This is a genomic window from Nostoc sp. (assembly GCF_036917655.1).
Taxonomy (GTDB): domain Bacteria; phylum Cyanobacteriota; class Cyanobacteriia; order Cyanobacteriales; family Nostocaceae; genus Nostoc.
Genome location: NZ_JBALCY010000009.1, coordinates 230686 through 287997 on the forward strand (window position 1 = coordinate 230686; position 57312 = coordinate 287997).

Genomic DNA, 57312 nt, shown 5'->3' on the forward strand with positions numbered 1-57312 from the left:
GGAGGATGTTCCCAATAATGAAATTCCTGCTGATAACCAGGCGAATCTGGAAGCGACTATTAAAAGAGCAGTCGAGGTTGGGATTAATCATATTGAAACTGCCCGTGGTTATGGCACTTCCGAAATGCAATTGGGGAGAATATTGCCCAAGTTTGCCCGCGAAAAGTTGATTGTTCAGACCAAAATAAACCCACAGACAGATGCGAAAGAATTCCGTGAGACGTTTGAACAATCATTAAAAAATCTCCAACTAGATTATGTTGACCTTTTAGGATTGCACGGCATCAATCATGCTGAGTCATTAGACTACAGCATCCGTCCTGGTGGCTGTTTGGAAGTAGCGCAGCAGTTGCGAGCTGAGGGAAAAGTCAGATTTATTGGCTTTTCTACACATGGCTCAACAGATATGATTGTGCAGACAATTAATACTAACCAATTTGATTACGTGAATCTGCACTGGTACTACATTAATCAATGGAATTGGGCGGCAATTGAAGCAGCTAAACGTCACGATATGGGGGTGTTTATTATTAGCCCATCTGATAAAGGAGGTTTGTTATATAAACCACCACAAAAATTAGTAAATGTTTGTGCCCCTTTGAGTCCAATGGTGTTTAATGATTTGTTTTGTTTGAGTCATCAAGAGGTGCATACCCTAAGCTTGGGAGCAGCAAAACCACAAGATTTTGATGAACACCTGAAAACTTTAGAATTAGTAGATCGAGCATCAGAAATTTTGCCACCGATTTTAGCAAGGTTGGAGTCAGAAGCGATCGCTACTTTGGGAGAAGATTGGGTAAAATCCTGGCAGACAAATCTACCAACCTTTGAAGAAACCCCTGGTGAGGTAAATATTCGGGTGATTTTGTGGCTGCGGAATCTAGCGATCGCCTACGATCTGCTAGACTACGCTAAAATGCGCTACAACCTACTTGGCAATGCCAGTCACTGGTTCCCTGGCAACAAAGCTGATCGGCTAGATGAATTAGACTTGCGGCAATGTCTCACCCGCAATCCCCACGCCGATAAAATTCCCCAAGTTTTGGAACAAGCGCATCAGATGTTGGCAGGTGAAGCCGTCAAACGTCTATCTAAGACTTGATGAATTGGGGATTGGGGATTGGGGATGAAGAGAAATTACTCCAAACTCCTAAGTCCTAACTTCCCAATATCCCCAACGATCGCTAGTCAGATTTTTTCGTATCTGCTGATTTATTTGGCTTCGGTATGACTAGCACCTTATCAACGCGGTTCCCATCCATATCCATTACTTCAATTCGCATACTTTGCCATTCAAAATAATCTGCGGCGGCCGGAATACGACCTAAATTGGTGATCACAAAACCACCTAAAGTTTGATAACTACCACGTTCGTCAGATTGCCACTCTTCCATACCAAAAAGTTCCAAAAACTCCTCTACAGGCAACATCCCATCCAAAAGCCAGGAACCATCTTCGCGTTGCACTGCTTGCGGTTGATCCTGTCCATCTGTTGAAGGAACATCACCTACGATTTCACTCATGATGTCGTTGAGAGTGACTAATCCTTGAATCACGCCGTATTCATCCACTACTAGCGCCATGTGAGTGATGGTTTGCTTGAACAATTCCAAAACTTTCAAGCCACGGGTGCTTTCTGGCACGAATACGGGCTGTCGCAATCCCACTGTCAAGTCTAGCGGTTCTCCTCGGAAACTCCTGGCTAATAAATCGGTGACAGGGATCACACCTAGCACGTTGTCAAGTCCCGCCTGACAAATTGGATACCGAGAATAGGCACTATCAACCATTTTTTGGCGATTTTCTTCGGCAGAGTCGTCTAAGTCTAGCCAGACGATATCGGGACGGGGTGTCATTAAGTAGCTGACAGGGCGATCGCCTAAACGAAAGACTCGCTCCACCATATCCTGTTCGGCTTCCTCAAAGGTTCCCGCCTCGGTGCCTTGCTCAATTAAGATTTTAATTTCTTCTTCGGTGACTTGCGGCTCGGTAGAAGCTGTAATTCCCAGCACTCGCAGGATCAAATCTGTAGAAGCGCTTAAGAGAAAGACTACTGGAGAAGCGATCGCCGCCAAGGCTTGCATCGGAATAGCTACAATTGATGCAATCCTTTCTGGGTTGTTTAATGCCAGACGCTTCGGTACCAATTCGCCAACAATGAGTGAGAAATAGGTAATCAGCAAAACCACTATTCCGAAGGAGAGCGGTTCACTATAAGGTGCTAACAAGGGGACGCGTTTTACATAGATTGCCAACCGACTGGCAATTGTTGCTCCGCCAAAAGCACCAGTCAGGATACCGATCAGGGAAATACCCACTTGAACGGTTGACAGGAAATGATTTGGAGACTCAGCTAGTTTCAGTGCTACTTTTGCCTTAGGATCTCCTTGATTAGCAAGCTGTTGTAGCCTAACTTTCCGGGCTGAGACAATCGCCATCTCAGACATAGAAAACACGCCGTTGGCAATAATTAGCACCAAAATGATTAAAATTTCAAAAGTGATGGAGGACATGTTTAAAATTGCCGCTTATCAGAGCGAACGTAGCTCAATCCCTAGTATCTAGTATTAAAGGTGCTTCTATAAATGCTTTGACTGTACACAAAGTAATAGTTATAGTTCTTAAGTTTATTAGTCGCTGTGCATTATTCTTCCATCGAAGGAATAAGAAGGCTGTTAACACTTTTAGAATGGTTGACATAAACTGCCTCAAGATTTCCTGACCCACAAAGACTCCCAACGCTAGTAGTACTTATGTCATTTTCTTCTATTGTGCGTGCCTTAGCGCGATCGCCGCTCACCACTGAATTTATTTCTAAGCTAAACCGACAACAAGAATTGCGGTTAAATGGCATTTCTCGATTGCCCAAGGGTTTGGTCGCTTCGGCATTGGCGCGGGCTACGGGTAAGGATTTGTTCGTGGTTTGCGCCACTCTGGAGGAAGCTGGACGCGTTTACGCACAACTGGAGGCAATGGGATGGGAAACAGTACATTTTTACCCCACCTCCGAGGCTTCTCCCTACGAACCTTTTGACCCGGAAACTGAAATGAGTTGGGGACAAATGCAGGTATTGGCAGATTTGAGTATGGGGCATAGGGCATTGGGCATGGGGCATGGGGAAGAAAAGCAAAACCCAAATCCCTCGCAATTACCCAAGATGGCGATTGTGGCTACTCAAGGGGCGCTGCAACCACATTTACCACCACCAGAAGCTTTTGGGCAATTCTGTCTTACTTTGAAGCGGGGGATGGAATTAGACTTGAATGCCTTCAGTGAGAAAATAACTATTCTGGGGTATGAAAGAGTACCTCTGGTGGAAACAGAAGGGCAATGGAGCCGGCGAGGCGATATTGTTGATGTGTACCCAGTTTCATCTGAGTTTCCAGTCCGCCTGGAATGGTTTGGCGATGAAATTGAGCAAATGCGGGAATTTGATCCAGTAACCCAACGTTCCGCCCTCGACAAAGTTGACCAGTTAATTCTTACCCCCACTAGCTTTGCTCCCGTGGTGATGGCAGCACTGAAAAATAGTTCTGAGTTCCGAGTGCCGAGTGCTGAGTCAGAATTTAACTCAGCACTCAGCACTCATAACTCATCACTGATTGAGGGTAGTCGTCGCTTTTTGGGGTTAGCTTTCGAGCAACCAGCATCTCTGCTAAACTACTTATCAGAAAATACCCTGATTGCCATTGATGAGCCAGAACAGTGTCATGCTCATAGCGATCGCTGGGTAGAAAATGCCCAGGAACAGTGGGGAATGGGGAGTAGGGAGTGGGGAGTGGGGAATGGCGAAGAATCTACCCGCACTCGCCTAACATTACCTAAGATTCACCGTTCGTTTGATGAGTGTTTGGCTGATGTTGCCAAGTTTAAAACATTATATTTATCGGAACTGTCCGAGGAAAATAGTGGGATCAATCTGGCCAGCCGATCGCTTCCAGTCACGCCGCACCAGTTTGCTAAACTAGCTGAAACCATCCGCCAAGAACGCGATCGCAATTTCTCGATCTGGCTACTTTCTGCTCAACCTTCGCGTTCCGTCTCGCTGTTGCAAGAACATGATTGTCCGGCTCAATTTATCCCCAATCCCCGCGACTACCAAGCGATCGATAAGCTCCAAATCAACCATACTCCCATAGCCCTAAAATATTCTGGTCTTGCGGAACTAGAAGGTTTTATTCTGCCGACATACCGAATAGTAATCGTTACAGATCGGGAATTTTTTGGGCAGCATTCCTTGGCGACTCCCGGCTATATCCGCAAGCGCCACAAAGCTACTTCTAAACAAGTTGATCCCAATAAGCTGCGTCCAGGCGATTATGTGGTTCACAGAAATCATGGTGTTGGCAAATTTGTCAAGCTGGAAAGTTTGACGATTAATAACGAAACCCGTGATTATTTAGCGGTGCAGTATGCTGATGGGTTACTCAGAGTCGCAGCCGATCAAGTAGGTGCTTTATCCCGGTTCCGCGCCGCAGGTGATAAAGCACCGGAACTCAACAGAATGACCGGGAAAGCTTGGGAAAATACGAAGAATAAAGTCCGCAAAGCCATCAGAAAATTGGCGGTGGACCTGTTGAAACTGTATGCAGCGCGATCGCAACAACAAGGTTTTAGCTTTCCCAATGATATGCCTTGGCAGGAAGAATTAGAAGATTCTTTCCCCTATCAACCCACAACGGATCAGCTCAAAGCTGTCCAAGATGTGAAACGCGACATGGAAAGCGATCGCCCAATGGATCGCTTAGTTTGTGGCGATGTCGGTTTCGGGAAAACGGAAGTGGCGATTCGTGCTATTTTCAAAGCAGTCATCGCCGGGAAACAAGTGGCACTCCTTGCGCCAACGACTATTTTAACACAGCAGCATTACCATACACTCAAAGAACGTTTTGCACCTTACCCCGTGAATGTCGGTTTACTCAACCGTTTTCGTTCGGCTGAAGAACGCCGCGATATTCAAAAACGATTGGCAACGGGTGAATTAGATGTAGTAATTGGTACGCATCAACTTTTAGGTAAAGGCGTAACATTCCGGGATTTAGGACTGTTGGTGGTGGATGAAGAACAGAGGTTTGGGGTAAACCAGAAAGAGAAAATTAAAAGCCTGAAAACTCAGGTGGACGTGCTTACCCTCTCCGCGACTCCCATTCCCCGGACTTTGTATATGTCCTTGTCGGGAATTCGGGAAATGAGTTTGATTACCACGCCACCCCCAACCAGACGCCCGATTAAAACCCATCTATCACCGATAAATTCTGAAAGTATCCGCAGTGCGATTCGTCAAGAATTAGACAGAGGTGGACAGGTGTTTTATGTAGTCCCACGAGTGGACGGAATTGAAGAGACAACAGCTAATTTACGAGAAGTGATACCGGGAGCTAGGTTTGCGATCGCTCACGGTCAAATGGATGAAAGCGAGTTAGAATCAACGATGCTCACCTTCAGTAATGGCGACGCAGATATCCTCGTTTGTACGACAATTATTGAATCTGGCTTAGATATTCCGCGAGTCAACACCATCTTAATTGAAGATGCTCACCGCTTTGGATTGGCACAACTGTATCAATTACGCGGTCGTGTGGGACGTGCAGGTATTCAAGCTCATGCTTGGTTATTTTATCCGAAGCAACGGACGTTATCTGATGCGGCACGGCAACGATTACGAGCAATTCAGGAATTTACTCAGCTCGGTTCTGGGTATCAACTAGCGATGCGTGATATGGAAATCAGAGGCGTGGGTAACTTGCTAGGTGCAGAACAATCCGGTCAAATGGATGCCATCGGTTTTGATTTATATATGGAAATGCTGGAAGAAGCAATTCGGGAAATTCGAGGACAAGAAATTCCGCAAGTGGAGGATACCCAGATTGATCTCAACCTCACGGCATTTATCCCAGCAGATTACATTACCGATTTGGATCAAAAGATGAGTGCTTATCGGGCGGTGGCCACAGCTAAATCTAAATCAGAATTAAAGCAGATTGCAGCCGAGTGGAGCGATCGCTATGGTAGTTTACCGGTGCCTGCAAATCAACTTTTGCGAGTCATGGAACTCAAACAGCTAGCCAAAAAAATCGGATTTAGCCGGATTAAACCAGAACAAAAGCAGCACGTCGTTTTAGAAACGCCGATGGAGGAACCAGCTTGGAATTTATTGGCGGCGAATTTACCAGAAAATCTCAAGACACGCTTTGTCTATTCTCCAGGTAAAGTGACGGTGCGCGGGTTAGGAGTTTTTAAGGCAGATCAACAATTGCAGAGTTTGATTGATGCTTTCGGGAGAATGCAAGGTGCGATTCCAGAGGCAGCTATTGTTTGATCGGTAGCTTAACCTGACTCTTATGTTTCTATCAATCTAGAATCAAACCTACACAGGAGAAGCAGAGTGAGTATTAATCTTGATTTGCCGCCAGAGCTAGAAAATGAGCTTTTTACTGAAGCTTCTCGGCTAAACCTGCCTCTTTCTGAATACATTCTTCGGATTCTTTCTGTGAGGCAGGTTTTAGCAAATCCTCCGAAGACAGGAGCCGAACTTGTTGCTTATTGGCAGAACGAAGGCGTGATCAACTCACGACCTGATATTACAGATAGTCAAGCATACTCTCGCAAGTTACGCCATGAGGCCCAAACCCGTGAGCGAGAATAGGTAAAGTTGATGTATTTGCTAGATACTAACGTTTTGATTGATATTCAACGAGGTCATGCTCCTGCAATAACTTGGTTTGCCAGTTTATCAGAGTTGCCCAGTGTGCCCGGCTTTGTAGTCATGGAACTGATTCAGGATGCTCAAAACAAGCAACAGTTGAGTAATGCTTTAAAACTAGTTGCGCCGCTACATGTAGTCTGGGCTACTGAGGCTGACTTGACTCGCGCCTTGTCTGACTTTACAACCTACCATTTATCACACAGTTTAGGGTTGCTAGATGCGCTGATAGCTGCTTGTGCTGTTGGGCAAGGTGCAACACTTTCTACATTCAATGATTAAACATTACCGTGTTTTCCCGGTCTTGTTATGGTACAGCCCTACGCACGTTAACAATTATGTGAGTATTATCTATAGGCGATCGCTAAAGGAATACGGCAATGAAAATTAAAGTCAAAAATCTTGGTGCTTTAAAGCAAGCCGAATTCACACTTGGCGACCTGACAATCATTTGTGGCTACAATAATACGGGCAAGACCTACGCTACTTATGCATTGTTTGGCTTTTTGTCTACTTGGCGACGAATGTTTGCGATCAAAATTAAGGCTGATAAGATCAAGCAGCTCCTTGCGGACGGCGTAATTCGTCTTGATATACAAGAATATATTAAACAGTCCGAGCAGATTGTGAAGACAGGTTGTCAGGCATATACCCAGGAATTACCAAAGATTTTTGCTTCCCGTGCAGAACGATTTAAAACAACAGACTTTCAGGTAAGTCTGGACATCCAAAATATTAGTTTAGTAAAAAGCTTTAATCGGGAAATTGCCTCCGGCGAGGCATCAATTTTCTCTATTACCAAAAGTGAAGAAAGCACAGAATTAGTTGTAACTCTGCTAGTTGAGAAAGAGAAGGTAAAAATCCCACGCGATATCCTTGAACGCATCATTGCCGACGCACTAAAAGATATCATTTTTGATCAGTTTCTTCCTAACCCTTTCATCGCTAGTGCAGAACGAACTGGTGCTGCTATTTTTCGCAAAGAGTTGAATTTTGCCCGCAATCGCTTGCTCGAAGAAATGGGTCAGGCTGATAAAACCATCAATCCAAGAGAGCTTCTATTTAAGGTATACCAGGATTATCCGCTCCCAGTAGAAAAAAATGTGGATTTTACGCGGGAACTGGAGACAATTTTCCAAAAAAGCAGTTTCATTGCTGAGAACCATCGCGATGTGCTGGCTGATTTCGCCGACATCATTGGTGGTAAATACACAGTCACCCGTAATGATGAACTTTATTATGAGCCGCATAGTAAACGGATCAAGCTTTCTATGGATGAAAGTTCTAGCGCCGTGCGTTCTCTACTAGATATCGGCTTTTATCTGAGACACAAAGCCCAGCTTGGTGATTTACTGATGGTGGATGAACCCGAACTGAACCTACACCCCGAAAACCAGCGCCGCGTCGCACGGCTATTTGCTCAACTGGTGAACCTAGGCATTAAAGTTTTCATCACCACCCACAGTGATTACATTATTAAAGAACTGAATACGCTGATCATGCTAAATCATGATAAACCCCATCTCAAGCGAATTGCCCAAGTTGAAGGTTATCGGCAAGAGGAACTGATCTCTTCTGAAAAAATCAAAGTCTATATCGCGGAAAAAGTATCGATAATACTAGAGGGCAAAACAAAAAAAACTAAATGCCAGACCCTGACACCAGCCAATATCGACCCAGAACTGGGTATTGAAGCTCGCAGCTTTGATACAACCATCGAAACGATGAACCGGATTCAGGAAGCGATCGTCTGGAGTGAGGAGTAATGTCTGATGGATTAACTGATATTGCTATTCTCAAAGAGATGATCAAGGAAACCGCTACAGTAGCATTGGAAAATGATCGCTACGGCAAAAATAAGGTCATACTCAGAGAGCCTCCACCCGCAAATTACGATGTAACTATTTATGGAATGCCCGATGATGATGAGGTCATCATCATCAAAGCAGATACTTTCATCTCACCGAATGCGGTTTTTAAAGGGAATCGTGGTGAATGCAAACGTGCGGATTTTGTCATCGTTGCTGATACTGGCAAGAAAAAGGTTATCCTGTGCGTTGAGATGAAAGCAGGGAAAGGAGGATCGTACATAATTGAACAACTTAAAGGAGCGCAGTGTTTTATTGCCTATTGTCGGGAAATTGGTCAGTCATTTTGGGAGCAGCAAAATTTTCTTAAGGATTATGAATGTCGTTTCGTCAGCATCAAGAACATCAAAATTCCCAAGAAAACAACACGTATTGACCCTAATTATGACTTTCCCTCAAAGATAAAGATACTAAAGAAAAGCGGCTCGTCTTTTCAATTTAATGATTTAGTTAAAGGTCAAAGATAAGAACCTTGGATAAGGACTTTTCTGATTTGACCACATTAATTTGAGTAGCCACAGTTAAGAGTAAACAGTTATGGTTATTAGTATATTCTCACAAACTAGCTCAACAAGTTTATGAAAATCAGAGCAATCATTCATCCAGCAGAAGAAGGCGGTTATTGGGCAGAGGTTCCGGCGCTTCCCGGTTGTATTACCGAAGGAGACACCACAGAAGAAGTAATAGCTAATTTAAAGGACGCTATTGAAGGTTGGCTTGAAGTTGCCAACAGTCGTAATGCAATTGAGTCAACAGATCAAGTTGTCGAAATTGCTATATAAAATCGATTTCTGGCAAGCAACTTTGTAAGATTGTGGAGCAAAAAGGTTGGGTTTTGCAAAGAATTACTGGCAGTCATCATATTTATGAAAACCCGGAAGTAGAAAAAATCTTGTCAATTCCTGTTCACCGCAATCAAGATTTAAAAGTTGGAACCTTGAAAGCCTTGATAAAAATAGCCCAGCTATCTGAAGAAGATTTACTTTAATTTCAAATTACTGCTCTGATTCATCCACTAACTTGCTTGGTTCACCGGGGTAAAAATCATAGTCCACAATCTCTGCCAAACTGTAGGGACACTCTACCGGAAAAGTCCGCTTGGGCAAATCTGTTTCGCCAACAGCTAATTCGACACTTTTAAGGTAGGCTTTGCGAAGTGCTTCTTCAAGGTAAGGCTTTAGGCTAGGATTGTCTTCAAGCAGTTCAGCAATATCTAAGCGTTGAACCCGAAGTGTTGCTAACCCTTCGGGTTCGCCAGTCGCTACAACGAGGGGAACCCCCGCAACGCGCTGGCTCACCAGCTTACGGCTACGACGTTGAGACTGGTACTCCCATTTTAGTAAATGTCCAATCAACACACTCAGACGGTTTCGCAGTTCTTGACGTTGCTGTTTACCCAAAGATTGAATCTCCTCAATCAGATTTTGCAGATCGATCTGACTCCACTGTTCATTGCGAAGTAAAGTTGCTTGTTCCTGTGTCCAAGCGTAAAAATCAGTTTCGTAGAGGCTTGGTGAAGGCATTGGTATCTTTGGGTTTGTTTCAGGTATACGCATTAGGTTAGTTCAACCTCAACGTCTTTGCTTTTATTTTAGAACTGTCTCAAACTCCAGTAATTCTGCTATTAAGAGCGATCGCGAAGCCTACGACAGTATATCGTGCTAGAAGTCTTCAGGAGCAGACCACTCAAAATCTTCTTCCTGAAGAAGGTTAATGTTTTTCCCGGAGGATTTGATAGAGTTTACAAGTTCTTTGATTGAATTTTCTAGCGCTTCATCAATTGAATCTCCTGTTCCTCCAACCCATTCAGGTGAACCATCTCTAGAGTTTCTAACAGCAACATTTACACGTGCTGAATACTTACCATAAATATCCTCAGTGATTTTTACCCTAAACTGGCAGTTTGGTATGTATGTGATACTTCTTACGTAAAATTCAGCAACTACTTTTTCAATACCTTGAATCTCCGCGATCTTAATTTTTTTCCAACTCATAACCAAAATTATTAATTGGCACTAAAATATACAATACGGGCATCTAGTGCTATATCAAGATAGCGACCATTCTTAACATATCGCTTAGTCCCTAGAGTTTCGCCATCTACTAAATAACTCTTATAGCATTTAAGGTTTTTTGAAAATTGATCTGGCTTGTTTAAATATTGTTGTGGGGTTGTTGCATTTATTTCATATTCATGTTTTTTGAGGACTTCCAAAAAATAAAATTATCAGCAAACTCAACATTTGTTTCTATTAAAACCTACTTCTTCAGCTATTGAGTGCGATCGCACCTTACTCTCACCCTAAGCGATCGCACCCTAACAACCCCAACAGAGTGTAAGCAGAGATAATTTATAGTATGACTTTCGTAACGATTGACAGCTATGACTGAGCTACTTGAACAAGCGATCGCCAAACTAAAAACCTTGTCTGCCAATGAACAAGATGTGATCGCAGCGATGATTTTGGCAGAACTAGAAGATGAACGCCGTTGGGATGAAGCTTTTGCCCGTTCTCCAGATATGCTTGCCAAACTTGCAACCGAGGCAATGGCTGAATACCGTGCAGGAAAAACCCAAGACTTAGATCCAGATACATTGTGAAGTCACGTATAACCGCTCAGTTTCGTCAAGGGTTTGCTGATCTACCTGAGCAAGTTCAAGAGCAAACACGTCAGGCATACCGCCTGTTCAAACAAGATCCGAGCCATCCAAGCTTGCGCTTCAAAAAAGTACATCCAGAACTACCAATTTATTCAGTACGGATTAGCAAAAATTATCGAGCGGTTGGACAGTTAGATGGAGATACCGTTATTTGGTTTTGGCTTGGTTCACACACAGAATATAACAAGTTGCTCTCTGGGTTGTAGCGACACAGTGCGATCGCATACCCAATTTGGATCAAAAGATGAGCGCTTACCGTGCAGTAACGGCAGCGAAATCTAAAGCAGATCGGACTTGATTAGAGCGATTGCCCTTTTTAAATACTTTTTTATCTCTCAAAATTTTGATACTATATATAGTATCATCTCTCAATGAGCAAATTAAGAAAATTAGTAGATCAGTTCCTGAAACGACCTCCAGAAGTGCGGTTTCAGGAAGTTTACTATCTATTGGAAGCTTTTGGCTTTGAAGAGAAAAGGTTTAAGGTAGCCATCATAGCTTCCGAGACTCCCAAGGTAAAACCATCACTGTACCCAAAACAGGAGGACAAAAAGTTAAAGGAATCTATGTACAGCAAATAGTTGAACTATTAAATTTAGAAGAGTGGATTGATGAAGACACTGAACCAGAAGAACCAGCAGATTGAGAAGCCGTCCTTAGAATATTATTTAAATCTTCAGTACCCTGTAACACTTTACCCCGACCCAGAGGGTGGATATGTAGCTCAAATTAAAGATTTACCTGGATGTCTTACTCAAGGCGAAACCCTTGAAGAGACAATGGCAAATCTCAATGAGGCGCGGGAATTGTGGATTGAGACAGCTTATGAAGCCGGCGATGATATCCCTTTACCAAGTAGTAATGATAGCTATAGCGGTAAACTACTACTACGGATGCCGAAATCTTTACATCGGCGTTTAGCTGAGACTTCTGAACGAGAAGGCGTTAGTCTCAACCAGTATATTGTCTCTTTGCTGAGTGCGATTGCATAATTAACAGCGAAGCAATCTTAGTTAATTCCAGATGATTTATAAATAGTCAAAAAATACTTCAGGTACTAATCTTAATTCCCCAGATTTCAAGCGAGAGATATCTATCCATAACGCTCTATGTTTATGAGTTTGTGATTCTGAAAAAACTAAACTTTCTAGTTGATAAAATTTTGAATCAGCAAAGTCACATTGATAAAGTTGAATAATTTCATGACCTTGCCTACCATTAAATGTAAACAGGTTCTCTATACAACCTAGATATTTAATATTCGTTAATTCTGCCTGAATTTCCTCTTGAAACTCCCGTTGTAGCGCGTCGCGGCTGGTTTCGCCAAATTCAACCCCACCGCCCAGAGCACGATAAAATGTTTCTTGCTTTACGGGATCGTAGCCTTCAGAAACAAATATGCGTTCGCCCTTGGCGTTGGCGGAGCCATCGCCATCCCGAATTAGCCCCAAGGCTATTACCCGAATTTCGCCTGCTTTATTCATTTTGGTAACTAGTTATCATAAATAGATTGAGGACGACTTTCACTATCCTCAATAGGCCAATCTGAATTTTCGCCACCGATGTATAATTCTTCAATGGTGACATATTCCTCACTTAGCTGACTGAGGGCGTTGATTAAAATATCCAGAGCGATCGCATCACTGGTTCCTAAGTCAAACCAACAACGTCCCCATTGACCTTCATATTCAAACTCACCGATGTTGTGCATCAGTGCTAATAAGCTTTTGTCATACCCTTGCTCATCATAATTCATGTAGCTGATATCGAGTCCAGTGTCCTGCACCTGAAGATTCTCTGCATTAAATGCACCCAATTTACCCAGATAAAACCAGGAATTGAAAACTTCTTCTACATATTGCTTTTCACGCGCAGAAGGATTTGTGCTGAATTTCAGCCAAATCCACATATCAAAAGGATTAATTTCGCGGAACTGAATCTCCATTTTGGTCTAATATCTCAATTACTCTTCTGCAAATAAGCATATCAAAGTAGGGAGTGGGGAGTGGGGAATGGGGAGTGGGGAATGGGGAATTAGGAGTTAGGTATTGGGAAAAATTCATGCCCAATGCCCCATGACCAATTATTCAGGATTCTTCAGGGTAATAGCATTTTTGCGTTCACGCTCAATTTGTTTGACTAAATCACCTGGGAGTTGGGATTTTTTAGTCAATGCTTTGTCAAAATTAGCGATCGCTTCCTGGATCATCTGCTGGCTTTTTTCTTTTTGCCCCAGTTCTTTCAGGATTTGGGCTTTGAGATAATAAATTTCTGGATTATCGGATGTGGTTTTGAGCGCCCGGTTCACATATTCTAGTGCCTGTGAATACCGTTTTAAATCCCGGTAAGCAAGAGCAATACCCCGATCCACTAGATACTTAGGAGCAGCATTTTGTTCTAACCCTCCAATTGCCTGATCTGGGCTAGCAAAAGGCAAATTAACCGCCAATAATAAATCCATATAACCCTTGATTAAATTCAGTTCTGGATCGTTGGCAGAAATTGCTTCGGCTTTGTCTAAATATTCATAAACTTGCCGCAACCGGCTAAAGGCTTGCGGCACACCGTTGACTGTACCCTGACGAGTGATAACGACTGCACCCTCTAAAAAATGACCAACAGCAGTGTATAAATTACCACGCAATGGATCGCTAGGAATCAGTTTTTTTCCAGTTTCTAGAGTTTTCTGACTATAAGTGTCTAGTTTAGCCCAATCCTTACTTCCGTATGCTAAAGATGCCATCATGGCATAAGCTAGAGGTTCATTTGGCTCTTTGGATAGTGCTTGTTGCAGATAACGCTCTGCTGCTGGATAGTCGCCCTGTTGGAAAATCGCTTTAAAAGCTGCTTCTGTTTGGTCGCCAATTTGATGAGGTTCGCGATTGCGAAACGGATCGCCAGCCAAGGAGGGATTTACCCACAGATTAAGTGCGATTGCCCAAGGGGCAACGCCAAAGGCGAACGCAACTGTAAAAGCAGTCTGAGCAAGGGTAGTGAGTTTGGTAGACACTACTAATTGAGGTGAAGAAAACATTTTAGTCATTTTAACCCTCAGAATAATTGCGGTTGAAATAGTTGTATGTGTTACTTAGAATGCAAAAAATGGTTACTTTTAACTTGCCTCTGCTTCAACCAAAATTTTCTTATATAAAGGTTAGCTTTGGTAATTTTTTTATGTTTTCAGGCTTGCTCTAGCCATTGTTTAAGGGTGAGTCTGCCACAATGGAGAAAAAGTAAATGATTCTTGCTGCTAGATTAAGGTGTTAATCCAGGTAATGCGCTATGAATTTTTCCAGAATTTTCCAGATAATCTCAGTGTAGCTAATCAGTAATTTGCTGACTTTTTGGTAATCTTAACAAATGCTCTATCTCCGAAATGTAATTTATCACCCTACAGCCTGCCCAACAGCGATTCTCAAATCGATCAACTTGGAATTAGCACCCCAGCAGCTAGGTCTGATTATTGGCCCCAGTGGTTCAGGAAAAAGTACCTTACTAGAAATTTTGTCGGGACTAGCCGAACCCACTACCGGCGCACTTTTCTGGCGGGAACAAGAACTGATAGCCGAACAGCTACAACAATTGGCTGGCTTGGTATTTCAGTTTCCAGAGCGGCATTTTTGCGGTGGTTCGATTTTAGAAGAATTGCGTTTAGGACATCCTGAGTTAGGGTCAGAGCGAGTCAGACAGGCGCTGAGTGAGGTGGGATTAGAGCATTTATCGCTTTCTGCTGCTCCTCATGCCTTGAGTGGTGGTCAGCAACGGCGTTTAGCTTTGGCAGTGCAATTGATTCGCCAGCCAAATTTATTGTTATTGGATGAACCCACAGCTGGGTTAGATTGGTCAATGCGTCGGCAACTGGTAAATTTATTAGCGAAACTGAAACAAGATTGGACGCTGTTAATAGTGACACACGATGCTGGGGATTTGCTAGCGATCGCAGACCGTTGCTGGACACTCAACCACGGTGAATTAGAATCAGTAGACCCAAGGACACTGGAAGCTAGAGTCCAAGAACCCCTACCGACGGCATAAAAGGGAAGTGGGGAGTGGGGAGTGGGGAGTGGGGGAAGAAAGAATAACTAATGACTAATGACTAATGACAAACTTATTGCCTGAAATGGCAGAAATTTGGCAACAAACTCTCAACTGGCAACCAACTGTTCAACACCAGGCGCAATTCCAGAGACTTTACGAATTAATCCTAGAAGGTAACAGCCAACTGAATTTAACTCGCATCACCGACCCCCAGGAGTTTTGGGAAAAACATCTGTGGGATTCTCTGCGAGGAATTGCGCCACACGGGCAATTTATCCCGTCTCTTCAAGAAGGTGCGTTTGTCATTGATATTGGCACTGGTGCGGGTTTTCCAGGTATTCCAGTGATAATTACTGCGCCTAATTGCAAAATTACTCTAATGGATTCAACCCGGAAAAAAATTACTTTTATCGAAAAAGTCTTAACTGAACTTGCCCTGACCAATGCCAAAACTCTCGTTGGTAGGACTGAAGAAATCGGTCAGCAACCCCAGCACCGACAAGCTTACGATATTGCCCTAATCCGGGCTGTTGGGACAGCTTCTGTTTGTGCAGAATATGCCCTACCATTACTCAAACAAAGTGGTTTAGCCATAATTTATCGTGGTAATTGGACAGAGGAAGAAACCACAGTTTTGCAAAATGCTGTTAACCAGCTAGGTGGCGTGATTGAATTAATTGAAAAATTTACCACTCCTCTAAGTGATAGCATTCGTCATTGCCTTTATGTGCGTAAGGTAGCAAACACACCAGCTAATTTTCCCCGTGCTGTAGGTGTACCTTCTCAAAAACCTCTTTGAGGGGGAGTGCAAGAAAAAGGGTTTTGCTGAGTGAAAGGATAAATTAGCCTCACGCACAGAGAATGTTTACATTTCGGCGTTTTGAAAAATAGAAGTTTGCACAATTTAATAACAATTGTGCAACATAAAATTACTCCTCCCCGCTTGCGGGCGGGAAGGAGGTGAGCAAAAATCAAACTTTGTCACAGGGGGCTTGATAAATATATTGTTTGGAGGAAATTAACTAGATAAAATATTAGCCCTAATTCCCAAGAATATACCAAGTGCCATATTTATTGAGATATATTCATATTTTTAACCTAAAATTAAGCTATATTAAATCTCCAAAAAATAAAAAAAATAACTGCAAGAGCTATTTAGTATCACATCAAAAAATTGGCAGCAGAATGTTATTTCTGTTGCCAGTTTTTAAGCGCCTATAACTCTAAATTTTTATCTGGTTTTAAGCCAATTTACTAGCTGCTGCAAACCGCTTGTTAATCTCATCCCAATTAACCAGGTTCCACCAAGCATCTAAATAATCAGCGCGGCGATTCTGGTAATTGAGATAATATGCATGTTCCCATACGTCATTACCCAGGATGGGATATTTACCTGCACTTAAGGGACTATCTTGGTTAGCTGTAGTTGTCACTTCCAGCTTGCCACCTTTGTTACGCACTAGCCAAACCCAACCACTACCAAAACGACCAGTACCAGCTTCGTTAAACTGTTTTTTGAAAGCTGCAAAAGAGCCAAAATTTTGATTAATAGCGGAGGCTATACCTCCTGTTGGTTCTCCCCCACCTTTCGGCTTCATAATTTTCCAGAACATTGAGTGGTTCACATGACCACCGCCATTATTGCGTACTGTTCTGCGAATATCTTGGGGTACCTTGTCAAGTTTTTGCAATAGTTCTTCAACAGTTTTGCCTTTGAGTTCTGGGTGTTTGTCTAAGGCTGCATTCAGGTTTTTCACATAAGTTGCGTGGTGTTTATCATGGTGAAACTGCATCGTTTTGGCATCAATGTGTGGTTCCAGTGCTTCGTAGGCGTAAGCTAAAGGTGGTAGTTGGATAGCACCTGTTTTATTTGGTGCTGTATTTGGTGCTATATTTGGTGTCGTATTTGGTGTCGTTTCAGGAGTTGCAGTGTTTCCCTGAGGAGATTTCTTTGCCAATGCACAAGCATCTAATGCAAAACCACCCGCACCTGCTGTGAATAAGAACAAGAAATGGCGTCGATTAATAGTCATGTAAGTTTTTGCAGCCAATCCATTAAGTATGTATTGCAGTTTTTATTTTCTTAGATTCTGGCTACAAAAAATTGGGAATTGGCGATTATTTCTGGCAGTTTAACTGAGCTACCTTAAAGCCACAGTCACTCATGAGGTAAGATTCTGTCCCCAGTTTTGGGATCAAACACAAACAAGTGATTTAAATCGAGTTGTAGAGAAAGGCGATCGCCTGGACGCAAACGCACATCTCCGCCCACCTGAATATTCAACACCATCGCCGAACCAGGTAAACCAGCACGAATCAAAGTTTCCCTTCCCAAAGGTTCCACCACTTTAACTTCTACAATCAACTGACTTTCATTTCCTTCTTGGCGACTTGGCGATTCGTTAATAAAAATATGCTCTGGACGAATCCCCAAATCAAAACTGTATCCCTGACGCAACTGTAATTTTTCTTTCACAACTGCTGGAATTGCTAATAATTGCCCACTCACATCAAAACCGTTATTTTGATAAATTGCAGGCAAGATATTCATTGGCGGACTACCTAAAAAGCTTGCCACCATCTGATTAGCAGGATTTGCATAAATAGTTTGGGGATCGCCGATTTGTTGAATCCGCCCTCGATTTAGCACGACAATTTTATCAGCCAAAGTCATCGCTTCAACTTGATCGTGGGTGACGTAAATAGTTGTAATACCTAACTCTTGATGTAGCTGTTTCAATTCTGCCCTTGTATCATCGCGCAATTGGGCATCTAAATTAGATAAAGGTTCATCAAGTAAAAACACTTGTGGTTCACGAGCGATCGCTCTCCCTAATGCTACCCGTTGTTGCTGTCCCCCAGAAAGTTGTTTGGGTTTACGATCTAGCAGGTGATCGAGAGAAAGCGATCGCGCCACATTCATCACCCGTTCTTGAATGATTTTCCGGTCAACCTGACGCATTTGCAAACCAAAGCCGATGTTTTGCGCCACGCTCATGTGAGGATAGAGAGCGTAGTTTTGGAACACCATTGCCACATCCCGTTGTCTGGCTGGGATATTATTCACCAAGCGATCGCCAATAAATAGTTTACCTGATGTGGCAGTTTCTAAACCCGCGATCGTTCGCAAAATTGTAGACTTACCACAACCCGATGGCCCAACTAAAACCCAAAACTCGCCATCAGGAATTTCAAAGGTAATGTCCTCAATAGCAGTGACATTATTAAATCTACGTTTAATATCTTCTAGACGAACGTTTGCCATTATCTGATTTGATATTTTCAGTTGGGGATCTGCGGCACTTCCAACTCAGCACTAGGGGCTTTTATCCGCCCCCTCCAAGGAACTGTGAGGCTGCTTTGTAAGTGCAGAAACTTGGTTGTCCTGTACAATTCTAATCAGAAATCTTAGAGCTTCATTGACAGCATCGGCATTGGGAAAAACCTCTGCAACATCAGGTTCTAAACGAATTGTTATTTTACCAAAGCTCTTTCGTTCAGAGCCGAACTTTCTGACCCTTAGACTCTTTAAGTCATACTCTGATCGTAGTTCGTCTTCCATTTCTGGCTTACCCTTCTTCATAGACTTCTCGCTCGGTTGGCGTTACTTCTCTTGCACTAATGAGACGAATCGAATTTCATCTTTCCGTATACGACATGATTAGTAGGCGTCCCCGATTTGACTCTCCAATAATAAGGTAACGCTCCTCATCAGCAGAGTGGTCTGGATCATAAAAGTGAACATAGAGCGGATCATCAAAAACAGTTTTGGCTTCTTCAAAGGAAACCTGATGTTTTAAAAGATTTATTGCCGCTTTGTTTTCGTCCCACTCAAACTTCATGGAATTATTAAATTACTAGCTTTTGAATCCCGATAAATTCTGGGATTTTTTCATAAGTTTTTGTTTCTAAACAAAGTTCAATTACTTCTTTCATGTTAACCATCAACTCATCAATTGTTTCTCCCTGACTGTAACAGGCTTGTAACTTAGGGACTTCTCCGACATAGTAGCCATCTTCATCCCGTTCAATGATCACGTAAAATTCTCGGTTGGTGGGATTGATCATAATCTATTTGTAGGTAGGCTCAAAATCATTTTTCTGGATTCTTCGACCAAGCTGGATGAGAGAGTAAAGAAGCAAAGACTCGTACCCCGCGAAGTTGATTAGAGAGGGGTAAGTGACCTCTAGGCGCACTCAAATCCCAAGTAAACTCGTTAGGGTATCGCGTCCAGATGTTACCTGCTTTCCAGCCAATTTTCGGCCAGAAATTCTCCCAATTTTTACCCAAACTTAACCAGATTTCTCGCTGCACTGAAAAGCCAAACTTACCTTCGGAATGGACTAACCAGAGGTTGTTAATGGTTTGCAAGTCAACAGCCGAGACATTTTCTACCTCACTAAAATACAACCATTTTCGTTGTACAGCCGTTGTGCCTGATAGTTCACACATTTTTTCTATGGTGACGCGATCGGCTGCTTGGAAGTCTTGAACAGCCAGTAGCTGTTGCAAAGAATTATAGTTAATCCCGCACTCTGATTTTAGAGGTACAATTCCCTCAGGAAAACAAGAGCGTAAAAATTCTTGAGCTTGAGGTGCATCAGAGTTATAGAGAACTTGGTAAGCTTTGCCATCAACCCAAGTCGCTGGGTTCTCACGTCGTTTCAGTAAAAATTCCATCAACACGTCTAATCCTTCATTACCCAACTCAGCCAACTGTGGGATTATCTGTTGTTGGACTTTTTCAGACCCAGTGAGTAACGGTCGTCGGAGGGAGTCGATGTCATTAGCAGGGCTTGATAAAATCATTGGGTCTGTCATGCAATTCTGGTGTTAGCGGTCAGTGAAAGAGTGGTAAGCTATTGGGCTTCTCCAAGGTGAAGCACTGATAGCGAAAAGTAGTTTACTATTTTTGATCGTACAAAATTGCGATCGCTTCACTCAATCCCACACTTAATCCCCAAATAATGTACAAGGGGAATAGGGGGAAAATCTGCGCCTTATGACTTGGTAAACAAAAGACATAGTAAAATATGCAAGCCTTGCCACATAAGGATTTTTTGACTAGCAGCGTATCGATTAGGAGTGTGTGAACTATGTACGACAAGATTACCCCCCCCGCAGCCGGAGCAAAAATCACCTTCAAAAATGGTGAACCAATCGTACCGGACAATCCAATTATCCCCTTTATTCGGGGTGACGGCACAGGTATAGACATCTGGCCTGCGACTCAAAAAGTGCTAGATGCTGCGGTAGCCAAAGCATACAAAGGTCAGCGTCAAATTAGCTGGTTCAAGGTTTACGCTGGGGACGAGGCCTGCGATTTATACGGAACTTATCAATATTTACCTCAGGATACTCTCACGGCAATTGAAGAATATGGTGTAGCTATTAAGGGGCCTTTGACTACTCCCATTGGGGGGGGAATTCGTTCTTTAAATGTGGCGCTGCGGCAAATTTTTGACTTGTATGCCTGCGTGCGTCCTTGCCGTTACTATGCAGGTACGCCCTCGCCCCACAAAAATCCCGAAAAGCTGGATGTAATTGTTTATCGAGAGAATACGGAAGATATTTATTTAGGCATTGAGTGGCGACAAGGTAGCGAAATCGGCGATCGCTTAATTAAAATTATCAATGAAGAACTGATCCCCGCCACCCCAGAACATGGGAAAAAACGCATTCCTCTTGATTCTGGTATTGGCATCAAACCCATCAGCAAAACTGGTTCCCAGCGCCTAGTTAGACGTGCCATCAAACACGCCTTGCTATTGCCCAAAGACAAGCAACAAGTGACTTTGGTGCATAAAGGCAACATCATGAAGTACACCGAAGGCGCTTTCCGTGATTGGGGTTATGAACTAGCAATCAGTGAATTTCGCCAAGAAACTGTCACTGAACGGGAATCTTGGATTTTGACTAACAAGGAAAAAAATCCCAATATTTCCTTAGAAGAAAACGCCCGCCAGATTGATCCTGGGTTTGATAGTCTCACCGAAGAGAAAAAAGCGGAAATTGTCAAGGAAGTTGAAACTGTTCTTAACACAATTTGGGCAACTCACGGCGATGGCAAATGGAAAGAGAAAGTTTTGGTGAATGACCGGATTGCTGACAGTATTTTTCAACAAATCCAAACCAGACCGGATGAGTATTCGATTTTGGCGACGATGAACTTAAACGGCGATTATTTGTCTGATGCGGCTGCCGCCATTGTTGGTGGATTGGGAATGGGGCCAGGGGCAAATATTGGTGATGCTAGTGCCATATTTGAAGCTACCCACGGGACTGCACCCAAACACGCCGGCTTAGATCGGATTAATCCTGGTTCATTGATTTTGTCTGGTGTGATGATGCTGGAATTTATGGGTTGGCAAGAAGCCGCAGACCTAGTTAAGAAAGGTTTAAGCGATGCGATCGCAAGTAGTCAAGTCACCTACGATTTAGCGCGATTGCTAGAACCACCAGTTGAACCCTTAAAATGTTCTGAATTCGCCGAGGCAATTATTCAGCATTTTGGTTAAGTTTACTAGGGTTAATTAGTCGAATAAAAAGACCCCTCCCTGGTTTTACTACACAAAACCTGTCCCTCTCCGACTCGGAGAGGGACAGACTTGAACCTTAGTTCAAGACAGGGAGAGGTTCTTTTTCGTTAACTCAACTTTTTCATCTTCTTCAGCTTCTTCATCTCTCAATGCCGTGTTTCTTTTCTCATTCTCCAAATTTTTATCCAAATACATTAAAACTTCGTCTGAAACCCTTCTCAGTATTTCAATTTCATAATCGGCAATGACTTTGGGGAATACCTGATTAACCTCTTTCTGCAAATCAGGTAATACTCGCGTTTGATTGTTCAATCTAGTAAGAGGAATATTGCCATATTTTATTCCTTTAGCGTTTACTATCAGCCACCCTGATAGCGAATCTATTAGCAAGACTGCGAATGCTGTTTTATATCCTTCATATTCTTTTTTTATCAATCCTTCCACATCCTTCTCACCAAGCTGCACAGTACCTTTAATTGTTGTCTTTACTTCAACAGAGAAATTAGGATACTGTGAGTGATTCCAAATGTCTATGTCTACGCCCTGAGAAAAATAATTTTCTACTTTAAACCCCAATCGGCAGAAAGTGATAGCTAATAAAATCTGGCAAGCCTTTCCAAATCCATTATCTTTTTTAGATTTGGCATTCAAGTGTAGCGAAATCTTCTTCAGGACATCGTAGGTATCTACATCCATTTCCTACTCCACTGTGATGGATGGACCATCATCTTCAGTCCAATCTTCTAGTCGATAGACTTTTTTTGGCTTGGTTAACTTGCTATTCAAGTGAGTAGCAAAATCATCTTCGGATGTAGCTATGATTAATTGCTTGTTTTTCAGTACGTCATTCAAGACACCAGCCAGCCTTTCTTTATGTGCTGGATCAAGGTTTTGAGATGGATCATCTAAAACCATGAAGCTGATGTTGTGAGTTAAATTGTTAGAGGTTGCTAATCCCAGGAATATACTCAATGCTGCACAGTTAATGTCGCCTTTATTTAAAATCCGCAAGGCAATTTCAGTCTCTCCCTTTCCAACTGCCATCACTTCATACTTATCCGAATCTATTTTGATATCTGGATAATCAGTGCGGATAGCTAATTGGCGATAAATGTTGGAGATGAGATTTTTGGTAGATTCTATTTTCTCTTTGGCAGAAGTTCGGAGTACATCTTCAATAGCTTCCCCAATAGTTACTACAGAGTCGCAAAGAGAAGATAATTTATCGCGTTCGGATTCAAATTGCTTATATTCAGGGCTATCTTGAATCTCAAATAGCTTTTCAACTTCTTGCCGCCGTTGGAGCATATTGGTAATTCGTTTGATATCTTCTAGTTGTTCTTCAATGACATCAATCCGATGATTTCCTTGCTGAATAGCTTGTCGAATCTCTGCTAAATCTTTACTCACCTCAGTAATTGCTTGTTCGAGTAAAACCAAAGGATCTGCCTCCTCGGAAATTTCTGTTTCCAAAGCTACTGCAATAGCCTTTTTTGCATCTCGAATATCTTGGCGTTTGTCTTCTAAGTCGCCTTGGAAATGCTCAAATTTCTTGATAACTCCCGACAACGCTGATAATTCTGTTTCAAGTCTGCTTATTTCTGTTTCAAACGGCTTTATCTGTGATTGCATTTCCTTTTGCGATGCTTCTATTTGCTGCCGAAGCTTACTAGGAGTAATTTTATTAGAACAAATTGGACAGTGCGACTCGGTATCTTGTCCAGAATCTAAAAACTTCAGTGTCTCCCGAATCACCCCTGCCTTGTTGTTGATTGTGTAAAGCCCTTCCCTGGCTACTGGTAGGTGTTCGTTCTCAATTTGATTTTTCTTAGCTAATACAGATGAGGGAGTTCCGTGTTTATCTTTAAATTTCTGAATCTGCTCATCTTGTTGCTTTTCAGCATTCCGTTTGCCATCGAAACTAACTTTCAAACGAGTTAGTTCATTTTCCTGACTGAGCAAGGCTTTCTGCCTTTCAACGTCCGGCTGCTCATTGCGTAGCTTTTTGATAGCTTGCTTGCCTGATTTGAAAAACTTTTCTAAGTCTTCATTAGTCTGATATTTAGGCAGCATTGGCAACAACAAACTATAGTCATTAGCAAACCTCTGCATTGTTTCAGCAACAGTTTTACAACGGGACTTTGCCCCATCTAGTGTTAGTTCTTTTTCTGCAATGTCATGGCTCATTGCCTCCTCTTTAGCAGTAGCTAAGTCTCCTTGCTTAATTTTTTTTGCGGTTTCTATTTTGTGATTAATTTTGGCATAATCCTCATCAATTTTCTTGAATTGATCGGTGGCTTTAGCATTTTTAATACCTTCGCCAAGATTACGCCAATTCGTTAATCCCATGAGTCTGTCAAGGGCATTACGCCGCTCTTTGGGTTCTTGGACAAGTAATGCATTTATCACCTCTTGATGAAGATAAATACAACTCATATAGTCACTTAATTCGATACCAAGTAACACCGCTAAACGGTTTTCATCTTCATGAATTCCATCATTGGTTTGATAATAGAATGATGGTTTTCCCCTTCGCTTACGATCGCAACGATATACTTTGAGCAATTCCCCATCGTCCCGCTTAAAGGTAACTTCCACAGTTGCTTCGCTTGACGTTTTATTTTTGACTAGCCAATCCTTGCGCTCATCAATCTTTGTAGCAGACTTATTGGCAACTTTATCTCCAAACAAACACCATTCGATAGCGTTGAGTGTACTGCTCTTAGCTCCACCTTGGATGCCCAACAACAGAGTGCAGGAGTTATCAAAAATAAATTCTCTCTCCCCGGCGCGGTCTGCAAAGCCTCGAAATCCTTTGACTTTAAGCGAGATCAGCTTGTAGTTTTCCATGTCCATCTTATAAACCCATTGCTAGCGTTAAAGCTTGTAAGCTTCGGTTGTAAACTTTACGCTGTTGCTCAATTTGACTGCTAAGCATTTCAGTCACTGCTTTAGACGATCCATCTTCAAATTCGGTAATCAGTTGCTTCCCCAAGTCTGCTAATACGTGTTCGTGATCTGAGTCAATCGCACGATTTTTTAATTGTTCTGCAAGCTTCTTCTGGTCTTTCATATCAACTCCCATCTAGTTCTTTCTAAATGTTCTGTGCCTGGTGATGGCACGCATCTCTCCCGCCGACGCGGTTTTTTGATTCCGATGCCCTGATTATTCCCCGTTTGAACCTCTAAATCCCAGTCTGCCCCTAACTTGGCATTCCCCATAATATCGGTCAAAGGGGCAACAGTAGCTACCGTAATTTTACTGGTGAATTAAAGTCTTTAATTACCGATTGATACTTTTATTCAAAATGGTATTGCTCCTGAAAGTGGTGATTGGGTTAGGTGCAATCACCACTTTGGGGTCTGCGATCGCATTCAATAGTGTATTTGTATTTGATAACCCGCAATTTGGGTTATTAATTGATGTTAAACGACTTGCTTTAGGCGTGATTTCACCAATTCCCCAGGAGCAAATGCTCCATTTTCTGTAATGATCGCTGTAATTAACTCAGCCGGAGTCACATCAAAAGCCGGGTTGTAAAAATCTATACCCCCAGGTGTGAGAATTGTATCGCCAACTTGATAGATTTCTGTTGGTTCGCGTTCTTCAATGGGAATTTTGCTGCCATCGGCTAATTCAAAATCAACGGTGGAAAGGGGTGCAGCGACAAAGAAGGGTATATTATGGGCTTTAGCTGCGATCGCTACACTATATGTACCAATTTTATTAGCAGTGTCGCCATTAGCAGCAATGCGATCGGCACCCACAACTACAGCATGAATCAAACCCTGTTTCATGCAATGGGCTGCCATATTATCAGTAATTAATGTCACTGGAATGCCTTCTTGCACACATTCCCAAGTGGTGAGTTTTGCCCCTTGCAAACGTGGACGGGTTTCGTCGGCAAATAAACGTTCTAAACGTCCTTCCCTCCAAGCGGAACGCACAACACCCAAAGCAGTGCCATAACCAGCAGTAGCTAGCGCCCCAGCATTACAGTGGGTAAGAATCGTCAGCTTTTCTGGGGTAGTCGGCAACACTGCCAAACCATTGTCACCGATCGCCTGACAGGTTTGCAAATCTTCAGCATTGATTGCTTGGGCTGTTTGGAAAAGGGTTTGTTTAATTTCTTCTACAGTTCCCAACGTTTCGTAGGCGGCTGTCATCATCCGACTAATTGCCCAAAATAAATTCACCGCCGTCGGCCGAGTAGAACGCAACAACTGGGCTACTTTATCTAAGTGTTGCAAAAATTCGGTGCGATCGCTTGTTTCAATTTCCCTTGCACCAAGATACATTCCGTATGCCGCAGCCACACCAATTGCAGGCGCACCTCGCACAATCATCGTTTTAATCGCCCGCGCCATATCATCACTGCGATGAATTTCCACAAATGTATATTCGTTGGGTAAGCGAGTTTGGTCAATTAGCGACACTGAGTTGTTGTGCCAAATAACGGGATAAACCTGGTTTGTAGAAGATATCATAGAAAGAGTTGATTAATAAGCATCAAATTGCTAATTAGTGCTTGTTAGCACTTTGGTAGTTTAACACGCTACATTGATGTCAGCTAAAGGATGAAGTCTGCCAATCTTTTCTTTCAATTGCTAAGAAATTTACCTCCACCCACTGGTCACGCTTCTGAAAACCCTCTGGAATATAGCGAAGAAACTGCATCCCAATTTTTTTTAATACTTTCTCACTACTCCTATTCCATAGAGCATGGTACGCTTCAATACGATCTGCTGCCAAAAGCGTAAAACTAAACTTGATAATAGCTTGAGCGGCTTCTGTCATATAATCTTGATTTTGGTGTTCTGGATGTGTCCAAAAACCGAGATTCCATATCCGAGCTAATTCATGATTTTTTCTAATAGAAATTCTACCGATAAATGTACTAGTACTGGCACATTCAATTGTGAAAGTATAGGCTGAATCAGATTCCCAAGATTGCAAACTTTGTTGAAGGTATTCGTGAAGTTCTTCGATGAATTGTGGAGGTTCCCAAGGCATACCATTGTTAAAACCTAGAAACTGCGTAGCCGAAAACACGTATGGAATATCTTGGGAAGAGACACATCTGAGGATACAGCGCTCAGTCTTAATTCGATATGTTATTGGTATTCTCATGTATTCAAAGCTAATTCTCATTAGTTGCCTAGAGAAATTGATCCTCAAAAAAATAACCTCTAAAACAGAGGTTATTTTCATAAGGTTATTCTAGGAAACAGACGATGTACTTAAACAAAATTAACTAAACCACAGCCGATACTTGCTGCTTAAAGAAAGCTTGCAACACTCTTTCTGCTATTTGATGACTAGTTAAACCTAATTCTGTCTTAGATTCATTGGGTTCAGCATGATCTACTAACACATCTGGTACACCGAATCGCTTGACAGGAACTAGAATATCTGCATCCATTAAGGCTTCCGCGATCGCAGAACCAAAGCCACCCATGATACAACCTTCCTCCAAGGTGACAACGCGGCCAATTTTCTTAGCCAAAGGCAAAATCAACTCGGTATCCAAAGGCTTAACAAAACGGGCATTAATTACAGTTGCTTCAATGCCGTGTTCGCTGAGAATTTCAGCGGCTTGCATTCCTGGATAGACCATTGTGCCATAGGCGACGATTAACACATCATCGCCAGTGCGGAGAATTTCTCCTTTGCCAATTTCCAAAGGTTCCCAACCTTCCTCCATCAGGGGGACACCGTAGCCATTGCCACGAGGGTAGCGCATAGCGATCGGCCCACTGGTATGATTAACGCCGGTTACTACCATGCTTTGCAGTTCTGCTTCGTCTTTGGGTGCCATTATTACTATGTTAGGAATGCAACGCAGATAAGCGATATCATACATACCTTGGTGGGTGGGGCCATCAGATCCGACAATTCCTGCCCTATCTAAACAGAAAAACACTGGCAGGTTTTGGATGCAGACATCGTGAATTATCTGGTCATAAGCACGTTGCAGAAAGGTAGAATAAATGGCGGCTACGGGGCGCATCCCTTGAGTTGCAAGTCCTGCGGCTAGGGTGATTGCGTGTTGTTCAGCAATGCCGACATCAATATATTGATTGGGCAGTTTGGCTTGAAGTTTATCTAAACCTGTCCCCGTTGCCATAGCCGCAGTAATCCCAACGATTTTGGGGTTTTGTTCGGCAAGTTTCACCAAAGTGTGAGAAAAGACTTTGGCATAAGCCGGGGGTTTGGGTTTACTGGAAGGAATGGCTTTGCCAGTTGCTACATTGAAGGGGCTTTGGGCGTGGTAGCCAACTTGATCTAGTTCGGCAATTTCATAGCCTTTGCCTTTGACTGTTGCTACATGTACCAAAACTGGCCCTGTTATCTGATGTGCCTGTTGGAAGGTGGCAATCAATTCTTCGAGATTATGCCCATCCACTGGGCCAATGTAGGTAAAGCCGAGTTCTTCAAAAACTGCACCTACCTTGGGAACAGCCAAGCGTTTCATACCTTCTTTGATCCGTCCGAGTTCGGGAGACAAGGATTCGCCAACGAAGGGAATTTGCTTAAACTGTTCCTCAAGATTATCTTTAATAAATTGTACCGGTTGGCTGAGGCGCATTTTGTTGAGATAGCGGGGAATTGCGCCCACGTTGCGAGATATAGACATATCGTTGTCGTTGAGAACAACCAACAGGTTAGTTTTCGGCAAGTGTCCGGCATGGTTGATGGCTTCTAAAGCCATACCCCCAGTCAGTGCCCCATCGCCAATAACAGCAACGGCTTTAAATTTTTCCCCTTTCAAGTCTCGCGCTAAAGCCATGCCCAATGCCGCTGAAATACTTGTAGAAGCATGTCCAGCGCCAAAGTGGTCAAACTTGTTTTCACAAAGTTTGAGATAACCTGCAACTCCGTCCTTTTGTCTGAGAGTGTGGAAGCGATCGTAGCGTCCTGTAAGCAGTTTGTGGGGATAAGCCTGGTGTCCTACATCCCAAATCACTTTGTCCCGATCTAAGTCCAGTGTCTGGTAAAGTCCTAGTGTTAATTCTACAACACCCAACCCTGGTCCCAAGTGTCCACCATTAACTGCTACGGTTTGGAGATGCTTATCTCGAATCTGACGGGCAATCTGTTGCAGTTGGCGAACAGAGAAACCGTGCAACTGATTAGGATGGGTGATTTCGCTCAGATGCATATTATAGGGTTTTCCTCTCTAACTTCACGTTTTTAGTATCTTGATTTTCCCACGGTCGGGTTGTCCACATAATCAGACTCTTACATTGTTACTAAGTTGTAGTGGAAAGTATAACTTCGTAATTGATAATGCTAAAAAATTTGTTACCTATTAACAATTCGTCAAAATCAGGTTACAACCAGCTAAGGTTATAGCACATTTGTCAATAAGTAATACTACTTAAAAAATATCTCTAATCCGTATATAAAACCAAGTTTTTCAGGAGCATTTTGCGGAAATTCCCTAAGTACATCACTCATTTTTGCCCTTTAAAGTTAGTACAGAAGAAAGTTAAATATCTCATTTCTAACTATATTTTCAGGATAATTGCTGATAAATATTTAGCAATTATTTCTTCTATTGTTCGTTAATAGCAGCTAATTTTCTCAGCGATCGCCAGTTCATTGAGAGCAAACGCTTGTATGTAATAATACCTAATTATTTTGGCTAGATTCAGTATTTATTTAGTAAAATAATCTTCTTAAATTAATTATAAAATTTTGTCTTATATCATGTCCGGGTAATTCGTTGTGATTCCCATAGTTATTGCACCCCACCCGCCAGATGCTCCACTTAGGGAGACCCCAGACGCTCTCTACGAGACGCTGCGCGAACGCGGACTCGCTACCGCTGCGCTATCGCTTTTAGCGTCTCCCCTTGGGAGAAGACCGCACTGGCTCCCCTTAATCCCCTCCCCGCCGGCGGGGTGGGGTTCTTCGGGTTTAATAAGCAATCAAGCGGACATGATATTACTTCTTACATAACTAGCAAATAACATAGCACAAATTGTATAAATTAATCTGTGCAAGAAATTTAGACTTTTTCCTAAATTATTCGTAAACAACAAGATTTCCGACAACTCTTACGAAGTCGGAAATCAAAGCCTTTCGATTTGAATGAAATCAAATAGGATTGCTATATCTATTCTCTATTTACCAAAAGCATCTTTGATGTTCTCAACGGTGCGTTCAACAACATTCTTTGTGTTGTCTACTGCTTTCTGTGTCCGATCTGCATCTTCGTTTGCTCTTTTCTGAATTGTAGCCGCATCTTTCTTTGCTTTGCGTTCAGCAAAACTACCATTGTCTGTTGCTTGGTCAACTTTATTGGCATTGTCCTTGGCAGTTTGCTTAACTTTATCTGCCGTATCTTGGATAAAATTCTTGGCTCGTCCAGCATCATCGCTGGCTTTTTCTTTAACTTGATCGCCTACGTCTGCCGATGCAATTAAGGTTGCAGTAGGAGCAGCCATTGCTGAAGTGTTCGAGAAAAATGCACCTTGCCAAACAAAAGCGATCGCTAACATACAAAACAGTGTTGTAGCCATCCAGCGTTTTACTGAGGAAAGCTGTTTTGTAAAATAATTCAGTCTCATAGAATACAATCTCATCTGATTTAGTATACTATTTTTACTTCATTTAGCTGATTAGCGATATCGATCCCTAGATAGAGGTTCTTGCGTCATTAGTTATTAAACGAATTCACTATTTTGATAGATTGAATTTTGACTAAAGATTTTTTTGCTGGTAATCAGGGAGCGAATTAAACAGTTCACAGATTTTGGACATGGGCGATCGCGGTTAGAGATGTTGGGAAAGTATTTGACGAATGGAATTGGCTACTATAACAAGCAAAGTCCACCTCTGTGGACTAAGGGAAAATTAAGGGTTTTAAACCCACGCAGAGAGAAGTCTAAGCGTCGGCTTCCGGCGATAGCGCAGCCTCGAAAGTCTGGGGAGCCACTACGGGGACAAGGGGTTTCCCCCATAAGCAACTGGCGTGCGACTTCTAGTCGCCAGGGCTAGTATGAATTGAGACTTCACAAACATCATCTTAGAGAAAAGTCAGCGATCGCTGTTCAGTTAATTAACTTGCAACCGTCGATGCAATGCCATTGTCAGTTGATACAATCGCATTGTCAGTCCAAACAATCACATTGTCAGTCAATGCAATCGCATTTTCAGTCGAAACAATCACATTGTCAATCGAAACAATGCCATTGCAGGAGGTTGCATTAAATAACGTGGCGATGGAATTACAAAGCGCAAGATGCTTTAGTGTTGTATCATCATGTGAACTTCCTCTGGAGACAACACTAAGCATCACGCTGGCAGCAATTGCTGGATGCGCTCTGGCTCCTCTCCCAGCCAATCTGGATTTTGGGCAGTGCTATCAAAAATTGATGAGGTTTTGAAAGGCTCAAACTCGCCGCGTGATGCAGCTTCTGCGGTTTTTGCTAAGAGCGATCGCACTTGCTCATCGTTCATTGGCTGAAACGTCCGTACTGCTTCAAAGGCTTGCTCTAGAATCTCCATGCTATCAATTCCGGTAATCACAACCGACGTGGGCAGATTCAAAGCATAGTGTAAACACTCAATTGGCGTTACAGTATTTGAGCGTAAAAGAATACCGTTGGCCAAACTTTTCATTCCCAAAACACCAATGTTTTGTTTTACCAGTTCTGGCACAACCAGCTTTGCAAAGCTCCGGTAGTGAGCATCCATGACATTGAGCGGCATCTGCGCTGTATCAAACTTAAACCCGTGAGTGGCTGCAACTTCCAGCATATGCAGATGAATATGGGGATCTTTGTGCCCAGTGAAACCGATGTATCGGAGTTTGCCAGCTTCCCGTGCCTCAATGAAGGCAGCATTCGCCCCTTCTTTGTCGAAAATTCGATGCGGGTCTTCGTATCGAATGATTTCGTGGTGCTGAACAAGATCGATGTAATCAACTTGCAGGCGTTGAAGTGATTCGTCTAGCTGTTTTGCTGCTTCTTTTTTAGAGCGACCATCGATTTTCGTCATCAGGAAAACTTTATCTCGGTAGCGATCGCGCAGCGCCTTTCCCATGCGAATCTCGCTGACTCCACCGTTGTAATCCCAACTGTTATCCATAAAGGTGATGCCACGATCAATGGCTGTTCTAACAATGCGGATACCCAGTTGCTCATCAACATGCTTCAAACCGATGTGCCAACCACCCAATCCGATGGCGGAAACTTTCTCTCCTGTACTGCCGAGAACTCGATATAGCATTTCTGAATTTGACGTACTTCCTGACATCTGTTCTCCTTGTCTTTCAGCTATTACTTAAGTAGATATAACTGTGTGCCAATTCAAAGACAAGGAAAAGTTGGCAATATCTTGCTGAAGATACACTTTTAAAGCCGATCAGGAAAATACTGAAGAAGCCAAAATAGCGATGGCAATTTAAGATGTGTGAGCTAAGGAGTTAAAGAGACGGTTAGAAACCGAGTCTACATAAGCAAAACCTTAAAAGGGCCGTTAGAAACTGCGTCTACACGAGACTTTACCCACCTCCGTGGGTTAAAACATTAATTTTCTCTTAGTCCGCGGAGGCGGACTTTGTTTGTGTAGCCGTGAATTCTATTCGCCCTGGTTGTGCTGTGCTGCTATATTTATTTTCCGCTATAAAAAAAGGCAATTTCTTTCTCTTTTAGGGGTGCGAAACCAGCATCTACAAGTAATTGGTCGAGTTCTGCTTGGGGAATGTGTTTTGCGCCAATTCGCACAATGCGCGATCGCATAGTATTAGATACGCCACTGCGCTGTCTATTGCCTTCTAGCGCCATAACCTTACCATAAAGGTCTAATTTGGCAGGTGGAATGGGGGAACCATCAAAATCAATTCCCTGTGCGATCGCTTCATCAATCGCATCAGCACCTGTAGTAGTTTGATTCCCTGAGTTAGTTTCGGTAGGCATGGTGATTTACTCTTCTTCGCTATGGGTAGATTTTACCAGTCTCGCTGACACCAAAGCTGCCTACTGGCTTTTTTTGCTGCCGAGGATTAATTGCAATTCTTTGCGCGGCAGCCGCTCATGGGGCAATACAGTTCAAGGCAGGGAGAAGTTCGTCGAACTCACGTTAGACTAATCACGAGCTTGTCGCGTCACCAAACCACCAACAAACGCCCCTAAGATTGTGCCTGTCCATAGCCCTGTTGTGCTACCTTGCCATATTGCTCCAGGTGTCATCCAAGCGTTGCACATCTCCTTAAAACCCCAAGGTTGGTTTTGGCACTTTTGGCTATGGAGCATTATGGTGATTTGCCCACTGGTGTAAGCCCCAAAAAAACCTGATGACAGCGCCAAAAAAGTGCAAATTAAAATTCTATTTTTTGTCATTATCCCCATGCCCCATGCCCCATGCCCCATGCCCCATGCCCCATTCCCCATGCCCCATTCCCAATCAACCTGTATTTCTCATCCCGGCTGCAATACCATTAATAGTTAACAATGCTCCTCGCAGTAACTCGCCTTTGCTGTAACGAGAGTGGATGACTCCAGATGTAGCAGTCGTATTTTGGGACTGTCGTAGGCGCTTGAGTAGTGAAACTTGGATAAATCCCAAGGGGACAATTGTGCCATTGCGTAACTGCACAGATCGTTGCAATACAGGATCACCATCTAACAGTCGATTGTGATCGGTGATTTTTAACACCAAATCCCTTGTCAGATAGAACTCGCTGGCTATTTGGTCAAAAACCTTGCCAAAACGAAGCTGATCTTCTGGTTTTGACAATTCTTGGACATAGTGATGTGCCATTTGCATGTCTACTTTTGCCAAGGTCATCTCGGCTTTAGAAATCACCATCTTGAAAAAAGGCCACTTTACATAAAAGTAACGTAGCAATTTCAAGTGTTCTTCTGGTTCTACGTTCAAGAATTCTTGTACAGCTGTGCCAACACCGTACCAGGAAGGCAGCAAAAAGCGAGTTTGTGTCCAGCTAAATACCCAAGGAATAGCTCGGAGACTGCTTAAATCTTTCTTACCAGATGGACGGCGGGCTGGACGGGAACTAATTTGCAACTGGCTAATTTCTTCAATTGGAGTTACTTCGTGGAAGAAGTCAACAAAATCAGGCTGTTCGTAGATTAGCGCCCGATAATGTTGACGCGATCGCGCTGCTAATTCTTCCATAATCTCATTCCAGGGTTCAATATCATCAAAACCTGTCCGCAGCAGGCTAGCTTGAATCACAGCCGTGGTGATGGTTTCCATGTGGTACAAAGCCAAGTCCAACAAGGAGTATTTGGAAGCCAAAACTTCTCCTTGTTCGGTAATCTTGATTCGCCCATTGATACTATGACCTGGTTGAGCCAAAATCGCCTCGTAAGCAGGGCCCCCACCCCGCCCGACAGAACCGCCGCGTCCGTGGAAAATCCGCAAATTTAGATCATAGTTTTCTGCTATTTGTTGCAGTGATTTTTGCGCTTTATGAATTTCCCAGTTGCTGCTTAAAAAACCAGAGTCTTTGTTGCTGTCAGAATACCCCAGCATCACTTCTTGTAAGTTAGGGGTGAGGGGGGAGGAGGAGGCAGGGGAGGCAGGGGGGGCAGGGGAGGCAGAGGGGGATGAATTTTCATCGGCATCCTCTGCTTTTGTGTGTTCGTAGCCGCCGGCTAACAAGGCGCGATATAACGGGAGTTCAAACAGTTTCCGCATGACGCTTCTGGAGCGTTGTAAATCTTCTACTGTTTCAAATAGGGGGACAACTTGAATGGTTCCCACAGCAATAGCGGGATCAAAAAGTCTGGCTTCTTTGGCTAACAATAGTACTTCCAGCACATCGCTCACGTCGCGGCACATGCTGATAATGTAAGTTTGGCAGATGTTAAGACCAAATTCTTGTTGAAGCGATCGCACGACGCGAAAAGTTTCAATTACATCGTTGGTTTTTTCCGAAAATGGCAATTCTGCCGGAATTAACGGCCGCCGGGTTTGCAATTCTCCTGTGAGCCAAGCGACTCTTTGCTCCTCAGATAGTTCGTTGTAAGGTTGAGGTAATATTTGCAGGTATTCCAGGATCTCATTCAGCGCATCGGCGTGGCGGGATGATTCTTGGCGGATATCTAGCTGTGTCAAGTTAAAACCAAAAATTTCTACCTGACAGATCAGATTTTCTAATTCTCGACAACTTAAACCTGTTTCTGTCAAGTTGCGCTGAATCATCCGCAGTTCTGCGAAAAAATCGGCTCCTGAACGATACAGGGGGCTGTCTGGATTTTTTGGTGTTTCCCGATTGTACAAAGCTAGATTGCGATCGCGAGTATTTTCCAGCCGTTTCAGCACATAAGCCAGTTTGAGCCGATAGGGTTCTTGTCGATAACGTAGCGCCAGTGCGTCGTATACCTCACTCAACTGGGACTGATCCAACTCTAGAGATTCTAGTAAATCTGGTAAGACATCACTCCAGTGCATCGACACACTCAACAATTCAATCAGATTTTTCACTGACTGAATATATCTCCCCAGCACCATTTTGCGCTGATAGCAAGCTGTCTGCCAGGTAATTTCTGGTGTGACTGATGGGTTTCCATCCCTGTCTGAGCCTACCCAAGAGCCAAAAGAGCAAAAGTTTTTACTTGGTGGTTCTAGCCAAGGAAAGGTATTGGATAGGGTGTGTTTGAAACGTTTATAAAGTTGGGGAATACCATCAAATAAAACTTCTTGGAAGTAGTGGAGAGCATAATCTACTTCATCTAGCACCGTGGGTTTGAACTGGTGAAGTTCGTCTGTGCGCCACCACAGGCGAATTTCTTCGAGCAATTGTTCGCGGACATCTGCTGCTTCCCAAGGATATGCTCCTGGTGTGCTACCAGAGTGGTTTTCCAAGGCATCCAGTTTTTGTAATAGTTGTACTACCTGTCGCTGCTTATCCCGGATGGTATGACGAACAATTTCCGTCGGGTGCGCTGTGAAAACTAAGCGCACATCCAGATGTGCGATTAGACGTTGAATTTGCTGGGGTGGGACATTCAGTTTGAATAAATAGGGAAACAAGGCAGCAAAAGTACCTTTTGGTTGGACTTGCGCTTTTTCTAGATAACTCTTTCTCAGAAAGTCTGCTGCTATTCCCCTACTAACAGGCGCGTCATCTTCTCTTTGATTGGAGGAATAGTTGACATTGGATGGTGTTTCTGGTTCTGTAGCCTCTGTTTCTGCCTCATAGCGACTCAATTGCTGCCGTTGTTCGTATTCCTGCTCTATGATGTTAATCAACTGAAAATACAGAGCGAAAGCACGAGCTGCGCGAATTGCTTCGTTAATATTCAGTTGTTCAATTAATTTGACGGCTGAGGATGCTTGGTCATTTGTTGCTTGTCCTTCTGGCGAACACAAATCGCGCAACTGCCGCAACAAGTCTACCATATTTTGTCCGCATTCTTGCCGGAGAACTGACTCCCACAATTCTTCCACTACCTGGAGACGATGACGCAAAAATAATTCCGACACCGGGTATATATCCGCAGTTTGAGACGAAGAGTATAAAAGGGAACCCATATTCTCTATTCTTGTAAAGCTAATTACTGTTTACACTTCTAGGTTTTGCACTTAATGCTCACCGGGTTGTTCCTGAGCAAATAATTATTTGGTGTATATCTTCTCATCTTGATTGGTTTGGTGTTCGTCTGGGAAGTCGAGGTTGGGCAAGCGATCGCCTCGAAATAATTCTTCACTGGCTTCCCCTATGGCTTCTAGTGCTCTTACTGTAGTTTTTCCGGTAATGAGCAGCAGTAATATAGACGCTGTACCTATTTGTAAAAGGAACGACTGGGGAATGATAAATAAATCCAGATTGGATGTGGGTTTAGGTGAAGACTGTTGGTTGGCAGGAGGCATTGCTAATTTTTGGTTATGGGAATTGTGAGTAAAAGGGAATTAGGAGAGACGCGATTAATCGCGTCTGTACAGGAGTTAGGAGTAGAGACGCGATTAATCGCGTCTGTACAGGAGTTAGGAGTAGAGACGCGATTAATCGCGTCTGTACAGGAGTTAGGATTAGAGACGCGATTAATCGCGTCTGTACAGGAGTTAGGAGTTAAGATGACTCCAACGATTAAGGGATGGAGTTTAAATGAGATAAACTTGTTGTTTGTTTCGCCCATCAGGGTAGTTAGTGCAGTGGGACGCGAGTCCAGCCTTCTAAGGACAAGTCATCAGCCAGTCATATAGAATTATTCTGACTCCTGGCTCCTAACTTTTAACTCCTAACTCCTAACTCCTAACTTCTGATTTATGACTCCCTATTAGTAAAATAAACGCAAAACTCAACATTAGTCAGACTTGCAACCTGTACAAGACTATCTTGTCCGATTTTGTGAGCTACGAAGGTAACAAAATTGTTAAAAAAAAACCGTCAGAGTGTGATAGACCTATGGTTCTAGTTTACAAGTGCAGGCACTATCCCCCAACAATCGCTTTCTGTAAAGTTAACTTTCCATGAAAACAGTATTACCAGATCGCCAGCAATCCTTAGTGCAATGGGTAAGCCAAGCAACAGGGATCAACACTTTCGGGGTGAAAGTCCGATTACGGGGAAATGACCTTCATATTCTTTGTGAAGGTACAGAATGTCCGCAGCGTTGGCGTACTTTGTCTGACTTGCTACAAGCACTACAGCAAACAGGCTTGGATATCCTCACAAACAACGAACAACCCTCAATATATCAAGTATTCGTCTATGGCCGAAGAAAAGGGGAACAGCGCCCCAAATGGTGCCATCGGGTTTACTTGAATCAAATAGATAAGCATCTGGAGCAGGTGGAGCAAGCCTTACTAGCAGACTCAAAAAAATCAATCCAATCGGGTGGGGCGCTGATTGTCTCTAACGAAAGTTTGGCACGCCAAGGGAACCCAGAGGCTATTGCTAGGTATCTCAGCGAAACTCTGAGTCCGCTGGGTGTATCGGTACAGGCAAAGATTAAGCCATATCAGCCAAAGAACTCTCAGGCGGAAGAAAATCGCCTGTGGATATTTTGCCAGTCGAGCTATAGCCCTGATGCATCGTTGCTTGCTGAACCCATAGCACAGAAGTTGCGTGATCTCAAGCTTTCCGGCTACCAAGATGCAGTAATTGTTTCCCAGGTGAGCGGCGAAACTGCGCCTGATTGGCTGCTGCGGGTGGATTTGACACCACCAGAGGTGATGCTTAAAGAGTGGGCGCGTTGGGGGGATGTCCAAGCGATCGCTCGATTATTAACTGAGGTATTGTCAGGGTTAAAAGTTGCTGTCCAAGCTTCTGTTAAAGAATCAACGCTACATATCTTTTGTACCCCAGCTTTTGATCCCTTAGGAACTGCCGCAATCCCAGACAAAATAGTGTGCTTAGAGGCGATTTTACCCCAGCTAGAAGCGATCGCTCCTCAAGGCATTCTCGCCGCCACCGTATACGGACAAAAAGCCGGCGACAAGCAACCAACTTGGATTGATTGGCTGGCTTTACCCGCTGCGAAGCATCCCGCCTTTGCCACATCACCACTAGATTTGGCGAATACTGGCGATGAACCAGCCATCATTTTTTTACTAGAGCGCTTACTCAATCCTGACCTGGATTGGCGGCTATTGACAGGTGGAATTCGCGTACTGCTGCTGAAGAAAAATGATTTATTGCACATCATGTGTGATGCACCTGTTTGTCCAGGACGTGAACAAGTAGCAAGTAAAATTACGCAGTTTATCCGCCAGTTAAAAATTCTCGGTATTATGGGGGTACGTGTCTACGGTCGCCGGGCTGGGAATAAAGAACCTTTTTGGCACTATGGCCTTGATCTTGAGCATCGCCAGCGTTTAGTCCCAGAAGCAACCCCAGAATTTGCTGCTACTTCTAAATACGTTAACGATTTAGTAACCTCTGAGACTAGTGAGCCAATTTTGCGCCCCGACTTAACAACACAAGAAGTTCAAAGTTTTGTAACAGAAGTAGCGCGAGATTGGATAGCAACGGCGAGTACAACAGCGAAAAAATTCCTGTTGAGAAGCCAACTATTTACCGAAAGCCACCAGTCAGCCGAGGCAAACCCTGATATTCAAGGATTTAAGATTGCTTTAGTTTGGGGGACACTGGGATTATTACTTACCCTCCAAACTGATTGGGTGTTGGGTCGAATGATTGCACGCACTACGCCGAGTTCGTCAAAGGTAGCTAGTGTCACGCTCCCATCATCTTCTGAACACAAGGCATCTTTGACATCTGGGAAAACTCAGAGTCAGAAAACGCCATTTTTTACCAGTACTTCCAAGACAAAATCTCCTCCAAATCAGAGTTCTGTATTTAATGCTTCTGAGTTTACCCAAAGTGATGAGACTCCGACAAAGAATTTGGCAGCCGCACCACTGAAGGAAAAAGCAACCGCTACCGCTATTCTTTTAGCAGCGCGATCGCAGATGCCAAGTTTCAATGTCAGGCAGTTAGACGAGCAGCTAGCACTGTATAAACAGCGTTTGGCTAGAACTGGTAGTCCGCCAGATGTGTTGATTATTGGCTCCTCCCGCGCCCTCAGGGGAGTAGATCCAGCAGCACTTTCTAAAGCTTTAGCAACTCAGGGCTATTCAAATCTTGACGTGTTTAACTTTGGGATCAACGGTGCTACCGCACAAGTTGTAGACTTTGTGATTCGCCACGTACTGGAACCGTCAGAACTGCCTAAAATAATTATCTGGGCAGATGGTGCACGTGCTTTCAATGGTGGACGCGAGGATATTACTTTTAAATCGATCGCTGCATCAGCTGGTTATAAACAAGCATTCCAAAAAACACCAACAACTGCAAATAGCAATGATTTGCCCGAAAATCAGGTAAGTTCGGGAGAACAAAAGATAAAAGAAGAAAAACAGGAAATTAGCACTTATGAAGCTGTCAATCAGTCATTAAATCAGGCTCTCGCATCTCTTTCTACTAGCTATCAAAACCGCGACCAAATTAAAAGTTTACTGCAAAAACAACTGCTCCTACTTGGTCATAATCAGACAGTTCCATCACAAAAACAGCTAACAGATGGTACTTCAGATGAGAGTACTTTCCAGCAAGCAGTTGACTTTGATGGCTTTCTACCTTTGTCTATTCGCTTCAATCCCGCTAGATACTATCAAATACATTCTAGAGTTCCCGGAAATTACGACAACGACTATAAATCTTTTCAAGTAGAAGGAGAGCAAGATACTGCCTTTCAAGAAGTGCTTCAGTTTGCCCAGTCTCAGAAAATTTCCTTAGTGTTTGTCAACATGCCTCTGACGGGAGATTATTTAGATCCAGTGCGTAGACAATATGAGCAACAATTTCAGCAATATATGTTGCGTTTAGCTACTAATCCCAACTTTATTTATCGTGATTTGAGCCAACAGTGGCTAAAAGCAAATGACTACTTTTCTGACCCCAGCCACCTCAACCGCTTTGGCGCATACGAAGTCTCGAAAAAGCTGGCTAATGATCCGATGATTCCTTGGCCCGCGAAGTAGGGAGGTGAAGGGGATGAGAGAGCAGGGGGGCAGGGGAAGCAGAGGAGATGAGGGAGATGAGCGGGACAAGGAAAATAACCGTGCCCAATGACAAATGCCCAATGACAAATGACAAATGACTAAAAAATGAACTTTATATCAATTTTCTATGGGCTGTTCTTGTTGAGTGTTTTAGGAATTTACTGGTCTTTAGCACAACAGAAATTGCGATTGTGGACACTGCTAATTGCTAGTTTAATTTTCTACGCATCTTTGCACATCCAGTACATACCATTACTATTAGCATTGACGTTTATTAATTTCCGTGTGGGGCTGGAGATTGGGAAAAACACATCGCCAGGAAAACATTCTCTCGACTGGCGAATTTCTAATGAAGAGTGGCAGTTTGCCCAAAGTGACTGGAATCGTCGTCGTCTAAAACTTTTGTGGCTGGGGATAACTCTAAATGTTTTACTATTATTAGTTTTTAAGTATTTTACCCCTTTATTCAAGTTTGTTTTTCATATCCAAACAAATTCACCAGATAGCTCTTTTAAATTGATTGCACCCTTGGGAATTTCATTTTTTACCTTTGAATGCATTGCCTATTTAATAGATGTCTATCGTGGTGCCCCTGCTACTGAGCAGTTTCTCAAATTTGCCACCTACAAATTATTCTTCGCCAAACTGATTTCCGGCCCGATTACCCGCTACCACAACTTAGCAAATCAATTTAATACGCTAGACTTCCCCAGTGCCGATAGAGTAGCAGAAGCGCTGTGGTTAATTGCTAGAGGCGCAGTCAAAAAAGGTATTTTTGCAGACCACCTGGGAATTTTCGTCGATTTATGTTTTGGTAACTTACAACGGGCGGGTAGTACCGATCTCTGGTTAGCTACATTCGCCTACGGCTTGCAGTTATATCTAGATTTCAACGGTTACGTAGACATCGCCCGTGGTAGTGCCTTGCTTTTCGGCTTGGTTCTGCCTGAAAATTTTGACTTTCCCTATTTCAGCACCAGTATTGGAGAATTTTGGCGGCGCTGGCACATGACTCTAGGAGATTGGCTACGTAACTATGTCTACTTTCCTTTGGGTGGTTCCCGTCGGGGTTTAGTCCGTACCTGCTGGAATTTATTTATTGTGATGCTAATCGCTGGTATCTGGCACGGATCTGCCTTGGGTTATGTAGTTTGGGGCATATTCCACGGGTTAGCCTTGGTGGTTCATCGACTTATAGATGCTATGAGCGATCGCTTTGAAAATCTAGAACAATTCTGGCAAAATCCTCTGGGTATCTTTGTCGCTTGGTTATTGACCCAGCTGATGGTTTTTACCTCTTGGATCTGGTTCCGCCTACCTAATCTGCAAGACTCTTCTTTGGTAATTCGGCATCTTTGGGGTTATCCTGCTGACGCCCAGTTTGCTGAAAAGGTCTATGTGGAAGCCTTAAACATGAGCCAACACCAACTAACTTGGGTACTTCTAGCTTTAGCTGCTTTTATGGCTGTAGTCTATGCCTTCAACCGGATGCTGAAGTTAGAGTTTAACTGGCCCCTTAAGCTTGTCTTCGTCCCCCTGTGTTTCTACGCTGTTTGGTTATTAGCTCCTGAAGGCAGTTTGCCCTACATCTACTTTGATTTTTAACTGAAATATTAGACAATATAGAACTTATTATTTCGTTACAAATCAACAAAACTTAAAATTTTTTCAACAGGTTATTTGTAAAGGAATATAAAGACAATTAACTAGGCGATCGCATAATTGAAAGTTATAGCTAGTTTGGTGTTTAAATGGCTTACAAAGCCTTAAATTATGACTTTTCTTTATAGTAGGAAAACTTTACAGAACGATGAGCTTTTTAAAGAATTATGTTACAGAATATTAAGTCACAGATCGCGTCCAAGTAAATTCTTGTAGACTATATTTTAACAGGCGAAAAAAATCCGCTTGTTCCATATTTAACAACCCATAGCACTTATAAAACAATGACCACAACCTTACAACGGCGCTCTGGCGCTAACGTATGGGATCGCTTTTGCGAGTGGATTACCAGTACCGAAAACCGTATTTACATCGGTTGGTTCGGCGTACTGATGATTCCTACCTTGCTAGCTGCTACCACCTGCTTCGTAATTGCCTTCATCGCTGCTCCTCCTGTGGACATCGATGGTATCCGCGAACCAGTTGCAGGCTCTTTGATCTACGGAAACAACATCATCTCTGGTGCAGTTGTTCCTTCTTCAAACGCCATCGGCTTGCACTTCTACCCAATCTGGGAAGCTGCTTCCTTAGATGAGTGGTTGTACAATGGCGGTCCTTACCAGTTGGTAGTTTTCCACTTCTTGATCGGTTGCGCTACCTACCTGGGTCGTCAGTGGGAACTTTCTTACCGCTTAGGTATGCGTCCTTGGATCTGCGTAGCTTACAGCGCACCTTTGGCTTCCGCTACCGCAGTATTCTTGATCTACCCCATTGGTCAAGGTTCATTCTCTGATGGTATGCCTTTGGGTATCTCTGGAACCTTCAACTTCATGATTGTGTTCCAAGCAGAACATAACATCTTGATGCACCCCTTCCACATGTTAGGTGTGGCTGGTGTATTCGGCGGTTCCTTGTTCTCCGCAATGCACGGTTCTCTAGTAACTTCTTCCTTGGTGCGTGAAACTACCGAAACTGAATCACTAAACTACGGTTATAAGTTCGGTCAAGAAGAAGAAACCTACAACATCGTTGCAGCCCACGGCTACTTCGGTCGTTTAATTTTCCAATACGCATCATTTCAAAACAGCCGTCAATTGCACTTCTTGCTTGCAGCTTGGCCTGTCATTGGTATCTGGTTTACCGCTTTGGGCATCAGCACAATGGCATTCAACCTGAACGGTTTCAACTTCAACCAATCAATCATTGACTCCCAAGGTCGTGTCATCAGCACCTGGGCAGACGTAATCAACCGCGCTAACTTGGGTATGGAAGTAATGCACGAGCGCAATGCTCACAACTTCCCCCTAGACTTAGCTGCTGGTGAAGTTACTCCTGTAGCAATGACTGCTCCTGCTATCAACGGTTAATACTTCAGTATTAGCTAAATAAAAAGCGCCCTCTAGAAATGGGGGGCGTTTTTTCGTGAGAATTTTCAGTAATGAAGTAATGCACGAGCGCAATGCTCACAACTTTCCCCTAGATTTGGCAGATGGTGAGGCTGTGCCTGTGGCAACGATCGCGCCTGCAATTCATGGTTAATCATAAGGTAAAATTCACCGCGCTCTCTGTCTAGAGGGCGCTTTTTTTATGAAGCTATAGTTATACAAATATTTACACAGATAAAATATTAAAAAAATATCTTGTGTATTTGGGTACAATTACTAAATTGTTACTCATTTATATTAGTAAATGCATTGGTATAAATAAAAATAATTATCAAAACTGTGAGCAGTGAGTAAACTAACTACTGACGGTTATCGCAAGAGTTTACATTTATTGTGTTTCCACTGACTACAAATCTCAGATTTTAGTTTTTGTCTCAATTCAATATAAAATCTAAAACTTAAAATCCAAAATCAACATGGCAGACCTAACTCCCAATTCTAGTTTTAGTTTGACGCTGCGCTTGCAAATTCCCAATCGCATAGGGATGTTAGCGTCAATAACCCAGGCGATCGCCACCACTGGCGGTAATCTCGGTCAAATTGATTTAATCGAGCAAACCCGCAAAGAGTCCATCCGCGATTTGACTGTGGATGCTGCTAGTACTGAGCATGCTGAAACCATTGTGCAAGCAGTGAAAGCATTGCCAGACATCAAGTTACTGAGTGTCTACGATCGCACCTTTAATTTGCATCGCGGGGGCAAAATCAGCATTACCAGCAGAATTCCCCTGAAGAGTGTTTCCGATCTAGCAATGGCTTACACGCCCGGAGTCGGTCGAATTTGTACGGCGATCGCTCAAGATCCAGAGGAAGTTTACAAGTTAACCATCAAACAAAACACTGTTGCCATTGTTACCGATGGTAGTGCCGTTTTGGGCTTGGGAAATCTCGGCCCAGCAGCCGCCCTACCAGTCATGGAAGGCAAAGCAATGCTATTCAAGGAATTTGCGGGGCTGGATGCTTTTCCCATCTGTCTGGCCACCCAAGATACAGATGAAATTATCCAGACAGTTAAGAATATCGCTCCAGTTTTTGGGGGCGTGAATTTAGAGGATATCGCTGCACCTCGCTGCTTTGAAATTGAAAAGAGATTGCGCGAAGAGTTAGATATCCCCGTTTTTCATGATGACCAGCATGGTACAGCAATTGTCACCTTGGCAGCGTTGTTTAATTCCCTAAAGCTAGTACATAAGTCAATGGCGGAAATCCGCATCGTGATTAATGGTGCTGGGGCGGCGGGAGTGGCGATCGCACGCTTACTCCGTAAAGCTGGGGCAGAAAAAATCTGGATGTGCGACTCTAAAGGGATTATATCTACTAGTCGCACCGACTTGACAGAAGAAAAACTTGAATTTGCCGTGAAAGCTCAAGGTACGTTAGCGGGTGCGATGCAAGGGGCAGATGTGTTTATTGGAGTCAGCGTACCAGGAGTTTTGACACCAGAGATGGTGCATTCAATGGCGAAAGACCCTATTGTGTTTGCAATGGCAAATCCCATTCCAGAGATTCAGCCAGAATTAATCAGTGAAGATGTTGCTGTGATCGCTACCGGTCGCAGTGACTACCCGAATCAAATCAATAACGTCCTAGCTTTTCCTGGGGTATTCCGTGGTGCTTTAGATTGTCGGGCACAGGCAATTACCACCACAATGTATCTGGAAGCAGCAAGTGCGATCGCCTCCTTAGTCAAGCCTTCAGACTTGGATCGGGAACATATTATTCCCTCAGTCTTTGATGAGCGCGTCGTCAGTGCTGTTGCTGCTGCTGTGCAACGTGCAGCACGTGAAGAAGGTATCGCTCGGAATTAATTAAAATAATGACTCTTGTGGGATGAGCCTCTTGCCCGTCCCACAGCAGATCCTTCTATGCAATCTCCTATAGGGAAATTGCCAAAACCAGCAAACCATTTTGGGTACTCCCCGTTATTTTATGATTTCGGTTGTGCAATTTGCCTAACAACTTGTTCGTCCAAACCTAACGCTTGGGCTATCTGTTCAATACTCAATCCTAACGACCATAGCTGAGGTATTGTTTCTAACTTGCCTTCTAACTTGCCTTCCTGTTTTCCTTCTAACTTGCCTTCTTCTTTACCTTCTTCTTTACCTTCTAACTTGCCTTCTTCTTTACCCTCTGCAAAAACTTCTTGGTAAAATCTAGTTTGCTTTAACTCACTTAATCCGAACATTTTTCCCATCTCCTCCCGGCTCAAGCGCGGCAATTTGTAGATTAATATCGTTTCTATCAATTGTATAATTTCCCTCTGTTGGGCGGCATTGAGAATTTCTTTTCGGGCGATGTTTACAATCTCTATAGCTTTTGCTGTTGCAGTTGATTCTGGTTCGATGATTAATTTGACTGTCTCAATCCCGATTGATGATCTGGGAATTGGACTTAACTCGTTTAGGTAAACGCGAGTCAGTCGTTGTGAGTTAAGCAATTCTGTATATCTCTCTGTATCTCCAGTATCAACGCTGCGATTGGGAAAGATGAGAACACCACGCCAGGTGTTAGTTAATTCAGTTTTGTCGAGATAGTTAAAGATTTCGGCGAATAAACGGGAATAAATTTTTTTATCGGGTTGAAATTGCACCTCAGCAAAATAAATCGGTAGTTCTGGAGTATTGGGTAAAAATACACCATCAATTCTAAATGCCAGTTGTTTGACTTCGACTGAGGAAAATTGGTAAGCACTGGCCAGTGATGGCGGTTGGTTAATAAGTTCAAAAAAGGTGCTGGGGAAGCTTTGAAAAATGCGATAAAAGATACTGTCGGTTTTCAAGGCAGCTGGTTTTGCAGTTGATGAGCATATTTTACAGTTTAGCGTAGGCGTAGCCCGCCGTTCGCGTAGCAGGCATCGTTCATTATGGGGCATGTCAGATTAAGGACTGGCAAAACACTCGTCCCCATTTGGTGATTGGATTATAAATAAAGCAACACCATCTAAAACACCACTACTTTGTCAACTGTTTGCAATGAAGTATCAAGTTGGGGACGAGTTTTTACATATTACCCCCCTTAAAAAGGGGGGTAATTGTAGTTTAGTTTTTTTACAGCAGCGATCGCCTTTCAACCCTCATCATCCAAACTCAGATATGGAAGAAGCAGATAAAATTAACAGAATGGTAAAATAAAATTTTCAGCCCGAACATACGCCGATATCTCCATCAGACGGTTCTGAGAACCTATCAACTACCATCAAGTTCAGCGAGATATCCAAATTAAGTGGACTTTCCTTTGACTCTGCTGCTGTGCCTATTTGGGAATTAGTAGCTAAAATTTCCGCCCAAGTCCCTGATGAAGAATGGCAAAAACTACCCACTGACTTAGCTAGGAGATTTTATTTTTACCATAAACAGAAACGCATAAGGGTTAGGCAATGAATGAAACTCAGACCCAGTTACCCACAGATACATGGATTTGTGCTTCTTGGCAAGAGTATGAGCAAGCGATCGCTAATTTGCTCAACGAGAAGGCAAAGAGTTACTACTATAAGGGGTACATGAGGCTGGAGATGGCACCAGTTAGTTTTGATCATGGTAAAGACCATGTTGTAATTATTTTTGCGGTAACTCTATTTGCGACACTTAAAGGAATACTGGCGACAGGTTTAGACACAACTACTTTTCGTAAAACTGGTGTTCAGGACTGTCAGCCCGATGTGGCGTATTACCTAAGAGAAAGCGCCCAAACTATCCCAGCAGGTACAGGGATTGTCAACCTCGATCGCTATCCTGCACCGGATTTGGTGATTGAGATTGCTAAAACATCTCTCCTGGATGATTTAGGTACAAAGCGATCGCTCTATGAAGAGTTGGGTGTTGCTGAATACTGGGTAGTGGATGTGCAAAATGCCCAAATCATCGCTTATGCGATCGCAGAACAGGGTAGTAAACGTATTCAAGAATCTCAGGTATTGCCTGGGCTGGCGATGTCTACTTTAGAGGAAGCTTTACGCCATAGCCGTGAAATAAATCAATCTCAAGTTGGAACTTGGTTATTGAGCCAGTTTCAGCAATAAGAAGGCTCTTATCAAATAAGATCATGTCCGCCAAATTATCCATAATAAAAGAACCCCACCCCCAACCCCTCCCCGCCTGCGGCGAACTCGGGGCCCCCTCTGGGGATTAGGGGCAGGGAGCTAAAGCGCAGCTTTGGCGGGGTGGGGTTGGGGGTATTATGCTTAATTGCCCAGGCATTATATAACTATTCTCAAGATATTTAGCAACCTGGTTTTAATTGTCAGAATTGCAAGTTGCAGATCCCCGACTTCTTTGAAAAGTCGGGGATCATGTTTATGCACATTTGATTCAGGATTGCTATTTTATGCAGAGACGCAATTTTACTCGCATCTCTACAACGTCTGTCCATGACTTTTATTCAGCGTTCACAAATTCCAAATACCCATTACTAAGTTCTTTCACCGCCAAATCATAAAATTGCTTCCCGTGTTCTGGCGTTGCTAAAGCCGGATTTGATCCCATGCGTCCATCTGGATAACGCACTCGGAAGTCAGCTGCGCTATAAATTCTGTGCCCGCTTGCAACTTCTGGTGAAAGAGGTGCTTGCTTAATCACCTCTGGATAAACGTACTGCGTGAGGGCTACTTCACTTGGGGTTGCATGAGAACCTTCTTGATCCCCATATAATTCTTTAGCTAGTTTATACACAGAACCGCACATAAACCAGTTTGCCACTTGACATTGCACCTGTTGGGCATTGGCAATCTGCAAATCTTCTAAATGGGCGTAAGTTTCGGAGAAAGCCGCTTTCAGGGTGGCGATATTACCGCCGTGTCCGTTGATAAAGTAGAACTTGGTAAAACCAGCTTTGGCTAAACAAGTTACATAATCTCGCACTACTTGAATTAAAGTGCTGGGACGCAGACTGATTGTGCCAGGAAAGGAAGTATGATGCAGTGCCATGCCCACATTGATTGTAGGGCCAACGATCGCTCCAGTTGCATCACCCACACCAGCTGCGATCGCTTCTGCACAAATAGCATCAGTACCAATTAACCCCGTTGGCCCATGTTGTTCTGTGGAACCAATAGGGAAAATTATCCCCTTTGACTGCTGTAAATAAGCTTCGACTTCTTCCCAAGTACTTAAATGCAGTAACATTTTTAATGATTTTCCTCAATAAAATTGCGGTGGGACGAAACCTTTTTCTGCTAAACAGCATTTTCTGTAATTAAACTCCCACTAACACGATTATGAACTCCCTTGCTTTCAAGTGGTGGCGTAGACGCGTTGGCGTACTTCTACGGAGAAGCAAGCTACGCGCAGCGTGTCGCAGACAAGGCTCTTGTAAAGAAGCGGCTTGTCGTAGACATCGCTACAATTTTGATTTGTGAGAATCCCAAGCCAAAGATCCCCGACTTCGTAAAAGTTGTCGGGGATCTTGTTTCTCAGGAATGATTTACGATTGAGTTATGAGATGTTAGTTTTCTGGAGCATCAATAAAACAAAGGGGATCAATCTTTAATCTTGATTAATCAAAGTAATAATGCTTTTTTACGTTACTTATAATTTCCCATATGCAAGACATACCAGCGGGAAAAATTACTAAATCGCCTTTACCCATTTGCACTGGCTGTCCACCATCAGGAGTAACAACTACGTCACCTTCCAAAAAGTAGCAAGTTTCTTGAGAATCATAAGTCCAAGGGAATTTTGAGACTTCCTTTTTCCAAATTTCCCATTTAGAGACACCCAATTCATTGAGTCGTTCTTGCCTGGGTTGATGCTCAATTTTAATTTCCATATAGTGTTTTCTCTAGTTATGTTCAACAGTAGGATTGAATATCCTCTCCACACTGATCTACTAGATAACACAAAGCGCGAAAACGCAAGTAGACAAGTTCATCATAAAGCGGATTGAGCTTGCACATTGGCGGAATGTGGCCTATTTTGCGACCAAAAAGCATGATATCGCGCTCGAATGGACACTGAGCGGGAATAAGTTTAACAATAAATTTGGCTAATTTCCGATTCTGAATCTCAATTTTGTCGAGCCATTGACGTAATGGTTGCAGTAAATCTAATTTAGGTAGAGTAAATTGCTTTTTACGGACTGTTTGATCCTTTTCTTCTAAAGGGTTAATAAAAGTAGGCAGAAAAATACGCCGATTATTTGTTTTAAGCATAGTCGTAGACAGGGTTTTCCTGGTGTAGATGAGCTATTTGCCGATTGGGAATATTACCATGTAATCTGTCTGGTCAATTTGCATTGTGCTTGGAAATTAGGAAAGATAGTAAGCACAATGCAAACAATTTACATGCATCTTTGGGGGGAAATGGTTTAACTAATTGTTATTTAAACCCACCAAATCAGGAAGAACTGTCCCCTTAAATACAAAATAACAAAGAAAATATAAAAATGACATTTCTTTAACTTATGGATTGCTAATCTTGGATATAGCAATTTTATATATTAAATAGAAATGCCTGGTTCTGAAACTGCCTAGTATCTAAAGATGGACTTTGGGGGAGAAAAAAACAGTTTAGCTATCACTCCATATAGACTTCGCTAGGATTAGCCCCTAATATCCAGCCATTTTAGGCTATTAAATATCTAGTAATCTGTCCGGTATGTTACACTAGCCAACCTAGATATTATCTAATAAGTAGCAAGAAATCGTTTGATAAGTCCAAGCTAATATACTTAGGGCTTAACAGCATTTACAAGAATATTTGCAAAAAATGCATCGGATCTAAGGGCGTACTGCTGTACGCCCCTACTGATATATATCAGGTATTTTGTGAAATGGTATAATTATAAAAAGCTTATTTCTTAAAATATCTCAAGCCATAACGATCTTGATATTTGCTGATATACTCTACGTTCTGTTGCTCTAATTTTGACAGCAATTTAAGTGAAAATGCTTGTGGTGAATATATAGGACGATACCAAGATTGGTTATTAAAGTAATCTTGTAATTGACGAGTCTCAAAACGGCGACCGTGACGGGCAAAAATCGAATTTCGGATAATATCTAGTTCAAAACCGTCTTTACCCTCCAAATCTGCATCAGTTACAAGTCTTTGGGAAAGCCAGAAATAATTGTTCACAGCCGTGGTATCAACTGGCGGTATTGATGGAGTTGGAGAAGGCGTAGATTGAGTAGGAACAGATGGGGTAGTTGGTGTAAATTCAGGAGTTTCTATCACTGGGCTTGTGATAGTTGACGGTGTTTGTGAAGGTAACACCGTTTTCTCTGCTGTAGGTTGAGAAGATTTTGTTAACACTTGGCTAATAATCACAGATGCACCGATTAACCCACCTGCAATCAAACTGCCGATAAGGATATTATTCTGACTATTACCTTCAGGGCTTGGCTGTGGTTTGACAGGCACTGTCTGAGGTGGCGGTGCAGAGACTACAGTCGGTTGAGTCAAGAGGAGTTGCGTTGGGGGAATAGGATTTGCTATGCTCTGCAAAGTATCCAGCATTGCTCTGGCTGTGGGGTAGCGATCGCGCGGATGATAAGCGATCGCTTTATCGATTACTCTTGCCATAATTGGGCTAACATGACTGGCATACTGTCGCCAGACAATTTCACCCGTGTGGGAATCCGTTTCTAGTTGTTGCGCCACTCTTCCAGTCAGTAAATAAATTACCGTCATTCCTAAACTGTATAAATCACTAGAAAAAACTGGTCTACCTGCGGCTTGTTCACTCGGCATATAGCCAGGTGTACCAATCACAATCGAACTGGTAGGATTGCCTTGGGAATTCACCACTGTTCCCATTGATTCCCGTACAGCGCCAAAATCAATCAGCACTGGTTTACCGTCCCGATGACGCACAATGATGTTATCCGGTTTAATATCGCGGTGAACGATATGTTTAGAGTGAACGTAATCCAGGACGGGTAATAAATTCATGAATATTTCCTGGACAGCGCTTTCACTAAATAGCCCCTGCTTCTGGACTTTTCCAGTCAGGGTATCGCCTTCAATCCACTCCTGAACTAAGTAAAATTGTCCGCCAGAGGAGAAGTAGGCATACAATGCCGGAATTTGGTCATTTGCGCCACCGAGTTCTTCCAAAATAGCTGCTTCGCGTTGAAACCTCTCTTGCACTAATTGGTAAATTTGGGGATTGTTGTGAATCGGTCTTAGCTGTTTAACCACACAATGGCGCTTTGAAGGCATATAGGTATCTTCTGCTAGATATGTTTCACCAAACCCACCAGCGCCCAGTGTGCGGATAACTTGATAGCGATCGTTCAGCAGCTGTATTGTCATGGGAGATTACAAGCGATATTCATAAGATAGTTTTCCCCATAACTACCTTATTTCAAATCTAGTAAACCTTCTTCTTTCAATTTAGGATTGAAGCGAATTTGCATTTGCAAACCACGCACTTCTAGTAATTGCGTTGAAATTTCTGCTTCTACTCTCCGTGCCACATTTTTAATAATTTTTATTTGTGCTAATTCATCATTAGCTGGATTTTGATATTTTGCCTGTTCTTCAGGTGTCATTACCACTTTGACATCAATGGGATGAGTCCATTTTTCCTTGTGATCCCCATTTCCCCAAGGCACACTACCATTTTCCACAATCCAAGCATTTTCAGTATTTTCTAAAATTGTGCGACTAGGGCGTTCAATAGTTTGAACTTTTACCCAATAACATTGCTGTGGCTGACGGACTAAATGCTGCTTGAGGCTGAGATAAACATCACGGGAGTATCCGACAAATTGGAGTACTTTTTCTTGGTCAAAAATAGCATATACACCGATTTTACCCTGAAATTGTTCGGGTAATTGACCGCGATCGTCAATGTAAGGAATGTATTCTAGGGTTGCCAAAGAAGAAAGATTCGTTTCAAGAGCCATACATCAAATATCAAACTTACTATTTGCCTTCAGAATTTAGAATTGCTAATTAGGGAAAAATTATCTTGATAATTACCCATTACCCAATTTTTGGTAAATTGCACAAAGGCGACTGGGTTTAAAAATCTTAGCACTAAACATGAAATTTGGTGGGACGTTGATGATGGCATATTCATCAGATTCATGATACTTTTCAAATTCTGCTGGCATTCCTTTAGTGGTAGTTAAGCTGTAAGGAACTGGTTGGAAAAGTAATTCTGTAAATTTAACTTGCTCACACCGCAACTGTTGACAAATTTGCTTTAAGAAAGCAACGCTTGTCAATAAATTGAATAGAGTTTCTTGAGCTTGTGCTTCAAGAGTGAAACTGCCATCAAAGTTCTGGACGATTTTAAGGGGCATTTTTTGTGTAGGTAGTTATTAAGGATTAAGTGATGATAGAGGATAGGCAATATGTTGCACATGGTCATCAAAAAATGCTAACCAACAAAGCCTATCTTTTTGTGCAGATGAGCTTTGTGAAAAATCACCGCTTTAAGATTAGCCTATTGGATTGTGGGACTTCTGTCAGCCACAGAAGGAAGCTGGCATGATTAAGAATTATAAAGTTCAGCAGATTCTCAGGGATAAGTAATTTCTCTTGAACGCTGTGTTGACAAACTTGAGATATTATACTTAGAAATATTAATATCAAATCTATAACTAGGTGCAAGGAAAATCATTTCTTCAGTATGGAGTAAAATAAAATACAATTGAGTATAAAATGGCACTAAAAATGTCGTAATCCGAAAGCGATACCGACGATGGGCTGCGCCTACGCACTTACCACACCAGCCCCTACCCTCCCTAAAAACGATTCTCACATAACAAAAATGAGTGGATAATCGTGATATAAACCACAACTATCCACTCAAAGTTTACTAAATCCGAGTTACTAGAAAAAATCTCAATTAGATTATTGAAACTTAGGAAAGTTCAAACCAATTAACGTGACTCAGTTCCTTGATTGGGGCTACCTGCTATACCATCCTCTCCTGGTGCTTCTGGTGTAGCAGAGGGTTTAGCATCACTCTTTTCAGCATCGCCAGTTTTGCGGATACTTTCGTCAATGGGGGTTTGGTAGCCACCAGAAGAACTGGGTGTACTTTCTTGCTTATCAGATTTTTGTTTTTGTTCTTCAGCCATGATTACATTCCTAATCATTTATTCTTGGCATTATCTTAAGAAAATTTTGGGTTTGAGTGCATCTATCTAGAATATAGTTATGGCTGATTCGCCCCTCTATCGGAAGTATTGTTTAGTACTACTCATATATGCTGATAAAAATGCATAAATATAGAATTTGTCAACCTTAGAACGTTTGCTGTCGTTAAGGGAGAACTTGAAACGGGTTGGATGTCCAAGATGCTTTTGAAATTGCTTTATTGATAGTTGGCAGGAAATGGTAAATGATCTGAGTGGATAATATAGTCTGATGATTGTGATACAAACTATCAAAGTGTAATTAATGAACCAGAGCAATCTATCGTTACCATCTGGATGTGTCCTTCGCAAGGCAACGTCTGGGGATCAGTGGTCGATTCGATTGCTGGTATTCTCAGCGAAACTCGACCCAACCCAATTAAATTGGCAGCAATTTTGGGTAATTGAATGCGATGCCTACGACGGGCAAAGCCTACGCAATCTGGTAGCTTGTGGACAGTTACGTAATTTTTCAGGGGCACAAGAACTTGGTAGTTTGGTCGTTGCATCAGCTTGGAGAGGTCGCGGTTTGGGTACTTTGCTAACGCAGCATTTGATTAATACAGCAACACAACCACTTTATCTTGAGTGTTTAGGTGAACGATTGGCGCAGTTTTACAGTCGCTTTGACTTTGTGCCAATATCTTTTGAAGACTTGCCACAATTTCCCAGGATAAGAGGCTCGTCTACGCTTAAGGGCAAATTTAGATTCTCGCAATTAGCTAAAAGGTTGCTCAGAATTCCTGTGGTGTTTATGGAATATCAAGGTCAGTTGAGCGTTGATCCCCACTAACCTTAAAAACGAGGGAATTAGAGCAAACCTTTTTAAGGGGAGAAAGTTATCCATGAATCCAACGGAGGTTTAGCAAAAATCGTTAGTAAGACAGGCCCTAGTAAATAGTGGTGACTCAAACACAATAGCCCAGCAGAGGAGCCAAGAAGTTGACGTTGATTAGGGCTGTAGAGTCTAATTCCACGGGGAGATACTGGCAATAATTGAGGTTCTGTCTCTTTTTTAGAAGTAATGTCAACCAAGTAGAAGCGTCCACCGGGAGAAAGTACCCGTGCTATCTCACTAACAACCTGTTTAGGTTCCAAATAGTGCAAGAAACTGATAGTGCTGAAAACAGCATCAAACTGACCATCAGCAAAAGGAAGAGACTCAGCTTTGCCCTCGATATAAATTAAACGTGGACGGTGACGGTTGCTCTGTCTTGCTACCCGCAACATATTAGCAGATAGATCCAATCCGGTGCCTTGCAGGCCAGGAAACTGAGTAGCAAGGCGCTCAAGTAAGCGTCCAGTACCACAGCCGATATCAAGTACATTTGCTAACTCTGGTAAATCGACGGACTCCAGTAACCGTTTGTGAACGGCTCGATAAAACACTGAAGGAAAGAGCCAGTCGTAACTTGGTGCCCATCGGTCAAAAAGTAGCTTTTTGTTACTGAAAAAGTCATTAGTCATCAGTTTTCGCAGCTTTCCTGAAGCTCGATGCTTTTTAGGGTAAGTTTGCTGCGCCTCCAATAAGTTGGTTATAGCTTTGCAGTCTGGCAATATCTAGCCTAGCGTTTGGCACAATACCATTTCACGAAATTCTTGTTAAAAGTACGTTGCTAGGGGCGTACAGATGCAAGTCCCTACAGCCGATTCATTTATTGCAAAAATTTTGGGAATAGTATAAATCATCCGGAATTTTGGCAATTGAATGTGTAGTTAAAAGTGTACCTAGAGACTCATTCTATCTCTGTAGAGAACTAAAGAATGAGCAATTACTGCATAAAACTATAGAACTTAACCGTATGTATTTATAGAGGTTCAAATACAACAAACTCAATCTAGTTTGAAATTATCAAGGTGAACAATTATGACAAACTTTATTCAAGTCCGGTTACATAATGATCTACTGCACCCAGTCCGCGAGTGGTTGGAAACGATAGAAATTCATAACTCTAAATTGGCTCATTTCCTGTGCAAAGCTATTCCTGCTCAGTGCCCCTTTGAGCGAGACATCACCCTGTTTGGTCGGAAGCTATTTCACATTCCTCCAATGTGTAAATTAAATCCCCTATACGAGGAAGTGGTTGGTTTGCGTTTTAGAGCGCTCTGTTATCTTGCCGATGAATGCGGTGAAGATGTCACAGCCTATTGCTAATAGGCAGTTGGATCGTTCTTTGATCAAGCAGCCATCGGTATTTGCCGACTTACGGTTGTTACTTACTTAGGTTTATACTAAGCTAACGTACACCTAATTAGATGTTTGGCTATTCAGTAGCCGGCACCTCGAAGACAGTGTTTCCAGTCCGTATTGTTGCTTACCGTACCCTGCTGAAATCATTAACATCATCATGACGCACATCTTACTGGTTGAAGATGAAGTCAAACTGGCACGATTTGTGGAATTGGAATTAAATTATGAAGGCTATCAAGTCAGTATTGCCTACGATGGATTAACTGCACTCACCGCAGCGCGTGAGTTACATCTAGATTTAGTAATTTTAGACTGGATGTTGCCAGGTTTGTCGGGGTTGGAAATTTGCCGCCGCCTGCGAAGTATTGCTGATAAAGTGCCGATAATCTTATTAACCGTCAAAGATGAAGTTAGCGATCACATTGCAGGCTTAGACGCTGGTGCTGATGATTACCTCGTTAAACCCTTCAAGGTTGATGAATTATTAGCCAGAGTCCGCACCCACCTGCGAAGAAGCCACCAAGCAGATGCCGCAGATGTTTTAGAATTTGAAGACCTGAGTTTAAATCGTCGCACACGGGAAGTGTATCGAGATCAGCGGTTAATTGAGTTAACTGCTAAGGAATTTGATTTACTAGAATATTTACTGGCCCATCCGCGACAGGTAATTACCTGCGATCGCATTTTAGAAGAAGTCTGGGGTTACGACTTCATGGGCGATGCCAACATCATAGAACTTCACATGCGCTACCTGCGTCTGAAACTTGAAGCCAATAATGAAAAGTGCCTCATTCAAACTGTGAGTGGTGTTGGCTATACATTGCATGATTGAATTTGGGACTGGGGACTGGGGATTGGGGATTGGGGATTGGGGATTGGGCATGGGGCACTTGTTTTGTCAATGCAGGAAATGAACTATGGTTGTGGCACCACCATTCACCCCACCGAACTAGGAAACCACAACCTACTGTGCTGTATGTCGGTGTTGGCGGCGGCTTAGAAGCGTTGCAATTCGCTTATTTTTCCCGCCATGCAGGTGCTGTAATTGCCGTTGAACCAGTTGCAGCCATTAAGCCAGCAGAAATAATTGTTACCAATTCAACCTGGCACTATAGCGGTGGTGGTTGCTGTTAAATTATTAACCCCAAAATGTTGTTAATTAATCTATTTATCGCTACGCTTTTTTTAGCATATTCCAATGGTGCAAATGACAACTTTAAAGGGGTAGCAACGTTGTTTGGTAGCCGAACCAGCAGCTATCAAACAGCCATTTTATGGGCAACCTTTACAACTTTTGCTGGTGCAGTAGCTGCGACTTTTTTGGCAAGTACACTAATTAAAAACTTTTCTGGAAAAGGACTAGTGCCTGATGCGATCGCTAACGCTCCAGAGTTTCATTTGGCAGTAGCGATCGCTGCTGGTTTAACTGTGCTAATAGCTACCCTCATTGGGTTTCCCATTTCCACAACTCACAGTTTAACAGGTGCACTGGTTGGCGCTGGATTAGTTGCGATCGGACTCAAAGTTAATTTTGCAGCTTTGGGAACTTCCTTTATTTTGCCTCTATTTCTCAGTCCAATCATTGCTATTCCCTTAGGAGCAGGAATTTACAGCTTATCTGGCTATAT

At 42.9% G+C, this 57312-nt stretch carries 61 protein-coding genes and 1 pseudogene (2 of these 62 cut by a window edge); 27 read left to right on the plus strand and 35 right to left on the minus strand.

The window, feature by feature from the left end; all coding sequences use genetic code 11:
* Positions 1-1102, plus strand: the 3' portion of a protein-coding gene (locus V7K30_RS05335) for an aldo/keto reductase (RefSeq protein WP_334997811.1). 80 nt of this gene lie to the left of the window's left edge; only the last 1102 of its 1182 coding nucleotides appear in the window; the start codon falls outside the window, past its left edge; its stop codon occupies positions 1100-1102.
* Between the two features lie 82 nt (positions 1103-1184).
* Here V7K30_RS05335 and V7K30_RS05340 read toward each other — a convergent pair whose 3' ends face one another.
* Positions 1185-2513, minus strand: a complete 1329-nt coding sequence (locus V7K30_RS05340; protein WP_334997813.1) for a hemolysin family protein — start codon at positions 2511-2513, stop codon at positions 1185-1187.
* A gap of 240 nt (positions 2514-2753) precedes the next feature.
* Between V7K30_RS05340 and mfd the strand changes: the two genes are divergently transcribed.
* The 7 genes from mfd (at position 2754) to V7K30_RS05375 (ending at position 9560) form a co-directional block, all read left to right on the plus strand.
* Complete coding sequence (gene mfd, locus V7K30_RS05345) at positions 2754-6320, plus strand: transcription-repair coupling factor (protein WP_334997815.1); 3567 nt, start codon at positions 2754-2756, stop codon at positions 6318-6320.
* A 66-nt stretch (positions 6321-6386) separates the two neighbouring features.
* Positions 6387-6647, plus strand: a complete 261-nt coding sequence (locus tag V7K30_RS05350; RefSeq protein ID WP_334997817.1) for a hypothetical protein — start codon at positions 6387-6389, stop codon at positions 6645-6647.
* 9 nt (positions 6648-6656) lie between these two features.
* Positions 6657-6986, plus strand: a complete 330-nt coding sequence (locus V7K30_RS05355; protein ID WP_334997819.1) for a PIN domain-containing protein — start codon at positions 6657-6659, stop codon at positions 6984-6986.
* A gap of 98 nt (positions 6987-7084) precedes the next feature.
* Entirely contained in the window at positions 7085-8470 is a 1386-nt protein-coding gene (locus V7K30_RS05360; protein ID WP_334997821.1) for an AAA family ATPase, read from the plus strand.
* Entirely contained in the window at positions 8470-9039 is a 570-nt protein-coding gene (locus V7K30_RS05365) for a hypothetical protein (RefSeq protein ID WP_334997823.1), read from the plus strand. Before V7K30_RS05360 ends, V7K30_RS05365 begins: the two co-directional genes overlap by 1 nt.
* 111 nt (positions 9040-9150) lie before the next feature.
* The gene (locus V7K30_RS05370) at positions 9151-9354 is read left to right on the plus strand and encodes a type II toxin-antitoxin system HicB family antitoxin (protein ID WP_334997825.1); all 204 of its coding nucleotides are present in this window, start codon (positions 9151-9153) and stop codon (positions 9352-9354) included.
* Positions 9351-9560 carry a type II toxin-antitoxin system HicA family toxin gene (locus tag V7K30_RS05375; protein ID WP_334998157.1) on the plus strand — a complete coding sequence of 70 codons (210 nt, stop codon included), beginning with the start codon at positions 9351-9353 and terminating at the stop codon, positions 9558-9560. The genes V7K30_RS05370 and V7K30_RS05375 overlap by 4 nt, the downstream gene beginning before the upstream one ends.
* Before the next feature lie 7 nt (positions 9561-9567).
* Here the strand turns inward: V7K30_RS05375 and V7K30_RS05380 are convergent, their stop codons facing one another.
* Together V7K30_RS05380 and V7K30_RS05385 are read right to left on the minus strand one after the other, a co-directional pair.
* On the minus strand, positions 9568-10095 hold the full coding sequence (locus V7K30_RS05380; protein WP_334997827.1) for a DUF29 domain-containing protein: 528 nt from the start codon (positions 10093-10095) through the stop codon (positions 9568-9570).
* A gap of 138 nt (positions 10096-10233) precedes the next feature.
* Positions 10234-10566, minus strand: coding sequence for a hypothetical protein (locus tag V7K30_RS05385; protein WP_334997829.1), 333 nt, complete (start codon positions 10564-10566; stop codon positions 10234-10236).
* A 389-nt stretch (positions 10567-10955) separates the two neighbouring features.
* On the opposite strand from V7K30_RS05385, the gene V7K30_RS05390 reads away from it, so the two are divergent.
* The 4 genes from V7K30_RS05390 to V7K30_RS05405 all read left to right on the plus strand — a co-directional run bounded on the left by V7K30_RS05390 (position 10956) and on the right by V7K30_RS05405 (position 12226).
* Positions 10956-11174: a hypothetical protein gene (locus tag V7K30_RS05390; RefSeq protein WP_334997831.1), complete on the plus strand. Its 219-nt coding sequence runs from the start codon at positions 10956-10958 to the stop codon at positions 11172-11174.
* Positions 11171-11440 carry a ParE family toxin-like protein gene (locus V7K30_RS05395; protein WP_334997833.1) on the plus strand — a complete coding sequence of 90 codons (270 nt, stop codon included), beginning with the start codon at positions 11171-11173 and terminating at the stop codon, positions 11438-11440. The genes V7K30_RS05390 and V7K30_RS05395 overlap by 4 nt, the downstream gene beginning before the upstream one ends.
* 165 nt (positions 11441-11605) lie before the next feature.
* Positions 11606-11815 carry a hypothetical protein gene (locus V7K30_RS05400; protein WP_334997835.1) on the plus strand — a complete coding sequence of 70 codons (210 nt, stop codon included), beginning with the start codon at positions 11606-11608 and terminating at the stop codon, positions 11813-11815.
* 30 nt (positions 11816-11845) lie between these two features.
* Entirely contained in the window at positions 11846-12226 is a 381-nt protein-coding gene (locus V7K30_RS05405) for a type II toxin-antitoxin system HicB family antitoxin (protein ID WP_334997836.1), read from the plus strand.
* Between the two features lie 36 nt (positions 12227-12262).
* Here the strand turns inward: V7K30_RS05405 and V7K30_RS05410 are convergent, their stop codons facing one another.
* The 3 genes from V7K30_RS05410 to V7K30_RS05420 form a co-directional block, all read right to left on the minus strand.
* Positions 12263-12718, minus strand: coding sequence for an NUDIX hydrolase (locus V7K30_RS05410; protein ID WP_334997838.1), 456 nt, complete (start codon positions 12716-12718; stop codon positions 12263-12265).
* A gap of 8 nt (positions 12719-12726) precedes the next feature.
* Positions 12727-13179, minus strand: a complete 453-nt coding sequence (locus V7K30_RS05415; protein ID WP_334997840.1) for a DUF3531 family protein — start codon at positions 13177-13179, stop codon at positions 12727-12729.
* 138 nt (positions 13180-13317) lie between these two features.
* A complete protein-coding gene (locus tag V7K30_RS05420; RefSeq protein WP_334997842.1) occupies positions 13318-14277 on the minus strand; it encodes a Sll0314/Alr1548 family TPR repeat-containing protein in 960 nt (319 codons plus the stop codon).
* 317 nt (positions 14278-14594) lie between these two features.
* On the opposite strand from V7K30_RS05420, the gene V7K30_RS05425 reads away from it, so the two are divergent.
* Both V7K30_RS05425 and rsmG read left to right on the plus strand, forming a co-directional pair.
* On the plus strand, positions 14595-15269 hold the full coding sequence (locus V7K30_RS05425) for an ABC transporter ATP-binding protein (protein ID WP_334997844.1): 675 nt from the start codon (positions 14595-14597) through the stop codon (positions 15267-15269).
* Between the two features lie 64 nt (positions 15270-15333).
* On the plus strand, positions 15334-16071 hold the full coding sequence (gene rsmG / locus V7K30_RS05430) for a 16S rRNA (guanine(527)-N(7))-methyltransferase RsmG (protein WP_334997846.1): 738 nt from the start codon (positions 15334-15336) through the stop codon (positions 16069-16071).
* Positions 16072-16513: 442 nt separating this feature from the next.
* On the opposite strand, the gene V7K30_RS05435 is transcribed toward rsmG, so the two are convergent.
* The 6 genes from V7K30_RS05435 to V7K30_RS05460 all read right to left on the minus strand — a co-directional run bounded on the left by V7K30_RS05435 (position 16514) and on the right by V7K30_RS05460 (position 20094).
* Entirely contained in the window at positions 16514-17305 is a 792-nt protein-coding gene (locus tag V7K30_RS05435; RefSeq protein WP_334997848.1) for a superoxide dismutase, read from the minus strand.
* 125 nt (positions 17306-17430) lie between these two features.
* Positions 17431-18537, minus strand: a complete 1107-nt coding sequence (locus V7K30_RS05440; RefSeq protein ID WP_334997850.1) for an ABC transporter ATP-binding protein — start codon at positions 18535-18537, stop codon at positions 17431-17433.
* Between the two features lie 51 nt (positions 18538-18588).
* Positions 18589-18855, minus strand: a complete 267-nt coding sequence (locus tag V7K30_RS05445; RefSeq protein ID WP_442941046.1) for a hypothetical protein — start codon at positions 18853-18855, stop codon at positions 18589-18591.
* A gap of 55 nt (positions 18856-18910) precedes the next feature.
* The gene (locus V7K30_RS05450; protein WP_334997852.1) at positions 18911-19114 is read right to left on the minus strand and encodes a BrnT family toxin; all 204 of its coding nucleotides are present in this window, start codon (positions 19112-19114) and stop codon (positions 18911-18913) included.
* A 7-nt stretch (positions 19115-19121) separates the two neighbouring features.
* Positions 19122-19340, minus strand: coding sequence for a type II toxin-antitoxin system HicB family antitoxin (locus V7K30_RS05455; RefSeq protein WP_334997854.1), 219 nt, complete (start codon positions 19338-19340; stop codon positions 19122-19124).
* A gap of 25 nt (positions 19341-19365) precedes the next feature.
* The gene (locus tag V7K30_RS05460) at positions 19366-20094 is read right to left on the minus strand and encodes a GUN4 domain-containing protein (protein ID WP_334997856.1); all 729 of its coding nucleotides are present in this window, start codon (positions 20092-20094) and stop codon (positions 19366-19368) included.
* Between the two features lie 275 nt (positions 20095-20369).
* Between V7K30_RS05460 and V7K30_RS05465 the strand changes: the two genes are divergently transcribed.
* The gene (locus V7K30_RS05465; protein WP_334997858.1) at positions 20370-21791 is read left to right on the plus strand and encodes an NADP-dependent isocitrate dehydrogenase; all 1422 of its coding nucleotides are present in this window, start codon (positions 20370-20372) and stop codon (positions 21789-21791) included.
* Between the two features lie 102 nt (positions 21792-21893).
* On the opposite strand, the gene V7K30_RS05470 is transcribed toward V7K30_RS05465, so the two are convergent.
* The 8 genes from V7K30_RS05470 to V7K30_RS05505 all read right to left on the minus strand — a co-directional run bounded on the left by V7K30_RS05470 (position 21894) and on the right by V7K30_RS05505 (position 30389).
* Positions 21894-22508, minus strand: coding sequence for a hypothetical protein (locus V7K30_RS05470; RefSeq protein WP_334997860.1), 615 nt, complete (start codon positions 22506-22508; stop codon positions 21894-21896).
* A gap of 3 nt (positions 22509-22511) precedes the next feature.
* Positions 22512-24668 (minus strand): AAA family ATPase, encoded by a 2157-nt coding sequence (locus V7K30_RS05475; RefSeq protein ID WP_334997862.1) that lies wholly within the window; start codon positions 24666-24668, stop codon positions 22512-22514.
* Position 24669: 1 nt separating this feature from the next.
* Complete coding sequence (locus V7K30_RS05480) at positions 24670-24885, minus strand: hypothetical protein (RefSeq protein WP_334997864.1); 216 nt, start codon at positions 24883-24885, stop codon at positions 24670-24672.
* Complete coding sequence (locus tag V7K30_RS05485) at positions 24882-25070, minus strand: DUF4347 domain-containing protein (RefSeq protein ID WP_334998161.1); 189 nt, start codon at positions 25068-25070, stop codon at positions 24882-24884. Before V7K30_RS05485 ends, V7K30_RS05480 begins: the two co-directional genes overlap by 4 nt.
* A 168-nt stretch (positions 25071-25238) precedes the next feature.
* Positions 25239-26300 carry an S-methyl-5-thioribose-1-phosphate isomerase gene (gene mtnA / locus V7K30_RS05490; RefSeq protein ID WP_334997866.1) on the minus strand — a complete coding sequence of 354 codons (1062 nt, stop codon included), beginning with the start codon at positions 26298-26300 and terminating at the stop codon, positions 25239-25241.
* Between the two features lie 79 nt (positions 26301-26379).
* Entirely contained in the window at positions 26380-27024 is a 645-nt protein-coding gene (locus V7K30_RS05495) for a GNAT family N-acetyltransferase (protein ID WP_334997868.1), read from the minus strand.
* Positions 27025-27067: 43 nt separating this feature from the next.
* A complete protein-coding gene (gene dxs / locus V7K30_RS05500) occupies positions 27068-28975 on the minus strand; it encodes a 1-deoxy-D-xylulose-5-phosphate synthase (RefSeq protein WP_334997870.1) in 1908 nt (635 codons plus the stop codon).
* 967 nt (positions 28976-29942) lie between these two features.
* Entirely contained in the window at positions 29943-30389 is a 447-nt protein-coding gene (locus tag V7K30_RS05505; RefSeq protein WP_334997872.1) for a hypothetical protein, read from the minus strand.
* A gap of 145 nt (positions 30390-30534) precedes the next feature.
* Between V7K30_RS05505 and V7K30_RS05510 the strand changes: the two genes are divergently transcribed.
* Positions 30535-30819, plus strand: coding sequence for a hypothetical protein (locus V7K30_RS05510; protein WP_334997874.1), 285 nt, complete (start codon positions 30535-30537; stop codon positions 30817-30819).
* A gap of 61 nt (positions 30820-30880) precedes the next feature.
* Here V7K30_RS05510 and V7K30_RS05515 read toward each other — a convergent pair whose 3' ends face one another.
* The 6 genes from V7K30_RS05515 to V7K30_RS05540 form a co-directional block, all read right to left on the minus strand.
* A complete protein-coding gene (locus V7K30_RS05515) occupies positions 30881-31117 on the minus strand; it encodes a hypothetical protein (RefSeq protein WP_334997877.1) in 237 nt (78 codons plus the stop codon).
* On the minus strand, positions 31117-32079 hold the full coding sequence (locus V7K30_RS05520) for an aldo/keto reductase (RefSeq protein WP_334997879.1): 963 nt from the start codon (positions 32077-32079) through the stop codon (positions 31117-31119). Before V7K30_RS05520 ends, V7K30_RS05515 begins: the two co-directional genes overlap by 1 nt.
* 356 nt (positions 32080-32435) lie before the next feature.
* Entirely contained in the window at positions 32436-32741 is a 306-nt protein-coding gene (locus tag V7K30_RS05525; protein WP_334997881.1) for a small RNA NsiR4-regulated ssr1528 family protein, read from the minus strand.
* 168 nt (positions 32742-32909) lie between these two features.
* Entirely contained in the window at positions 32910-33164 is a 255-nt protein-coding gene (locus V7K30_RS05530) for a hypothetical protein (protein WP_300412453.1), read from the minus strand.
* Positions 33165-33228: 64 nt separating this feature from the next.
* Positions 33229-36324, minus strand: coding sequence for a phosphoenolpyruvate carboxylase (locus V7K30_RS05535; RefSeq protein ID WP_334997883.1), 3096 nt, complete (start codon positions 36322-36324; stop codon positions 33229-33231).
* Between the two features lie 84 nt (positions 36325-36408).
* A complete protein-coding gene (locus tag V7K30_RS05540; RefSeq protein WP_334997885.1) occupies positions 36409-36663 on the minus strand; it encodes a hypothetical protein in 255 nt (84 codons plus the stop codon).
* Positions 36664-36687: 24 nt separating this feature from the next.
* On the opposite strand from V7K30_RS05540, the gene V7K30_RS05545 reads away from it, so the two are divergent.
* The 5 genes from V7K30_RS05545 (at position 36688) to V7K30_RS05565 (ending at position 45214) form a co-directional block, all read left to right on the plus strand.
* On the plus strand, positions 36688-36996 hold the full coding sequence (locus V7K30_RS05545; RefSeq protein ID WP_334997888.1) for a hypothetical protein: 309 nt from the start codon (positions 36688-36690) through the stop codon (positions 36994-36996).
* Positions 36997-37263: 267 nt separating this feature from the next.
* Positions 37264-40278, plus strand: a complete 3015-nt coding sequence (locus tag V7K30_RS05550) for a DUF1574 domain-containing protein (RefSeq protein WP_334997890.1) — start codon at positions 37264-37266, stop codon at positions 40276-40278.
* Between the two features lie 126 nt (positions 40279-40404).
* Positions 40405-41904: an MBOAT family O-acyltransferase gene (locus tag V7K30_RS05555; RefSeq protein ID WP_334997892.1), complete on the plus strand. Its 1500-nt coding sequence runs from the start codon at positions 40405-40407 to the stop codon at positions 41902-41904.
* Positions 41905-42245: 341 nt separating this feature from the next.
* On the plus strand, positions 42246-43328 hold the full coding sequence (gene psbA, locus V7K30_RS05560; protein ID WP_334997894.1) for a photosystem II q(b) protein: 1083 nt from the start codon (positions 42246-42248) through the stop codon (positions 43326-43328).
* A gap of 494 nt (positions 43329-43822) precedes the next feature.
* Positions 43823-45214, plus strand: a complete 1392-nt coding sequence (locus V7K30_RS05565; RefSeq protein WP_334997896.1) for a malic enzyme-like NAD(P)-binding protein — start codon at positions 43823-43825, stop codon at positions 45212-45214.
* 119 nt (positions 45215-45333) lie between these two features.
* On the opposite strand, the gene V7K30_RS05570 is transcribed toward V7K30_RS05565, so the two are convergent.
* Positions 45334-46185 (minus strand): Rpn family recombination-promoting nuclease/putative transposase, encoded by an 852-nt coding sequence (locus V7K30_RS05570; protein ID WP_334998164.1) that lies wholly within the window; start codon positions 46183-46185, stop codon positions 45334-45336.
* 597 nt (positions 46186-46782) lie between these two features.
* Here V7K30_RS05570 and V7K30_RS05575 point away from each other — a divergent pair.
* The gene (locus tag V7K30_RS05575; protein ID WP_334997898.1) at positions 46783-47424 is read left to right on the plus strand and encodes a Uma2 family endonuclease; all 642 of its coding nucleotides are present in this window, start codon (positions 46783-46785) and stop codon (positions 47422-47424) included.
* 355 nt (positions 47425-47779) lie between these two features.
* Here the strand turns inward: V7K30_RS05575 and V7K30_RS05580 are convergent, their stop codons facing one another.
* From V7K30_RS05580 to V7K30_RS05610, 7 genes are all read right to left on the minus strand, one after another.
* Positions 47780-48526, minus strand: coding sequence for a creatininase family protein (locus tag V7K30_RS05580; RefSeq protein ID WP_334997900.1), 747 nt, complete (start codon positions 48524-48526; stop codon positions 47780-47782).
* Between the two features lie 370 nt (positions 48527-48896).
* Positions 48897-49169, minus strand: coding sequence for a cupin domain-containing protein (locus tag V7K30_RS05585; RefSeq protein WP_334997902.1), 273 nt, complete (start codon positions 49167-49169; stop codon positions 48897-48899).
* Positions 49170-49191: 22 nt separating this feature from the next.
* Entirely contained in the window at positions 49192-49551 is a 360-nt protein-coding gene (locus V7K30_RS05590; RefSeq protein WP_334997904.1) for a Mo-dependent nitrogenase C-terminal domain-containing protein, read from the minus strand.
* Positions 49552-50191: 640 nt separating this feature from the next.
* Positions 50192-51655, minus strand: coding sequence for a protein kinase domain-containing protein (locus V7K30_RS05595; RefSeq protein WP_334997906.1), 1464 nt, complete (start codon positions 51653-51655; stop codon positions 50192-50194).
* A 47-nt stretch (positions 51656-51702) separates the two neighbouring features.
* The gene (locus V7K30_RS05600) at positions 51703-52251 is read right to left on the minus strand and encodes a GIY-YIG nuclease family protein (protein WP_334997908.1); all 549 of its coding nucleotides are present in this window, start codon (positions 52249-52251) and stop codon (positions 51703-51705) included.
* A 72-nt stretch (positions 52252-52323) separates the two neighbouring features.
* Positions 52324-52653 carry a hypothetical protein gene (locus tag V7K30_RS05605; RefSeq protein ID WP_334997910.1) on the minus strand — a complete coding sequence of 110 codons (330 nt, stop codon included), beginning with the start codon at positions 52651-52653 and terminating at the stop codon, positions 52324-52326.
* A 582-nt stretch (positions 52654-53235) separates the two neighbouring features.
* Entirely contained in the window at positions 53236-53436 is a 201-nt protein-coding gene (locus tag V7K30_RS05610; RefSeq protein WP_334997912.1) for a hypothetical protein, read from the minus strand.
* A gap of 322 nt (positions 53437-53758) precedes the next feature.
* On the opposite strand from V7K30_RS05610, the gene V7K30_RS05615 reads away from it, so the two are divergent.
* Entirely contained in the window at positions 53759-54286 is a 528-nt protein-coding gene (locus V7K30_RS05615) for a GNAT family N-acetyltransferase (protein ID WP_334997914.1), read from the plus strand.
* 32 nt (positions 54287-54318) lie between these two features.
* Here V7K30_RS05615 and V7K30_RS05620 read toward each other — a convergent pair whose 3' ends face one another.
* Positions 54319-54960, minus strand: a complete 642-nt coding sequence (locus V7K30_RS05620; RefSeq protein ID WP_334997917.1) for a class I SAM-dependent methyltransferase — start codon at positions 54958-54960, stop codon at positions 54319-54321.
* A 400-nt stretch (positions 54961-55360) separates the two neighbouring features.
* On the opposite strand from V7K30_RS05620, the gene V7K30_RS05625 reads away from it, so the two are divergent.
* From V7K30_RS05625 to V7K30_RS05640, 4 genes and pseudogenes are all read left to right on the plus strand, one after another.
* Positions 55361-55648, plus strand: coding sequence for a Mo-dependent nitrogenase C-terminal domain-containing protein (locus tag V7K30_RS05625; protein WP_334997919.1), 288 nt, complete (start codon positions 55361-55363; stop codon positions 55646-55648).
* 193 nt (positions 55649-55841) lie between these two features.
* The gene (locus V7K30_RS05630) at positions 55842-56516 is read left to right on the plus strand and encodes a response regulator transcription factor (protein WP_334997921.1); all 675 of its coding nucleotides are present in this window, start codon (positions 55842-55844) and stop codon (positions 56514-56516) included.
* A 69-nt stretch (positions 56517-56585) separates the two neighbouring features.
* Positions 56586-56791, plus strand: a pseudogene (locus V7K30_RS05635) (arsenosugar biosynthesis arsenite methyltransferase ArsM); the annotation flags it as partial.
* Positions 56792-56833: 42 nt separating this feature from the next.
* Positions 56834-57312: the 5' portion of an inorganic phosphate transporter gene (locus V7K30_RS05640; RefSeq protein WP_334997923.1), read on the plus strand. Its footprint extends 481 nt past the window's final position; 479 of the gene's 960 nt are visible here — the first part of the coding sequence; its start codon is at positions 56834-56836; the stop codon falls past the right edge of the window.

Bases quoted from the DNA above. Each gene is read 5' to 3' on its own strand.
- V7K30_RS05590 (WP_334997904.1), bottom strand. From the start codon at position 49,551: ATGCTTAAAACAAATAATCGGCGTATTTTTCTGCCTACTTTTATTAAC.
- V7K30_RS05390 (WP_334997831.1), top strand. From the start codon at position 10,956: ATGACTGAGCTACTTGAACAAGCGATCGCCAAACTAAAAACCTTGTCT.
- V7K30_RS05435 (WP_334997848.1), bottom strand. From the start codon at position 17,305: ATGACTATTAATCGACGCCATTTCTTGTTCTTATTCACAGCAGGTGCG.
- rsmG (WP_334997846.1), top strand. From the start codon at position 15,334: ATGACAAACTTATTGCCTGAAATGGCAGAAATTTGGCAACAAACTCTC.
- V7K30_RS05460 (WP_334997856.1), bottom strand. From the start codon at position 20,094: ATGACAGACCCAATGATTTTATCAAGCCCTGCTAATGACATCGACTCC.
- V7K30_RS05610 (WP_334997912.1), bottom strand. From the start codon at position 53,436: ATGGCTGAAGAACAAAAACAAAAATCTGATAAGCAAGAAAGTACACCC.
- V7K30_RS05585 (WP_334997902.1), bottom strand. From the start codon at position 49,169: ATGGAAATTAAAATTGAGCATCAACCCAGGCAAGAACGACTCAATGAA.
- V7K30_RS05525 (WP_334997881.1), bottom strand. From the start codon at position 32,741: ATGCCTACCGAAACTAACTCAGGGAATCAAACTACTACAGGTGCTGAT.
- V7K30_RS05550 (WP_334997890.1), top strand. From the start codon at position 37,264: ATGAAAACAGTATTACCAGATCGCCAGCAATCCTTAGTGCAATGGGTA.
- psbA (WP_334997894.1), top strand. From the start codon at position 42,246: ATGACCACAACCTTACAACGGCGCTCTGGCGCTAACGTATGGGATCGC.
- V7K30_RS05380 (WP_334997827.1), bottom strand. From the start codon at position 10,095: ATGCCTTCACCAAGCCTCTACGAAACTGATTTTTACGCTTGGACACAG.
- V7K30_RS05420 (WP_334997842.1), bottom strand. From the start codon at position 14,277: ATGACTAAAATGTTTTCTTCACCTCAATTAGTAGTGTCTACCAAACTC.
- V7K30_RS05505 (WP_334997872.1), bottom strand. From the start codon at position 30,389: ATGAGACTGAATTATTTTACAAAACAGCTTTCCTCAGTAAAACGCTGG.
- V7K30_RS05400 (WP_334997835.1), top strand. From the start codon at position 11,606: ATGAGCAAATTAAGAAAATTAGTAGATCAGTTCCTGAAACGACCTCCA.
- V7K30_RS05615 (WP_334997914.1), top strand. From the start codon at position 53,759: ATGAACCAGAGCAATCTATCGTTACCATCTGGATGTGTCCTTCGCAAG.
- V7K30_RS05555 (WP_334997892.1), top strand. From the start codon at position 40,405: ATGAACTTTATATCAATTTTCTATGGGCTGTTCTTGTTGAGTGTTTTA.
- V7K30_RS05535 (WP_334997883.1), bottom strand. From the start codon at position 36,324: ATGGGTTCCCTTTTATACTCTTCGTCTCAAACTGCGGATATATACCCG.
- V7K30_RS05425 (WP_334997844.1), top strand. From the start codon at position 14,595: ATGCTCTATCTCCGAAATGTAATTTATCACCCTACAGCCTGCCCAACA.
- V7K30_RS05580 (WP_334997900.1), bottom strand. From the start codon at position 48,526: ATGTTACTGCATTTAAGTACTTGGGAAGAAGTCGAAGCTTATTTACAG.
- V7K30_RS05480 (WP_334997864.1), bottom strand. From the start codon at position 24,885: ATGAAAGACCAGAAGAAGCTTGCAGAACAATTAAAAAATCGTGCGATT.
- V7K30_RS05440 (WP_334997850.1), bottom strand. From the start codon at position 18,537: ATGGCAAACGTTCGTCTAGAAGATATTAAACGTAGATTTAATAATGTC.
- V7K30_RS05385 (WP_334997829.1), bottom strand. From the start codon at position 10,566: ATGAGTTGGAAAAAAATTAAGATCGCGGAGATTCAAGGTATTGAAAAA.
- V7K30_RS05595 (WP_334997906.1), bottom strand. From the start codon at position 51,655: ATGACAATACAGCTGCTGAACGATCGCTATCAAGTTATCCGCACACTG.
- V7K30_RS05630 (WP_334997921.1), top strand. From the start codon at position 55,842: ATGACGCACATCTTACTGGTTGAAGATGAAGTCAAACTGGCACGATTT.
- V7K30_RS05620 (WP_334997917.1), bottom strand. From the start codon at position 54,960: ATGACTAATGACTTTTTCAGTAACAAAAAGCTACTTTTTGACCGATGG.
- V7K30_RS05575 (WP_334997898.1), top strand. From the start codon at position 46,783: ATGAATGAAACTCAGACCCAGTTACCCACAGATACATGGATTTGTGCT.
- V7K30_RS05360 (WP_334997821.1), top strand. From the start codon at position 7,085: ATGAAAATTAAAGTCAAAAATCTTGGTGCTTTAAAGCAAGCCGAATTC.
- V7K30_RS05355 (WP_334997819.1), top strand. From the start codon at position 6,657: ATGTATTTGCTAGATACTAACGTTTTGATTGATATTCAACGAGGTCAT.
- dxs (WP_334997870.1), bottom strand. From the start codon at position 28,975: ATGCATCTGAGCGAAATCACCCATCCTAATCAGTTGCACGGTTTCTCT.
- V7K30_RS05625 (WP_334997919.1), top strand. From the start codon at position 55,361: ATGACAAACTTTATTCAAGTCCGGTTACATAATGATCTACTGCACCCA.
- V7K30_RS05465 (WP_334997858.1), top strand. From the start codon at position 20,370: ATGTACGACAAGATTACCCCCCCCGCAGCCGGAGCAAAAATCACCTTC.
- V7K30_RS05540 (WP_334997885.1), bottom strand. From the start codon at position 36,663: ATGCCTCCTGCCAACCAACAGTCTTCACCTAAACCCACATCCAATCTG.
- V7K30_RS05600 (WP_334997908.1), bottom strand. From the start codon at position 52,251: ATGGCTCTTGAAACGAATCTTTCTTCTTTGGCAACCCTAGAATACATT.
- V7K30_RS05415 (WP_334997840.1), bottom strand. From the start codon at position 13,179: ATGGAGATTCAGTTCCGCGAAATTAATCCTTTTGATATGTGGATTTGG.
- V7K30_RS05605 (WP_334997910.1), bottom strand. From the start codon at position 52,653: ATGCCCCTTAAAATCGTCCAGAACTTTGATGGCAGTTTCACTCTTGAA.
- V7K30_RS05445 (WP_442941046.1), bottom strand. From the start codon at position 18,855: ATGAAGAAGGGTAAGCCAGAAATGGAAGACGAACTACGATCAGAGTAT.
- V7K30_RS05340 (WP_334997813.1), bottom strand. From the start codon at position 2,513: ATGTCCTCCATCACTTTTGAAATTTTAATCATTTTGGTGCTAATTATT.
- V7K30_RS05515 (WP_334997877.1), bottom strand. From the start codon at position 31,117: ATGCTTAGTGTTGTCTCCAGAGGAAGTTCACATGATGATACAACACTA.
- V7K30_RS05455 (WP_334997854.1), bottom strand. From the start codon at position 19,340: ATGATCAATCCCACCAACCGAGAATTTTACGTGATCATTGAACGGGAT.
- V7K30_RS05370 (WP_334997825.1), top strand. From the start codon at position 9,151: ATGAAAATCAGAGCAATCATTCATCCAGCAGAAGAAGGCGGTTATTGG.
- mtnA (WP_334997866.1), bottom strand. From the start codon at position 26,300: ATGATATCTTCTACAAACCAGGTTTATCCCGTTATTTGGCACAACAAC.
- V7K30_RS05405 (WP_334997836.1), top strand. From the start codon at position 11,846: ATGAAGACACTGAACCAGAAGAACCAGCAGATTGAGAAGCCGTCCTTA.
- V7K30_RS05530 (WP_300412453.1), bottom strand. From the start codon at position 33,164: ATGACAAAAAATAGAATTTTAATTTGCACTTTTTTGGCGCTGTCATCA.
- V7K30_RS05565 (WP_334997896.1), top strand. From the start codon at position 43,823: ATGGCAGACCTAACTCCCAATTCTAGTTTTAGTTTGACGCTGCGCTTG.
- mfd (WP_334997815.1), top strand. From the start codon at position 2,754: ATGTCATTTTCTTCTATTGTGCGTGCCTTAGCGCGATCGCCGCTCACC.
- V7K30_RS05365 (WP_334997823.1), top strand. From the start codon at position 8,470: ATGTCTGATGGATTAACTGATATTGCTATTCTCAAAGAGATGATCAAG.
- V7K30_RS05495 (WP_334997868.1), bottom strand. From the start codon at position 27,024: ATGAAAATAACCTCTGTTTTAGAGGTTATTTTTTTGAGGATCAATTTC.
- V7K30_RS05450 (WP_334997852.1), bottom strand. From the start codon at position 19,114: ATGAAGTTTGAGTGGGACGAAAACAAAGCGGCAATAAATCTTTTAAAA.
- V7K30_RS05410 (WP_334997838.1), bottom strand. From the start codon at position 12,718: ATGAATAAAGCAGGCGAAATTCGGGTAATAGCCTTGGGGCTAATTCGG.
- V7K30_RS05520 (WP_334997879.1), bottom strand. From the start codon at position 32,079: ATGTCAGGAAGTACGTCAAATTCAGAAATGCTATATCGAGTTCTCGGC.
- V7K30_RS05475 (WP_334997862.1), bottom strand. From the start codon at position 24,668: ATGGACATGGAAAACTACAAGCTGATCTCGCTTAAAGTCAAAGGATTT.
- V7K30_RS05470 (WP_334997860.1), bottom strand. From the start codon at position 22,508: ATGGATGTAGATACCTACGATGTCCTGAAGAAGATTTCGCTACACTTG.